Genomic DNA, 55,881 nt, shown 5'->3' with positions numbered 1-55,881 from the left:
AGCCGCCGCCAGCCGTCGATCCGGCCGAGCTCCCGCCGCCGCGCGTCAGGATCGTCGCCGTCCAGGATGTGGGCGATCCCGGTTCTCCAGCCGGTCCGAGACCCGGTGCGGACCCGGACCCGGGGATCACGTGCCAGATTGCGGACGTAGTCGCTCCGCCGCCCGTGCTGCGCGATCACCCAGACCGTCGTACCGACCAGTCCGTCGCAGATCGGCGTACGGTGCGGTCGTCCGGTGTGTCGGCCGATCGTCTCCAGCTGTGCGTCACCCGGCGGCGCGAGTCCCAGGGACCAGGCCAACCGCACCGGCGGATTGACGACGTACTGCTGCAGCAGCCGCACCGCGCGGTACTTCCGATCTGATCCGTTCATCTCCGACTCCCGACAGGTCCCGGGTCCACCCGCAGGTGTGACTTCGGGCTCCCGTGCTCGATCGCCATCGACCAGGGGCGCGATGCCGTTATGGGTCCGAGATCCGCGGTGGGTCACGCTGGAAGAACGTAAGGGAAGTTGCTGTCCCGCAGATGCTCGGATACGGACGGCTTCAGCCCTGACGGTACTGCGGTGTTGGTGACGAGGGACAGCATTGCCTCGGGTGCGTTGTCGGCCTGCGTCCTGCCGTTGAAGGCGGCGAATCCGTAGGTCGCGGGCGTGCCAACCACGTAGGGCATGACGTCGGGGAACAGCCGCCGGGCCACGGTCTGGCCGTAGCCCTGGGGGTCATCGGAGGTCCCGCTGGCCGCCACGACGGCGGAGATCTGCTCGCCGATGTACTGGCCCATGGCGTTGAAGTCTTCGGACGGGTGCAGGGTGTTGGCGGGGTCGGAGAAGTCGGTGTCGTTGGGCCAGAAGATCGGCCACATCATGGGATGCCCAAAGCGGTTGATCTGCCGCCAGCCGCCCGCGTCGGTGGCAAGTTTGGTGGCGCACCACACGCTGGTGCGGGCGCCGGGTCGCAGCTGCGGGTGCTGGTGGGAGACTTCGAGGACGATGGAGTCGACGTGGGTGTTGGCGAAGCTGTTCTTCGCGTTCTCCGGCCGCCATGCCGACAGGTCAGGGGCGGTCCCGTTTGCCACCGCCCCGTTGACAATGGTGAGCAGCGACAGGTCGATGTAGAACGCGTCGCCGATGCGTCCGGCCCAGATCCGGGTGCCGCCCCCGCTGGCCGCCTCGCCGGTCTGGCCCTCCAGCACGAGTTCGCCATCTGCGGAGTCCTCGCGCGCCTGGTCGCCGGTGAGCGCGTGCAGCTGCAGGGCCTGTCGCCCGTCCGAGTCGGCTTCACCGAACGAGACCCGGTAGGTGAGGGCTTCGAAGTCCGCTCCGTCGAAGTGCACCTTGAACTCATAGCGCGCCTCCGGATGGAACCCAGGCTCGGAGTGCAGGCCGTTGACGTTGGAGTTGACGTCCATGATGAACACCGTGTTGCCCTCGCTGTCGAAGACATACAGATCATCGATGTAGAGCTGGCCGGTCTGACTTGCGAGCGGGGTGTCGAGGTGATGGGACATGCCGAGTTCCTCCTAGTTTGGACCACAGGCGCGCCGCTGAGCGCCGGTAGCCCCACTCTGCTCCGTCCTTCTTGCAGCCGCCAGATCGGTGCGAGCGGGTGCCGGGTCTGGGGTCGGCGTAGCCGATCGCATGCGACGCGACCGCAGGGCCTAGACGTGGCGACCGAGAGCGGGACAATCGGCAGCCGAGGAGACGGCAGCGCGCCTTAGAGCGCTGGAACACAGTGGCAATCGGTGAGCGATTGTCTGGGTTCTGTCGGTGTGGTCCTGAGTTCGATCGCCGTACGTCGCAGGCACAGCTGATCATCGGGTCACTTGCATTAAGTGCAGGCGGGAGTGGTGCCGACGGGCGTGTCGCGCTGATCCCTGCGTGTGGCGGCGTGGTTCGCGACGACCGCGGTTGCGGTGCCGGTGGCCGCGAAGAGTGTGCCGAGCGCGATCCAACCTGGCGTGCCGTGGTCGATCGCGGTTGTGGTGACGACGGCGGGGCCGAGCATCAGGGCGAGTGCGTTGCCGGTTTGGCTGAGGCCTTGGTAGGCGCCGGCGCGAGTGGGGTCGGCGAGTTCGAAGGCCATGCCCCAGCCTCCTGCTTCGCCTTGCGTCTCGGCTGCGGAGGAGGCGAGGGCGGCGAGGAACAGGACGGCGATTGCTGCCGCGGCGCCGAGATGGCCTGCTAAGGCGAAGAGCAGGCAGGCGGTGAGCAGGAGCAGGCCCGCTCGGCGTACTGACCGCCCAGCGGTGCGCAAATTCTGTGTGCCGCGGGAGGCACGGACTTGGAAGAGCGCTACGTAGGCGGTGTTGACGAGCAGGAGCGCGGATACGGCGATGGTCGGGGCATCGGTGTGGTCTGCCACCCACAGCGGGATCCCGACCGTTGTCAGCCCGAAGTGGATCGCGAGTACGGCGTTGAGGACTGTCGAGGCGACGTACGTGCGATCCCGTAGGGGGGAGCGTCCGCGTGACGCCTCGGCGCTACCGGAGGCGTCCATCCGTGCAGCCAGCCCGGCGACCCTGCGGCGCAGGCCAATCAGTGGGACCGTGCCGAGGATCGTGAACGCGCCGACGAGTACCACCGTCAGGCGGTATGCCTTTGTGGTGTCGGCCATCAGAGCCAGTCCCGCGAGCAGGGTGCCGATGCCGATAAGGACGTTCATCACCACCCGCAGCCGGGCGCGGACAGCGACCCGCTCCGGGCCGACGTACCAACGGGCGAGCATCGTCATCTGGGCGGTGCTCTGCAGGCCGCGGGTGGCGGAGACGCAAGCCGCGACCAGGACGAAGCTGACGACGTTGCCGGCGAGGGCGTACGCCAGGAGCGAGGCTCCGTTCGCGGCCAGCGCCCACTGCTGGAGCCGATCGGCACCCCATCGGTCGCTCAGTCGCCCACCGGCGTACGACGCCAGGACGCCGACCCCTCCGGCGAGGGTAAGACCGATCCCGACGACGGCGGGAGACAGGCCGACTCCGCGGGTGAAGTACAGGGCGCTGACGGCGAAGAACATTCCACGGGACAGCGACATCGCGGCCACGGCGGAGGCGAGTGCGCGCTCGAGGGGATCGCGGAGGAGTTCAGGCACCTGACAGTTGTGGCATCCGGAGGTCTTCCGGTACCAGCGATGTAGCGTATTGCTTCATGATCGAGTACGAGCTCGCGGGCAACGACCTCGGCGAAGTGCGTTTCGCGATCTCGCCGCTGAACGAGTTGGTCCTCTCCCTGCGGACCCTGCGCGACCCCGGCCGATTCCCGCTTCAACTGCCCTGGCTGCGGGCCACCGGGCCGGCGCGTGCCGGGCTCGACCTGGAACTGCTCGGCGCGTTGACGAACGAGTCGCTGTGGACGCCGGACTTCCTCACTCCGCGGCCTTACACACCGCTTGGCAGGATCGACGACGAGTTGGCGGCGCTCACGGGCACACCGGCCGGCGTCGTACGCGCGGATCTGGCGGAGATCCATCCGGCCATGCTCCCGCCGGTACTTCGGGGTCGGCCGGACAAGGTGCTCGACCGTGTGCTGGCAGCGCTGCGGGACTACTGGGAGGCCTGTTTCGAGCCGTACTGGGCGCGTATGCGGACAGTGCTCGAGGCCGACGTCGTCTACCGCGGCCGGGTCATGGCGCAAGCCGGCCTCGCGGCGATGTTCGCAGGAATCGACCCACATGTACGCCTCGACGACACCGTCCTCCGGGTACGTCTGCGCAGCGACTACTCCTACCGCACCTCGACCGCCGGTCGCGGCCTGACGCTCACTCCCTCGCTCTTCAGCCGGCGCGGATCGGTGCCGATCTCTCCCGAGGAGCCGCCGCACATCTTGTACCCGGCACGCGGTCTCGGAACGCTGTGGGAGACCAAGACGACCACGCCGCCGACCGCCCTAGTGGGCCTCGTCGGCCGTGTCCGTGCCCAGCTGCTGAGGCTGCTCGAGACGCCGACGTCGTCGACCGAGCTCGCCGTGCGCCTCGACGTCACGCCGAGCGCGGTCAACCAGCACCTGCGCGCACTGCGCGCGGCCGGCCTGCTCATCTCGGCTCGGCACGGCCGCTCAATCCTCTACCGCCGCTCGGACCTCGGCGACCGGGTCCTCCGCGGGGCGTAGATCATGTTTCGGCACGCCTGGCCGGTCGCTGATGCAACCACGGCCGACACGGTGCGGCCCACCTGCCGCACTGGTCACGCTGGCGACGCCGCCACCAAGCCCGAGCACGCGACTGCCACCACCGCCGTCAAACAGCCCAACTCGCCTGATCACGAACTACGGCTGGAACTCTAGGAGATCACCTGCGGGCCGACCGTGCCCGTGATCTGCCAATCGGCGCCGGCGCGTTCGAGGCGGTAGGTGAGCCAGTGCGCGCCGGCGCATCCGATCCACTGGCTGACGCGGACATCCAGCCGGTTGCCTCCCGCTGGGTGGATCTCGCCGAGGGTGACGATCGCGCCGCCGTCCAGAACCTGACCACAGGCGGTACCGCCCTGCTTGGCCGCGTTCGGTTTGCTGACCCAGCGGACCGGCGCGACCTCGCGAATCTCCGCCGCGATCTGCTGCTGGATCGCGGGCGCGATCGGCGCCAGCGGCTCGTCGGTGAAGGTACCGTCGGCCGCGTTTGCCCGTGGGGCGTCCAGTACGAACAGCACCGGCCAACCCGCGCCCGGACGGTCCATGACGGTGATCGCCTTCATCACGGCGCCGTAGATCTTCGCGTCGGCGACGACGTGCCCGGACATCGTCCCGCCGGTCGGCCCAGTGCCCGGCCCACCGCCCGGCGCTGTGGCCGGTGTCTGGTTGGTCGTGGTGACAGTCGACCCGCCGATCGGCTCGTCCGGCCCCGGGCCACCGAGCAGGGTGGCCGAGATGGCGACCGCTGCGACCGAGGCAGCGGCCGCGATCGCGAGCCAGCGACCGCGGCGCGGCGTGCCGGGCATCGCCGGCAGCCGATGCTGGTCGGTCGCCTGGCGCTCGGCGTCGGCAAAGGTCTCCCGCAGCAGTTGCACCAGGTCGTCGTCGTCGGTCTTCGTCATGGCAATGCCTCCGTGTCAGTATCAAGGCCCGGTACGCCGCTGCGCAGGCTCGCCAGCGCCCGGGCGGCGTTCGAGCGGACCGTGCTCGGCGAGCAACCCAGCAGCGCGGCGATCTCGGCGTCCGGCAGATCTTCGTAGTAACGCAGCACCAAGACAGCCCGCTGCTGCCGCGGCAGCAGCGCCAGCAACCGCCACATCGCGTCACGCTGGGCCTGCCGAGTGCTGGCGTCCTCGACGCCAGGAACATCGCCCAACTCCGCGACCGGGACCTCCCGGCTGGTCATCCGCCGACGCCAGCTGAGGAACTCGTTGACGACCATCCGCCGCAGGTACGCCTCCGGCCGGTCGGCAGCCGCGACGCGGTCCCAGTGCCGATACGCCCGCACCAGCACGGTCTGGACCAGATCCTCGGCCGTGTGCAGGCTGCCCGACAGCATCAGCGCAAGCCGCAGCAACCTGCGCCCACTAGACGCCACCAGGTCATCGAACGAGACCGGCTCCACAGCCGCCTCCGGTACGAGGTTCATACCCTGACGACGCTCCAGCCTGCCCGATCTGCTGCATCACGCCGAGACAGCTACCGAAATACGGAGAGGTTAAGCGGTATCACAACGCGGCACTGGCGGCCGGATCACCCACCATCCCGCCAAGCTCAAGCCCTGGACGATGAACTGATCCTTCTCCAGCGTCGCCGCGCCATCGGGTCTGTGTCGCACCGTCGTCGCCCCCAACATCACGAAGTGCGGCTGCCGTACTAGGGACAACTGAGACGGAAACTGAGACGGAACGACTCCGGGGCGGCTCCCAGATGTGGGAGCCGCCCCGGCTTTGTCGTTCCTCTCAGAGAGTCAAACCGCGCTCTGACCTGCGGTCTCTGCCTCTCGGGGAGTGGCGGAGGATACGAGATTCGAACTCGTGAGGGGTGCCCCCAACACGCTTTCCGCAATTCGACGTTCGGGGAGGATCGAGCGCTAGTGCTGAGCCCTGACCGTGAGTGCACTGAACGCTCGCGAACGCTCCGGAACGCTGGCGGATGAGACCCACTTTGAGACCCGCCGGCCGCGGCTGGCGGCCATGCCCGTGTGTTCCAGCCGTCGCTAAGTGCGGGTGCTGGAACACAGGACAGGCGCTGGGCGGGCACCCGTCAGTCGGCTCACCATGACGGATCGCGCCCCGCCTGGCCGTCGCCACCCAGCTAGTCGGTATCGCTGTGAGCTAGCCCTCGGAGAGCGCTTCGATCACGTCCTTGGAATGGGTCAGTGGCACCCTGCTGCCCTCGAGCTCGATCCGCGAGTTGCTCTCGGGATGGATCAGCTCGAGCACCCTCACGTTCACTCGCTTGTGGACCTTCACCTCCAGCCCCGCCCTCGCGGCCTTGAAGACCATCGCGCCGGGTTCCTTGCTGCGCGACCGGCCCTCGAAGCCGTAAACCCCGTCGGCGGTCACTCCGACCAACATGAACTGGGGCATCCCGTGGGCGGCCGCGTTCGCGCGCATGCCTCCGATCACGCCCGCGAAGTCACCGACGGCCTCACCTACCGAGCCACCGACTTCGCCCAAGCTGCCGCCCACCAAACCGCCGGCGAAGAGCGAGCCGGTCTGGCCGCGGGGGTTGAACTGCCCTGCAGCGATCACCTCATCGGCGATCCCCTCGCGAGCCAGAGCCTGCTGAACCGCCCGCTCCATCTTTTCCTCGGACATCGCTCCTCCAGGCGCTCGAGGTTGATGAGCTGTAGCGGTCCCAGGCTTGCATGTATGGCTCCGGGTTGACAGGACGCCCGTTGACGTGAACCTCGAAGTGGAGGTGGCAACCCGCCGTCCGGGCATTCCCTGTCTTGCCGACGTACCCGACGATCTGACCGACGTGGACGAGGCTCTCCTTCTGAAAGGTCGAGGGATGGACCATGTGCGCATACCAGTACTTCCGCTTCTCCCCCAGCCCCCGGATGACGACGTAGTTGCCGTCGAGGCGGGAGTCGTGGGCGCGCTTGACGACGGTGCCGGTCACGGCGGCGGCAAGTAGAGTCCCGCAGCGGGCGAGGACGTCGAAGCCCTTGTGCACTCGGCCGTCGTTGCGCGGTGCGCCGAAATCGCCCACAGCGCCTCGTTGCGATGAGGAGCGCGGACCGGGAAGAAGTGGCGTTGGGGCTCGATGCTGCCCGCGTCCTTCTGGTTCCCGCCGGTTACTGCGACCACGACCCGATATGTACCGTCGCCCAGCGGCCGGCCGCTGTTGGTGAGCCCGTCCCAGCGCTCGACGCGGTCCTTGCCGGGCGGCGCCTGCGGCACGTCGATGGTCCGGACCTTCCCCCGCGAGCCCGAGATCCTGATCGCGACGTCAGCGGCGGAGCCGCTCAGCCGGTAGTCGATCCGAACGCCCCCGAGCGAGTCCGTGAACCCTCGCGCCGGGGATGCGCTGTTGAGACCCTGAACGAGAAGAAGGCCGATCGCGGATGCGACCGGCCTTCTTCCTCGCTCATCCCTGTAGAGCCCGAAACCATGCTCTGACCTGCGGTTTCTTGACTCCGGGGGAGTGGCGGAGGATACGAGATTCGAACTCGTGAGGGGTTGCCCCCAACACGCTTTCCAAGACCGCGACGCAACGTTCAGGGGATCGCGTGGCCAGTTCCGAGTCTGCGCCATGGTCCGTACGAACGATCCTGAACGCCCCCGAACCGTGGCGATTGAGACCCCTTCTGAGACCTTCGATGGCACGCCTAGGTCTCCTGGCCGTCACGCCCTGGGGCGGATCGGCGTCGGCTGCCCGACCAGGGACAGCGATGCGCTAACGCAGCCGGAGGCCCGATCTTGTGTCACCGTTCGCGGTGGACTTCTTCGCGTACCCGCTCAGATCGGTCAACGGCGCACCCGATAGCGCAGGTGAAGCACCCGGTTGCCCTGAATCACCACGTCAGGATCCTCCAACAGGTGCTGCGCGTGGACCGACCCGAAGTAGCGCTTGCCGGACCCGAACACGACGGGTACGACGTCCATGCGCACCTCGTCGACCAGACCTGCGGCAAGCGCCTGGCCACCGACGTCGCCGGCGGCGACCTCGACCAGGCGGTCACCGGCAAGCTCCTGCGCCTTGGCCACGGCTGCCTCGACGCCGTCGACGAAGTGAAACGGCGCCTCGGGGTCCCAGCCCTCGGGCTTCGGTCGGTGTGTCACGACGACCACGTGGTCGATCCCGCCCGGAGGCTTCCCGTCCCAGCCGTCGGTCATGTCGAAGACGTGGCGGCCGGCGATTGTCGCCCCGATCTGGTCCCAGTACGCCCGGGTGTAGTCGTAGGACACCTGTGACACCTTGAGCACGCCGCTGTCGTCCAACGGGACGTCACCGCTGGTCAACCAGTCGAACAGCGGTCCGGGCTGGTCGTTCTCGTCCGCGATGAAGCCGTTCACCGACACCGAGCTGTACATGACCACCTTGCCCACGGGGCTCTCCTCTGCTTTGGGGTGCCCCCAAATTAGCGTGTCGTGAGCTGTCGCTCTTGTAAGAAATCAATCAGCCGGCAGCGGCCAGCCGTCCAGCACGTGGCCGGGATGTTCGCGCAGGAACCGCCGCCGGACTTCGACGTACCGGGTCGGCGTGAGCCCGGTGAACGCACGGAACTCGTGGCCGAAGTGGGCCTGGTCGAAGTAGCCTGCGCCACCGGCGACGTCGCCCCAGTCGATCGGTCCGGCGGGGTTGATCGCTAACACGGTGGCGGCGAAGCGGTAGGTGCGGGCCAGCCGCTTCGGCGTGACTCCGATGAGCTCCTTGAACCGCTGTGCCAGATGAGTGCTGCTGACACCGGCTGCCACCCTCAGGTCGCCGATCGCCACCGCCCCGCTGGTCGCCGCGATGACACTGCTCGTATGGCGGACCAGCCCCAGGCCGGCGGTCTCGCACAGCCGTCGCATCAGCTCCTCCTCGAGCAGCGTCAGCATCTCGTGCGGTCCGTCGGCTGTGGCCAGCCGGTCTCGCAGCTCAGCAACGGCGGGCCGGCCCCAAACCTGCTCTACCGTCACCGGCCGGTCACACAGCTCGGCCGCGGGCATCGGCAGGAACGGCGCCGGCCCCCACGGCTTGAAGTGCACGCCGACGGACCGGGTCCGGGGTGGGTAGCCGAACTCCAACGCGCGGGTGGGCATGGTGACCACGCAGCCGTCGGCGTACTCGGCCGTCTCGATGTCGGTGCCGGCGCGGATGCGGAACGGCGCCCCGAGGTTGACGATGAGCAACGCCGCCGGACTTGCCGGCAGCGTCAGCCGGGCGTACGGCGGCGCACCCTCCAGGTAGTAGAGGTCGTCGATCAGCCCGTCCAGCGGCGGCCGCGGCACTCTGGACACGTACTCCATGCCCACAGCATCGCCGACGCCCCGCCGGCATCGCGCGCCGGGATGGTCCAGTCGCGCTGCCGCCGGCATCGAGCCGGCGCCGATCCCGGACGAGCGCCCGGCCGCGGACATTTGCGTGGGTTACGCGTGCTGCGTGAGCGATGGAGGATTCTCGGCCCTCCAGTGTCGCCCTGCATGGGGGAGGCGCTAGACCAACCCTCTGCTGCGTTACCGTGCCCTGCTACGCGGCCGCGGGCTGTTCGCCGCCAAAGTCGACCTCGTCCAGTGCGGGGTCGAACACGTCCGGCGGGATGTGGAGTTCGTCGGTTGCGTAGGCGCCGAACCGGAGGATGTGGGAGGTCAGGTAGGGCGAGAGCTGGGCCAGATCGTCAGCGGTCACCTGTCACCCCTCGGCAACCAGCTGCCGGATGACCTCCATCATGTCGATCGCGGTGTGGAACACGATCAGGTGGCACAGCAGCGAGTTCCATTTGACCCGACTTTTCCTGCTCGGCCGGGTCGTTCTCGGCGATCACGCCCTGGTTGCTGAACCGGGGTCCAAGCGGAGAACCCGTTGTAGGCCTCGGCCTTGTTGGTGGCCGCGGTCACCCGTGCCCGCAGCCCCGAGTCGGCGAGGAACCGCAGCAGCGCCACGGTCCGCATCACGCGTTCGACCTCCTGGAACGCCTTGTAGATCTGGTTTTTGCGCGAGTTCGACCACAATCGGCGCATCAGCGTCACCGAAGACACTTTGCATTGTGAAGAGCCGACAATGTCTGAAGCCACCCGGCGGGGTTCTGGGACAGTGAGACAGCCTGCAACGTGACGTCTGAGGGGTTAGCACGGCGTCAACCCCGTGGTTTCAGGCCAACTGGGCAACGCGCCAGAGGTGAGTGCATATCTGGACGGCTCCGGCTCAGGTACGGATGGTCTAGTCCGGCGTGTGCACATCTGTCAGGAGTCGCGCTCCGGAAGTCGACTTCCCCTGCGGTGTGGGGGACGATCGGATAGTGGCCAGTCGTGGTCGAGTACGTCACCTCGAGAGATGGCAAGCAGTTCTCGTGGCTTCAATTGGAGCAGCTGCGACGATTGCCGCTGCAATCATCGGTGTGGCTGCATCGCTTGGCGGAAACGATTCCCAGACGAATGAGGATTCAAGCCAACGCGTCACTGTAGATGGCAGCAGCGGCAATCCTCAGACAGAAAGGGAGGCGGAACTCCCTACGGTGACTTCAGTGTCGGTCTCTGTGCTGGAGACCGGTTGGCAGATTGAGGTCCGAGGGACTTATAGGCGCGCTTCCACCGACGCGCGCTTCCTTTTCGCCATCGCGAGACCGGCGCGCATCTCTGAGGGCACGGCTGAATGGTTCGTCTCGGAGCCAGTCGAGCCGGATGAAGGAGGGCGCTGGGTCGCACATATCCTCGTCGGTATACAGCGGCAGCCCATGACCGTGATGGCGATTCTCGCGGACGCATGCCCGCTCAACAGCGAGTGCCTGTTGGATTCTAATGCGGGTGAGGTAATCCGGCGGGAGCTGGGGGCGAGAGGGCCGGGAGTGGCAGATCCGCAGGGCAGGCCAGACCGTGGGACCTATATCGCACCACCCGTGGATGTGAGGCCACCGCCCTTCCGCTGAGTTGGGCCCGGCGCCGACCGATCAGAACCGGCCAGAGGTCGGCTCTGCCGGGTCTCTAGTGTCGGCTTGACAGGGTCGTTGAGACCCTGACTGAGAGGAAGGCCGGTCGCTGAGGCGACCGGCCTTCCTCTGTGTTCGTCCCTCCGGAGGCCGAAGCCACGCTCTGACCTGCCGAAACGTGGTTCTGTTTGCCTCTCGGAGAGTGGCGGAGGATACGAGATTCGAACTCGTGAGGGGTTGCCCCCAACACGCTTTCCAAGCGTGCGCCCTAGGCCTCTAGGCGAATCCTCCAAGGCGAGAGGATACGCGAGACCGGGGTAGGGGGTGAAATCGGGCCCCGGAGACCGGAGGCGTGAGGTAAATAGGGCGCAGGTGGGTGGGCGGGGGTTCTAGGGTCGGGGGATGGCGATGGGGCCTGATCCGAGGGTGTTGCGGCCGATGGCTGGGGTTGAGCGGGTGGTGTTGCTCAAGCCGCTGGTCCAGTCGGAGTTGGTTGAGGTGGGGGAGTTCACGTACTACGACGATCCCGTGGCGCCGGAGGCGTTCGGGGTGGAGAACGTGCTGTACCACTACGGGCCGGAGAAGCTGCGGATCGGGAAGTACTGCGCGCTGGGGACGGGGACGACGACCATCATGAACGGGGCCAACCACCGGATGGACGGGCCGTCGACGTTCCCCGTTCCCGATCATGGGTGGTGCGTGGGCGGAGCACTTCGACCCGATCACCGGATTGCCCGGGCGCGGGGACACCGTGGTGGGGAACGACGTCTGGTTCGGGTACCGCGCCATGGTGATGCCGGGCGTGCGGATCGGGCACGGCGCGATCGTGGCGTCGGGGGCTGTGGTGGTCGACGACGTACCGGACTACGCGATCGTCGGCGGCAACCCCGCCAAGGTGATCCGCAAACGCTTAAGCGACGAGGAGATCGCCCGCTTGCTCGCGGTCGCCTGGTGGGACTGGGCGCCGGAGAAGGTGACCAGGAACGTCCGCAAAATCATGGCCGGCAGTGTCACCGAACTGGAGGAGGCGGAGTGAGGCTGCGGGAGATCACGCCAGACGAGGTCGACGAACTCCAGGAATTGATCGAGTCCGACCCGGGCTACACCGAGCGGATCACGGGCTATCCGCCAGGCCCGGCGGATGCGCAGAGCCTTCTGATGATGCGACCCGAGGGACTGCCCGAGGAAGCGAAGGTAGTGCTCGGAGCCTGGGAAGGGGATCAACTCGTCGCGGTGATCGACCTGCTCAAGGGATACCCGGACGAGCGTACGGCGTTCATCGGGCTGCTGGAGGTCCACAAGAACTACCAGGGCCGCGGAGCGGGCGCGGCGGCGTACAGGCTGCTCGAGGAGTACCTCGGGAGCGAGTGGTGGAAGCTCAGGTTGGCGGTGGTGGATACCAATGCCGAACAGGCCGCGGGCTTCTGGAGCAGGCAGGGGTTCGAGCCGACCGGCGAGGTGACGCCGTACACGTACGACAAGCTCGAGAGCACGGTGCGGCTGTACGAGAAGCCGGTCACCTGGTCGCATCCGGGTCTCGAGGTACGCCGGTCCGGGATCGCCGGGCAGGGGTTGTTCGCCACCAAGGCGATCAGCAAGGGTGAGGTGGTCTCCCGGCTGGCTGGGCGGAAGGTGAGCACGGCCGAGCTTCGCGAACTGCTGAAGAGTCCGCCAGTGGACACGATCACCCTGGCCGACGACGAGCATCTGGTTCTTCCCAACGATCCGCGGCCAGTAATTGCCTATGGCAACCACAGCTGTGATCCGAACCTCTGGTGGATCGACGCCGTCACCCTCGAGGCCCGCTGGGACATTGCGCCGGGCGACGAGATCACCAGCGACTACGGCACGAGCACGGGGACCGACTTCGAGATGGTGTGCAACTGCGGGTCATCGCTCTGCCGGGGGAAGGTGACGGGCGAGGACTGGCAGCGCGACGAGCTGCGGGAACGGTACGGCGACCACTGGATCCCTGCGCTGCTCAACAGGATCAAAGGCTAGGAGAGTACGGCGTCCGCCAGAGCGCGCCACTGGTCGATCGGTTGGGGGCCGGTGACGCCGGTGATCACGTTGATGGCGACGTGGTCGGCGCCGGCGTCGAGGTGTTCGGTCAGCTTCGCGGCGATGTCGGCCGGGGTACCCCACGCGGCGAGCGAATCGACGACGTGATCGGGCAGTTCGGCGATCTCCTCGTCGCTGAATCCCTGCCGCTTCAGCGAGGCGAGGTAGCCAGGGATCCGCGGGAAGAAACTGATCGTTCCCCGTGCGATCGCCCGGGCGCGGTCGGGATCGGTCTCCACGACGGCGAGGTGGGATACCGCGAGCAGCTTGTCCGGGCCGAGCGTCTGGCGGGCCTCTGCCGTGTACTCGGAGCGGATGAGGAAGGGATAGGCGCCGGCCGTGCGATCGCGGGCCAGTTCGAGCATCCGCGGGCCGAGCGCAGCCAGTACGCGGTGGTCGGTCGGTACTGCGGTCAGCTGGTCGAGGTAGTTGTTCAGAGTGCCGAGTGGTCGTGGCCCGTGCGCTCCGCCGAGGCCGACGGTGAAACGTCCAGGCGCAGACGCCTCCAGCTGCTCGTACGTCGCGCTGACGTCGGCAGCGCTGAATCTGTCGACGGCGAGGATCCCGCTGACGAATCTGATCGTCTCGGTCGCCTGGATCAGGTCGACGATGGTCTGTAGCCCGGGCAACGGGCCGCCGGACAGCCAGATCGCTGGATAGCCGAGCTCCTCCGCGGCAGCCGCTGCCGCCAGTGACTCGGGGCTGCTGTCCAGCCCGGTGGTGATCCCGAAGCGGCCGAAGTCGAGGGTTCCCATACAACCGGCAACTCGCGGCGGAGCTGCTCTATTCCGGTACTGCGGGCTGCCTGGCGGGGGTTCGCTGTGGCCGGTTGACCCGGTTTGCTGGATGGGGCCCTCGATCCCGTACACTCTTCGATGGTTCCCCGCGTGGCGGTATCTCGCCCAACTCCCCCAGGGCCGGAAGGCAGCAAGGGTAAGTGAGCTCTTCCGGGTGCGCGGGGAATCCTTATGTCCGGCGACCCCCGGACGGCTCCCGGATCCGGAGAAATAGGCTGGTCTCGTCTGTCCGCACCGACGAGGGAGTCCGATGAGCGAGCTCGACCGCCAGTACCTGCAGGAGCTGATCGTCGCCGAGCTCGGCGTGACCCCGTCGTTCGACCCGGACCTCGAGATCGAGCGCCGCCTCAACTTCCTGACGGACCAGCTCCGCCTCAGCGGCGCCTCGACGTACGTGCTGGGCATCAGCGGCGGCGTCGACTCCAGTACTGCGGGGCGTCTCTGCCAGCTCGCGGTCGAGCGGGTCCGCGCGGGTGGCGGGAACGCCACCTTCGTCGCGATGCGCCTCCCGTACGGCGTACAGGCCGACGAGGTGGACGCCCAGCGGGCGCTCGAGTTCATCCGCCCGGACGAGACGCTCACGGTCGACGTGAAACCCGCCACGGACGCGATGGTGGAGTCGGTCAAGCACTCGGATCTCGGCGACCGGGCGGACTACCACACCGGCAACATCAAGGCGCGCCAGCGGATGATCGCGCAGTACGTCGTGGCCGGCGCGCGCGGCGGGCTGGTGGTCGGTACGGATCACGCGGCGGAGGCGGTGATGGGGTTCTTCACCAAGTACGGCGACGGCGCGTGCGACCTGACTCCGCTCGCCGGGCTGACCAAGCGGCGGGTGCGGGCGATCGGATCACGCCTGGGCGCGATCGACGAGATCACCGGCAAGATCCCGACGGCGGACCTGGAGACCAACAACCCGGGCCTGCCCGACGAGGTCGCGCTGGGTGTCACCTACGACCAGATCGACGACTTCCTCGAAGGCAAGCCGGTCGACGAGCAGGCCGCCGACACGATCATCGCGTTCCACCGCCGCACCATCCACAAGCGCTCCGTCCCCACCGCTCCCTGAGGCGCGGACGTCCACCACTCACCAAACCCTCGGTGCCCGCAGGCTGCAGGCTCAAGCCGAGCCGCAGCCTGAGATCCCGCGCCCTTGGTGAGTGGTGGCGGTCCGGTGAACGCGTACTGCGAATCTCCATCGACATGTGTTGCGGCGTAGATCGGCCTACGGTGGTTGAACACCGTGATCGATGGAGGGCTGATGGTCGACTTCTCGCTCAGTGAGGAACAGCGGGCGATTCGCGAGACGACGCGCGAGTTCGTGCGCAGGGAGCTGATGCCGCTGGAGAACGAGGTGCTCAAGCGGGAGCGGGAGGGGTTGCCCGGGCTGGAGCCGGACGTCGTGAACGAGCTCCGGCAGAAGGCGAAGTCGTTCGGCTTCTGGGGGCTGAGCACGCCCGAGGAGTACGGCGGGATGGACCTGTCGTCGGTCGACCAGGCGCTGATCACCAGCGAGCTGGCCCGGAGCTTCGTGCCGTTCTCGTTCGGCGGCGAGGCCGACAACATTCTCTTCGAGAGTAATGAGGAGCAGCGCAAGGAGTACCTGCTGCCGACCATCTCCGGCGAGCGGCGGTCCTGCTTCGCGATCACCGAGCCCGGCGCCGGCTCCGACACCCGCGCGATCCGCACCACCGCGCGCCGCGACGGTGACGACTGGGTGATCCGCGGCGAGAAGACCTTCATCACCGGAGGTAACGAAGCAGACTTCGCCATCGTGATCGCGGTGACGGATGCGGAGAAGGGCTCGAAGGGCGGCTTCACCGCGTTTCTGGTCGATCGGGACCGCGGTTGGACCTCCGACGAGATTGTCACGATGGGCCAGGCGGTCCCGGCGACGCTGAACTTCGACGACGTCCGGGTGCCCCAGGATCACGTGCTCGGCGAGATCGGCCAGGGCTACGAGCTGGCGATGCGCTGGATCATGAAGGGCCGGTTCATCATCCCGGCCCGCGGGATCGGCGTCTGCGAACGCCTTCTGCAGTTGGCGATCGAGCACGCCAACACCCGCCAGACCTTCGGCAGCCCGATCGCCGACAACCAGGCGATCCAGTGGATGATCGCCGACTCCGAGGTCGAGCTGGAGGCGGCCCGCTGGCTGGTCCTGTACGCCGCCTGGACCGTCGACCAGGGCCGGCATCCCCAGCACGACAGCGCGATCGCCAAGCTCTACGGCACGAACACGGTGAACCGCGTCGCCGATCGGGTGCTTCAGATCCACGGCGGCATGGGCTACACCAAGGAACTCCCGATCGAACGCTGGTTCCGCGAGGTCCGTCTCTGGCGCATCTTCGAGGGCACGGACGAGATGCAGCGCCTGATCATCTCCCGGGACCTCCTCCGCGGCTACCGCAAACCCGGCGCGCACTTCCAATGACTACAACGTGGAGAGGCTGAGCACCCGCTCGCGCAACCGCTCCAGCCGTACTGCGGCGATCCCGCGATAGGCAGAACGCAGTACTGCGGCCAGCGGGCCGGCGTGCTCAAACGAATGGGTGACTCGGCCGTCCTCGATCAACCAGACACCGTGCTCGTGGAAACCCGGGACCTGCCAGGTGAGCTCCACGCGGTCGCTGGTGATCGCCGTGTACTCGAGCCAGCCGCTGAGACCCGGGCGGACACGTAGCGTGTAGCGGGTGCCGACGGCAGGGACAGCCGGACCGTCGATGTGCAGGAAAGCCTCGTTCCACAAGGGAAGTGCGAGGGGATCGAGCAGAACGTCGACGGGTGATCCGGGGATGGTCAGAGTCGCTTGTTCCATGGGGGTTCAGTCCTCCTCGGCGGCGCGGCGGCGGGCCAGGGCTTCTCCGGCGGGAAAGGCCCCGGCCAGCGCGCGCAGCGTGGTGATGGTCTCGTCCACCGGTTGTCCGGCGACGAGTTGTTCGATGCCGTTGTGCAGCACTTCCTCGGCCGCGACGATCCGCTTGCTGAGGGCCTTCCCTTCAGCGGTCAGGCTCAGCGCGAGGTAGCGGCGGTCGTCCGGATCCGTGTCGCGCTGGACGAGTCCCTGCGTGACGAGCCGTTCGACCAGCCGGCTCGGGCTGTTCCCCGTCTCGCAGACAAGCAACCCGCCCAGGGCGTTCAACGTGAGCGGCCCGTGGTCGCGCAGTACGCGCAGCACCTCGGCCTGTGACGGCGTCACGCCCAACGGCCGGAGCTCCGCCGCCAGCAGCCGGTTCCCCTCGCGCTGGATCGCTAGGATCAGGTAGCGCAATTCCTCCGCGACCTTCACGAGCCCACTCCCTGCGCTGAACCATCAGCTGGTACGACGAGGCGCCCGGCCGCGGCGGGATCGTGGGCGGCCAGAACCACCAGGCCGGGGTACTGCCCGCGCAACTCGTTGACCTTGGCAACGGACTGCCGGAGTTCCGACTTCTTCCCGACTCCAGGGACCTCCCCGGCCGCGAGGAGCTCGGCGTCGTACGTGAGGTCGCCGACCATGAGCAGCGGCGGCCTGCCGGGGCGGCGTACGAGCATCGACAGCGAGCCCGGCGTGTGGCCGGGAGTCGGCAGGAGCACCAGGCTGCCGTCGCCGAAGAGGTCGTGGCCGGTGGTGAACGGACCGGTTTCCAGCGGCTCGAGGTGAATCCGCTCCCAGCGGAGATCGGGGCGGTCGATGTGCTGCCGCAGGTAGCCGCGCGCGGCCGCGAGCGGGCGGCGCATCGACTTCCACTCGTCGTCCGCGATCACGATGCGGGCGTGGCTGAGCTCGGGGAGGCCGCCGATGTGGTCCTGGTGCAGGTGCGAGAGGACGGCGGTGTGCACGTCGCGGATGTCGTACCCGTTGGCGGCGAGCAGGCGGGTCAACGTCTGCTCGGGACCGATGTCGAAGGTGGCGAGCCGGTCGTAGATCAGGCCGTTGAGCCCGCCCGGGAAGTAGTCGGGCTCGGTCACCGAGGCGCGGTCCTGGCCGGTGTCGAACAACACCAGACCCTCCCGGTGCTCGACGACGTAGACGTTGATCGGTCGCGGCGGGGTCCAACTGCGCGAGGTGGCGAGCCAGACGTACAGGTGCTTGTCCGTGGGGCCGACATGTTCGGGCCGGATCCGGACGGTGCCGGTGCTGAGCGCACTCACTCTGCTGATGTCCATGACCAATAGATTACACGACACGTATGTCGTGTCAACTAATCTTTGAGCGGAGGCGGCGGGGGGAGAATGCTCCGGCGGGGACGGAACGATGAAGGGGCGACATGGCGACACTTCCACAAGACAACGCCAGGCCGGGGCGGTACGGGATCGTCGGGAGCGGCTGGCGCACCGGCTTCTTCCACCGACTGGCGGAAGCGATGCCGGAAAGGTTCACAGTCAGCGGAGTCGTCACCCGTACCGCGGAACGCGGCCAGGAGGTGGAACGCGAGTGGCGCGTCCCCACCTACCGCTCGGTGGGCGAGTTGGCGGCGGACAAGCCGGACTTCGTGATCGTCTCCGTGCCGTGGGACGTCACTCCGCGCGTGACCAGGGAACTCGTTGCCCTCGGCATCCCGGTACTGAGCGAGACTCCGCCCGCGCCGGATCTCGACGGTTTGCACCGGCTCTGGTCGGACGTCGGCGCGACCGGGCTCGTCCAGGTGGCCGAGCAGAATCCGTTCCTGTCGTCACATGCTGCGCAGGCGGCGCTGATCGACTCGGGAGCGCTCGGCCAGGTCACGTCGGTCCAGTTGTCGTCCACGCACCTTTACCACGCGCTGGCAGTCGTCCGCCGACTGCTCGACGCGGGGCGCGGGCCGGCCACGGTCCACGCCAGCAAGTTCGTCGCGCCGCTGGCCGACCCGATGGTTCGTGACGGCTGGTCGGGCAACGACGAGCCGAAGGAGGCCACCACCACGCTGGCGACGATCGACTTCGGAGACGGCCGGACGGCGCTCTACGACTTCACCGACAACCAGTGGCACAACCCGCTCCGCCAGAACCGCATCGTGATCCGCGGCAGCCGGGGTGAACTGGTCGACGACCGCCTCATTCGCCTCGCCGACGCCACCACGGTTGTGGAGTCACGCCTGTTCCGCCGCCAGACCGGCATCGACCTCAACCTGGAAGGTTTCGCTCTGGACCACCTGTCGCTCGACGGGCAGGTGCTCTATCGCAACCCCTTCCCGGACGTGCGACTGGCCGACGAGGACATTTCGATCGCGACCCTGCTCGACCGGATGACGGCCTTCGCCCGCGGCGACGGACCGCCGCCGTACCCACTGGCCGAGGCCTCCCAGGACCACCTCCTCGCCCTGGCCATCGAGGAGTCCGCCCGCACTGGCCAACCGGTAGCAACAAAAGCCGAGCCGTGGTCGGGGTGATCTCAGGAACCGCGGCGGTCAGGAGTTGGGAATAGCGGCATCCACCAGAGCGGCGGCCACCGTGCGAGCGGTGTTGTCCGCTGTTCTGTCGTTGTCGAGCCAGGCGCTGATACCCGAACCGTCATAGAGCAGTACCAACTGCTGGGCGAGCAGTCTGGGGTCCTTGGCGCCGGCCTCGGTCGCGAGATCCAGGAACAGGCTGTGCACCCAGTCCCGGTAGTTGTGTGATGCCTCCTCGACCGCCGGGATGTTCGGCGCGTCCGCGTTGGCGCTGATGAACGCACACCCGCGGAACGCCGGATCGGCGAACGACAACCCCTGTACTTCGAAGACGCCGACGAGTCGCTCCTTGGCGGTCGCGTACCGCGCCTCGAGTTCCCGGCTCATCCCGTTGCTGGTCGCGTCGTGCCGCGCCTGCAGGTAGGCCCGGATCAGGCCCTCCTTGTTGCCGAATGCGCTGTAGAGCGTGGCCTTCGCCACCCCGGCGTGCTCGATCACCCGGTCGATGCCGACCGCCTGGATGCCCTCGGCGTAGAACAACTCGTTCGCCGCGGCCAGCAATCGCGCCTTGGCCGCCGCGCTCCGCTCCTTGGGAGACGGCGCCTTCGCAGCCGGGGATTGCGCCTTCGCGCCCGGCGCGGTCGCCTTCGCGCCCGGGCTCTTCGCGGCCCGGTCTTTCGTGGGCTGCGTCTCGGCGGCTGGTGACTTGGCAGACATGTCTTTGACTTTAGCAGACAGGTCTGTCTAGTATCCAAATCATACAGACAGACCTGTCTGCCTTACAAAGGAGAAGCTCATGGCAGAGACCGCACTCGTCACCGGTGCCACCTCCGGGATCGGCCGGGCGATCGCGCTCCGGCTGGGAGCCGCTGGGATGGAAGTGCTGGTCCACGGGCGGGATGCCGCCCGTGGCGCCGAGACCGTGAAGACGATCGCCGACGCCGGCGGCAAGGCGCGTTTCGTCGCCGCGGATCTCACCGACGCCGCCGCCGTCCAGCGGCTCGCGGAAGAGACCGGTGAGGTGGACGTGCTGGTCAACAACGGCGGGTTCTCCCTCTTCGGTCCGACGGCCGAGCTCACGGCCGATCGCGTCGACTCGCTGTTCGCCGCCAACGTGCGCGCGCCGTACCTGCTGGTCGGGGCGTTCGCGCCGGGCATGGCGGCTCGCGGTACCGGGAGCATCGTGAACATCGGCAGCATGGCCGGCCAGGTCGGGCTGCCGGGTGGTGCCGCGTACGGCGCGACCAAGGCGGCGCTGTCGTCGATGACGCGGGCCTGGGCGGCCGAGTTCAGCCCGCGCAACGTCCGGGTCAATCTCGTTGCCCCCGGCCCGGTTTACACCGACGGCGGGGACGCCGACTTCATCAAGTCCCTCGGCAGCACGACCGCGATGGACCGTGCCGCCGAGCCCCGGGAGATCGCCGAGGTCGTCGCCTTCCTCGCCTCGCCCGCCGCCAGTTACGTCACCGGAGCCACCGTCCCGGTCGACGGCGGCCGCACCGCTATCTGACCGCCTTTATCCCCTCAGGAAAGGGAAGTATCGCCATGAGTACGAGTTCCGTGATCGGGCTGAGCATCGACACTGCCGACGTCGGCAAGCTGGCGGCGTTCTGGGCTGAGACGCTCGGATCGAGCGTCAACCCCGGCGCGACGGCCGAGTTCGCCGCCGTCGACGGCTCACCCCGACTGACCTTCCATCAGGTGCCAGAAGGTAAGCAGGTGAAGAACCGGCTGCACCTGGACCTGCTGAGTAAGGAGTTCGACGCAGAGCTCGACCGGCTGCTCGGACTCGGCGCGGCCCAGGTCAACGAAGTACGGCAGGGCGGCGCGCACTGGATCACCCTCGCCGACCCCGAGGGCAACGAGTTCGACCTGATCGAAGGCTAGGCCGTCGGCCATGCTCTCGCGCCGCGCGGGAGCATGGCCAAGCCGACAGCGGGGCTGGCAGAGTGTGGTCATGAAAGGTCTGATGCAGGACTTCCCGTTGTCGCTGGACTCGATCTTCCGGCGGGCTGAGCAGCATTTCCCGGACAAGACCGTGCATACCGGCGGACCCGCGCCCACCACGACGACGTACGCCGAGTGGGCGGCGCGGACCAGGCGGCTGGGCGGGGTGCTCGACACACTCGGCATCAGTGCGGACGGGCGCGTCGGGACGTTCGCCTGGAACTCCGGACGCCACCTCGAGCTGTACTTCGCCGCGCCGTGCACCGGGCGGGTCCTGCACACCCTGAACATCAGGCTGTTCCCCGACCAGGTCGTCTACATCGCGAACCACGCCGAGGACGAGGTCGTCTTCGTCGACCGGTCGCTGCTCGGGCTGTTCCTCCCGCTGCTCGACCGGTTGCCGCTGGTCCGGCAGGTCGTGGTGATGGACGACCTGCCGGCCGGAGCCCCGGGAGTGGAGGTGCCGGACGACCAGCGGTTCCACGACTACGAGGAGCTCCTCGCGGCGGCCGAGCCGGTCGAGTTCCACGTCGAGGACGAGAACCAGGCCGCGGCGATGTGCTACACGAGCGGTACGACGGGCAACCCCAAGGGCGTCGTGTACTCGCACCGCTCGACCTGGCTGCACTCGATCGGCGTCCTCACCAACGCCGGGATCGGGCTGACCGAGACCGACACGGTGATGCCGGTGGTGCCGATGTTCCACGCGAACGCCTGGGGTCTCGCGCACGCGGCTCCGATGGCCGGCGCCAACCTCGTGTTCCCGGGGCCGGACATGACTCCACAGGGGATCCTCAAGCTGCTGCAGGAGCAGGAGGTGACCCTGGCCGCGGGCGTTCCGACCATCTGGCAGGGGTTGCTGCCGCTGCTCGACGGAGTGGAGCTGCCGAAGCTGCGGCGAGTCCCGTGCGGCGGTTCCGCAGTACCGCAGGCGCTGTCGGAGGCGTTTCGGGAGAAGCTCGGGAAGCCGATCCTGCAGGCGTGGGGGATGACCGAGACGAGCCCGGTCGCCACTGCGGCGCACGTTCCGGCTCGCTTCGACGACCTGCCAGAGGACAAGAAGGCCCGGCTCCGTGCCCGGCAAGGCCAGCCGCTACCGGGTGTCGAAGTACGGATCGTCGAGCCTGGGTCGATCACGCCGCTGCCGTGGAATGACGAGGCGACTGGTGAGCTGCAGGTGCGGGGTCCCTGGATCGCGGCCGAGTACTACCGGCCCGACGAAGGTGTCGAGCTGAACACCGAGGACGGCTGGATGAAGACGGGCGACGTCGCGGCGATCGACCAATTCGGCTCGGTGCGGCTGGTCGACCGGACGAAGGACCTGGTGAAGTCCGGTGGCGAGTGGATCAGCTCGGTGGAGCTGGAGAACCTGCTGATGGCGCACCCGGCGATCAAGGAGGCGGCCGTCATCGGCGTACGGCACCCGAAGTGGGACGAGCGGCCGTTGGCATGCGTGGTACTGCAGGAGGGCGAGACCGCGACGTCGGCGGAGATCCTGGCCTACCTCGAGCCGCTGGTGGCGAAGTGGTGGCTGCCGGACGCGGTCGAGTTCATCGACGAGGTCCCGAAGACAAGCGTCGGCAAGTTCTCCAAGAAGGACCTCCGCACCCGCTTCGCCGACTACCACCTGGAGAGCTAGAAGTACTCGGCCTGGACGTTGGCGACGTTCCGGCCGAGCGATCGCAGCGGTGGTGAGGGTTGAGACACCAAGACGGGACTTCGATCGGAGGAGCGCGGCGGTATTGTCGCCGGAATGCGAGGGATCATCCTGGCCGGCGGTGACGGGACGCGGCTGCACCCGTTGACGATGGGGCTCAGCAAGCAGTTGTTGCCGGTGTACGACAAGCCGATGATCTACTACCCGTTGTCGACGCTGATCCTGGCGAACATCCGCGAGGTGCTGGTGATCACCCGGCCCGAGGACACCGCGCAGTTCCAGCGGTTGCTCGGCGACGGTTCGCAGTTCGGGATGGAGCTCTCGTACGCCGAACAGCCGGCGCCCGAGGGGCTCGCCCAGGCGTTCCTGATCGGGGAGTCGTTCATCGGGTCCGAGTCGGTCGCGCTCGCGCTCGGCGACAACATCTTCTACGGACCCGGCCTCGGGTTGCACCTGCAGCGGTTCAACGAGGTGGACGGCGGGGTGATCTTCGCGTACCGGGTGGCGGACCCGTCGGCGTACGGCGTGGTCGAGTTCGACGACGACGGGCGGGCGCTGAGCCTCGAGGAGAAACCCGACCGACCGAAGAGCAAGTACGCCGTACCGGGGCTGTACTTCTACTCCAGCGATGTCGTCGAGATCGCCAAGGAGATCAAGCCGTCGGATCGTGGCGAGCTGGAGATCACGGCGATCAACGCGAGCTACCTGGAGCAGAAGAGGCTGCAGGTCGAAGTACTTCCGCGCGGTACTGCGTGGCTCGACACCGGGACGTTCGACGCGTTGATGGCGGCCGGCGAGTTCGTCCGCGCGGTGGAGACGCGGCAGGGCCAGAAGATCAGCTGCCCTGAGGAGATCGCCTGGCGCCGGGGCTTCATCGACGACGCCGGCCTGCAGCGCTGCGCCGACAACCACACCAAGTCCGGCTACGGCGACTACCTCCTCTCAGTCCTGGAGGAAGGCCGCCGCTCAGCCCCATGACGGACGAGGGCTGGAATGACGACCTGTTGCCGTGCTTGCCAGGAGCAGTACTGCTACCGCCTGAGCCACCTTGCGGCGCTTGGCTGCGGGTTCCGCTCGTACCGTCCGAATACCTGACCTTTCATGGTCCACCCCCGGTTGTCAGTCCCCAGCGCCCTTTCGATGTCCCGGATCGCGCAGAAGTTCAGGGCGCCGTACGGGGGGTGAGGGCGTGGGGAGGAAATGTCGGGGGTCGGCGCTAGGGTTGCCGTCGTGGAAGCACCCCTAGCGTTGTACCGCCGGTATCGCCCGGAGAACTTCTCCGAGGTGATCGGGCAGGACCATGTCACCGTTCCGCTGCGGAACGCGCTGAGCAACAACCGGGTGAACCACGCCTACCTGTTCTCCGGCCCACGCGGCTGCGGCAAGACCACCAGCGCCCGGATCCTGGCCCGCGCGATCAACTGCGAGAAGGGTCCGATCGCCGAGCCGTGCGGGGTCTGCAAGTCCTGTACCGACCTGGCCCGCGGCGGCCCCGGCTCCATCGACGTGATCGAGATCGACGCCGCCTCGCACGGCGGCGTCGACGACGCGCGCGACCTGCGCGAGCGGGCCTTCTTCTCGCCGGTCGAGAGCCGCTACAAGATCTACATCATCGACGAGGCCCACATGGTCTCCACGCAGGGCTTCAACGCCCTGCTGAAGCTGGTCGAGGAGCCCCCGCCGCACCTGAAGTTCATCTTCGCGACGACCGAGCCGGACAAGGTGATCGGGACGATCCGGTCCCGGACCCACCACTACCCGTTCCGCCTGTTGCCGCCGAAGCTGCTCGCCGACTACATGGCGACCCTGTGCGAGGCCGAGGGCGTCACGATCGCGCCGGCCGTGCTGCCGCTGGTGGTCCGGGCCGGTGCCGGCTCGGTGCGTGACTCGCTGAGCGTGCTGGACCAGTTGATCGGCGGTGCCGACTCGGACGGCGTCACGTATCAGCTGGCCGTGCAGTTGCTCGGGTTCACGCCGGACTCGCTGCTCGACGCCTGTGTCGACGGATTCGCCGCGCATGACAGCAAGGCCGTCTTCGAGACGATCGAGAAGGTCATCGAGACCGGGCAGGACCCGAAGCGTTTCGCCGAGGACCTGCTCCGCCGGCTGCGCGACCTGGTGATCCTGTCGGCTGTTCCGAACGCGGTCGCCTCCGGGCTGATCGAAGCCGCCGAGGACCAGGGCGAGCGCCTCCAGACCCAGGCAGCCGGAATTGGCCCCGCCGAACTGACTCGAGCCGCCGACATCGTCGCCGCCGGCCTCCTGGAGATGCGCGGAGCCACCGCCCCACGCCTCCAACTGGAACTGATCTGCGCCAAGGTCCTCCTCCCAGGCGCCGACGACTCCACCAACGGCATCCAGGCCCGCCTGGACCGGATGGAGCGCCGCCTGACCATCAGCGGTGCCCCAGCCGGTACTGCGCCGGCGGCTCCTTCGCCTCAGCCGCAGGCGACTCCGCAGGCGCAGACACCCCCGGCTTCTCAGCCATCGGCTCCGGCGCGGCCACAAACGCCGGACCTGTCACACGCGCCGGACCAGTCACAGGCACCGAGCCAGCCCCAGGCAGCGGGCCGGCAACAGGCACCGGCGGGTGGTCGGTCCCAGAGCGCCTCGCAATCCGCGCCCCCCGCTGCCCAGGCACCGGTCGACAACTCCGGATCGCGCTCCGGGGCGTGGGGAGACGAACCCGCGCCCAGCTCCGCACAGTCGTCCGGGCGGTCGACCGCTTCAGCTCCGAGCACTCCCGCCGCAAGCGCTCCCGCTCCGTCTGCTCCCAGTGCCCCTGCTCCCAGTGCCCCTGCTCCCAGTGCCGTGCCGGCATCATCGGGGTCGGTGGGGTTGGCTGACGTGCGGCGGCTCTGGCCGGAGATTCTCGAGGCGGTCAAGGCCAAGCGCCGGTTCGCCTGGATCATGCTGAGCCAGAACGCGCAGGTCATCGCGATCGACGAGCAGACCCTCACGCTGGGGCTGGTGAACGCCGGTGCTCGGGAGAGTTTCGCGCGGTCCGGCAGCGACGAGATCCTGCGGCAGGCGATGATCGACACCATCGGTCTGAATCGCCGGGTCGAGGCTGTCGTCGACCCGTCCAGTGATCCCGGTGCGGCCCCGCCCGCGGCGCCGCCACCGCCGAGTTCGCCACCCTCCTCCTGGGATGCGGCGCCTCCGGCCGGTCCGCCTGCCGGTGGATCCGGCAGCACTGCTCCCGTCGGCGGCTCGGATGCGCCCACGAACAACGGGTCAGGTGCAGGTCCCGCTGGCAACCACTCGCAAGCCGGTACTGCGGACGCTCCCGCCGCGGGTGCTGCTGTTGATGGCGCGGCTGCCACCGCGGTGCAGTCGCCGGTGGCGACAGGCGCGCAGGCGGCGGGCGCGGGCACGCAGGCGGTCGCCGTACAGGATGCTCCGGCGGTGAACGATGAGGCCGGGCTTCCGTCGGATCAGCAGGCTGGGGGACCGCCGGCACCGTCAGCCAATCCGGAACAGCTCACCGCAGACCGCCGGGAACAAGCCGCCAGCAAGCGTCGCGCAGCCGAGGCGGCCGTTGCGGCCGAGCAGAGTCGGCGCGCCGCTCAGGTCGAGGTCGAGGAAGCTCCCCTCACCCCCGAGGAAGAAGCCGAGGCGATCGGGGAGGACGACGTGGTCCTCGAAGAGGACTCCCGCAGCCACACCGACCTGCTCCGCGAGACCCTCGGCGCCCAGATCATCACCGAAGAACCCAACTGACCCTTCAGCCCACGACCGCGTCGCGCCCCGCGCCGGATGCCTGGAGAAGAGCTTCGGTGTGAACTTCTGCTGAATTCACAGGTTCTCGGTGTTCATCCACAGTATGAACGGAAGCCGGGGATCAAACGGCAGGCGGAAAGGGCGACGGCGCGCGACCAGTCATCCACAACCTGTGGATAAAGGTGTCCACAAGTTGTGGACAAGCCTTGGGAGACTTATCGGTTTCCGGGTCCGGGTGACCGGCGGGCGGGGTTGTCCGGGCGACCGGCTAGGCTCGGGGAGCAAGTGGAACTGGGAAGCAGTTCGGACGGGAGATCGCGGTGTTCGACGGTGGCGGTTCGCAGGGCGCTGGTGGCTTCGACATGTCCGACCTGCTGGCTCAGGCGCAGGCGATGCAGAACCAGTTGATGGAGGCCCAGGCCAACCTGGAGAGCCAGGAGATCGAGGGCTCCGCGGGTGGTGGGCTGGTGACCGCGTTGGTGTCCGGCACGGGCGAGCTGCTCAGCCTGACGATCCACCCCCAGGCGGTCGACCCCGACGATACCGAGACCCTGGCCGACCTGATCGTCGCCGCGGTCCGGGACGCCTCGGAGAACGCCAAGGAGGTCGCGGCCCGGGCGATGGGCCCGCTGGCCGGCGGTCTTGGTGGCGGTCTGCCCGGCCTCGGCGGCCCGGCGGATGACGACGCGGCCGAAGGTGGCCGTCCGGGGATCGGGTTCACGAACCCCGGTGGCACGACCGGTCTGCCCGGTCAGAACCCGGGCTGACGTGTACGAAGGGGCCGTCCAGGACCTCATCGACGAGCTCGGCCGGCTCCCCGGCGTCGGTCCGAAGTCCGCACAGCGCATCGCGTTCCACCTGCTCTCCGCCGACGAGACCGACGTACGGCGTCTCGCGCACGTGCTCGTGCAGGTGAAGGAGAGGGTCAAGTTCTGTGAGATCTGCGGCAACGTCTCGGAGGAGACGCTGTGCCGGATCTGCCGCGACCCGCGTCGCGACCTCGCGCTGATCTGCGTGGTCGAGGAGGCCAAGGACGTCGTGGCGATCGAGCGGACCCGCGAGTTCCGCGGCCGCTACCACGTCCTCGGCGGCGCGATCTCGCCGATCGAGGGGATCGGACCGGACGAGCTGCGGATCAGGGAATTGATGCAGCGGCTCGCCAGCGGAGAGGTGACCGAGATCATCCTGGCCACCGATCCGAACCTGGAGGGTGAGGCGACAGCCACCTACCTGAGCCGGTTGCTCCGGCCCATGGGGTTGCGCGTCACCCGTTTGGCTAGTGGACTTCCAGTAGGCGGTGATCTCGAGTACGCCGACGAGGTCACACTCGGACGGGCGTTTGAAGGGCGACGATCGATCGATGACTGAATCAACCGATAGTCCGGTGGACATCGCGGACCGGGCGCTCGCGACGGACAGCGAGGACCTGCTCGATTTCGCCGAGCAGATCGCTGACCAGGTCCAGAGCTTCCTGATCTCCGTGCGGGACATCGCCGCGCAGCCCGATGAGGACGGTATCGACGAGGGTCTCGCCTCGCTGCCGTACCTGCTGCTCGAGGTGAGCCAGTTGCTGCTCGCCGGCGGCCGGCTCGGCGCGTTCGAGGACTTCGTGCCGGAGGAGCGGTTCGAGAGCGACGCGGGCCCGGACCCGGACCTCGACGCGATGCGCGACCGCCTCGCGATCCTCTTCGAAGGCCTGGACGAGTACGCCGAGGTCTTCGACCCGTACGCCGCGCCGCCGGAGATCACCGTCAACCGGCTCTCCGACGATCTCACCGCGATCGCCACCGATCTGGTGCACGGCCTCGCCCACTACGAAGAGGGCCGGGTCGTCGAGGCGTTGTGGTGGTGGCAGTTCTCGTACGTCTCCACCTGGGGCGCGGCCGCGAGCGCAGTACTGCGGGCTATTCAGTCGCTGATCGCGCACGACCGGCTGGAGCCGGCCCACGACCCGGAGACCGAGGCGACCGACCGCGAGCTCGTCGAGGTCGCCGAAGAAGCCGTCCAGCGCCGCTGACCAGCGCGATCGAGCGAACCGCGGCCCACCCGATCACGAGGGTGGACCGCGGCGAGAGGCACGGTTATCCACAGCCGACTGCGCGGATAATCCCGGGAAGCGCTTGAATGTCCAGGTGTCCGTCTACGAAGTGATCAACCGGCTGCCGGAGATCGACAAGGTGCGCAGGCTGAGTCGTGCGCTGGCGATGCTCGACGCGGTGCTGAGTCCCGAACCCGAGTTCCGGTGCTACAGCTTCGACTCGCGCTGGTCACCCACCGAGGAGACGGCGTTGATGCGGAACGGATCGGGCGACGAGTACTCGATCGTGTTCTCACCCGAGGGTGCGATTGCGCAGGGCTTCGACCACGAGTCGCCGATGTCGCCCTGGCAGCACCCTTCGATGCAGTCGTGGCCCGGCTTGTTCATCGGTGTTCCGGACGAACTGGCGCCGGCCTTGGACGAGCCGGCCTTCCCGGACGAGCAGGGCAACCGCTCGGTGACCGTCTGCTTCTGGCGCACCCCCGTGGACGACCGGTGGCACTGCGGCCCGGTCGAGAACGCCGCCAAGGACGGCGCCGACTGGCTGTTCAACCTGCTGGCCGACGGCCGCCCCGAGGCCTATCTGTCGTTCGCCGAGGACTACTACGAGGTCCCGCTCGAGCTCGACGCCGTCCATCACGTCTACGCGCAGATGCCACTCACGGAAGAGATCGTCACCGCGCTGAACCCGGAGGTCCTGCTCAAGGACCTGAAGGACGATATCGCCGAGATCGGCTACCCGCGCCTCTGAATCCACTCGTCGACCCCGGCGAGGCCCGTCTCGATCAACGAAGCCGGCGCATCGCTGGTGGCGAGTGAGGTGCGGGCAATCTCGGCCAACTGTTCGTCTGACAGCCCGAGGGCGGATCGCGCGAGCTCGTACTCGTCGAACAGGCCGACGCTGAACATCAGCGGGTCATCAGCCCCGAGTGAGCACCGTACTCCGGCCGCGAGCAGCCGCGGCAACGGGTGCTCGGCGATCGAAGGCACCACCCCGAGCAGCAGGTTCGAGGTCAAACACACGTCGAGCGAGACTCCGCGCGAGGCCAAGAACTCCAGTACCAGGGGATCTTCGGCCGCGCGAACCCCGTGCGCGACGCGAGTGGCGCCAAGCTCCTCCACGGCAGCACGCACACTCTCCGGTCCGGCCAACTCGCCCGCGTGAGGTGCACAGGTCAACCCCGCATCCCGCGCGATCGCAAACGCCTTCGAGAACAACTCGGCCGGAGCGACCGTGTCATTGCCGGTCAACCCGAGCGCGTGAACACCACGACCGACATAGCGTGCCGCGTACCGGGCAAGATCCTCGGCGACCTCCGCGTCGGTGTGCCGCTGGGCCCCCATCGTCAACCCGAAGCCCACGCCGTATTCGAGGCCGGCGGCGAACCCCTCGTCCAGCACGAGCTCCATCACCTCATCAGGCGTTCCGAGCGGCGTGAAGACATGCGGATCGAAGTGCGGCTGCACCCAGACGACACCGTCGGCGGCCGCGTCCGCCACCACTTCACGAACCAACCGGCGCATGTTCTCCGGCCGCGCGGTGCACAACTGGAAGGATGCCAGGAAGCACTTCTGGAACCCGTCGAACCCCGTGAAGACGCGCGGATCCGGAACCGAAATCCCTTCCTGGGCTGAGAGTTCAGCCAACGTCGTCTGCCGCATCGCGCCCAGCAGATGGGTGTGCAATTCCGCCTTCGGCAACGCTCTCAGATCCCTCACCTCGGCACCCTATCCGGCGTCAGAGCCACCCTCAGTCCGGGAGCATCGGCATGGTCAGGCCCTGGTCCCGGCCAAGCAGGATCCCGCGGGTGACGGAGTTGACGCCGAACTTGTCCCGGACGTGATCGAGGGCGGAATCCAGTTCGTCGTTCGCGGCCTTGTCGAACGGCAGAGCCAGCTGAACGGTGCCCTCGTTCTCCAGGTTGGCGACCGAGATGCCGACCATCGTGATGCCCTGTTTCTCGATCAGGGGCCGCGCGGCCGCCAGCAGCGCGCGTGCGGTGATCAGGATGGCCCGGGTCTGACCAGTTGCCTGAGGCAACGTATGCGACCGGGTCGCCCGGCTGAAGTCGTCGAAGCGCAGCCGGAGCGTGACGGTTCGCCCGGCCCGCCCCGCCGACCGCATCCGTCGGGTCACCCGATCGACCAACCCGGCCAGTACTGCGTCCAGGGTCTCCGGTGACTTGGGGGATCGCCCGAGGGCGCGTTGCGAGCCGATCGAGCGCCGCCGCCGGCCGACCTCGATCGGCCGTGGGTCCCGGTTGTGCGCAAGCGCGTGCAGCTGCCGCCCCGAGGCCCGGCCGAGCATCGCGACCAGCGCCGCCTCCGGCAGGATCGCAACATCCCCGACCGTGGTCAGCCCCCGGTTGCGCAACTTCTCCGCGGTCACCTCGCCGACACCCCAGAGTCGCTCGACCGCCAACGGATGCAGGAATTCCAGCTCCTGGTCCGGCGGCACCACCAGTAGCCCGTCGGGCTTGGCGACTCCACTGGCCACCTTGGCGAGGAACTTCGTCCGGGCCACCCCAACCGTGATCGGCAGCCCCACCTGGGCCAGGACGTCGGAACGAAGGCGCCGGGCGATCTCGACCGGCGTACCGGCGATCTTGCGCAGGCCGCCGACGTCGAGGAAGGCCTCGTCGATCGACAACCCCTCCACCAGCGGGGTGGTGTTCTCGAAGACCTTGAAGACCGCCTTGCTCGCCTCGGAGTACGCCGACATACGGGGTTGCACGACGATCGCCTGCGGGCAGCGCCGGAACGCCTGGCCGCCGTTCATCGCGGTCCGCACGCCGTACGCCTTCGCCTCGTAACTGCAGGCCAGCACCACTCCGGCGCCGACGATCACCGGCCGGCCGCGCAGGCGTGGGTCGTCCCGCTGCTCGACCGACGCGTAGAACGCGTCCAGATCGGCATGCAGGATGTTCGCCTCGCCGCCCGACACGAACATATGTTCGCATACTCGTGGCCTGCAGAGATAGGGAGAAATCCCGAGGCGCCGAGTTGCACCGACAGGACAGAATGCGCGTTATGGACCTGTCGGCATACCGTGCGCTCTGGCAGACGCGAGGGGTCTTCGCCTTGCTGGCGTCGGCGCTGCTCGCCCGGCTCCCGGTGATGGCGGCCCTGGTGCCGGTCTCCTTCCTGGCGAAAGATGCGGCGGGCAACTTCGGCTGGGCCGGTGTGGTCGCGGGCGCCTACTCGGTCGGCATGGCCGTGGGCGGACCGATCTGGTCCCGGCTGGCCGACCGCCGCGGCGGCCGACGGGTGGTGATCGGCACGGGAATGGCGTGGGGCGTGGCAATTGCCGTGCTCGCCTTGCTGCCCGACGAGTGGTACCGCTTGATGCCGCTGGTGTCCGCGCTGGCGGGAGCGGTCGTCTCGCCCGTCACGTCGACACTGCGAGCCGCCTGGCCGCGACTGGTGCAGGGATCCCGGCTGCGCGCGGTGTACGCGCTGGATGCGACGGCGCAGGAAGTGCTGTTCTCGATCGGGCCGTTGCTCGGCGCGGTGATCGTCAGCTTCGCCAGCCCGCGGGCCGGCGTACTGGTAGCGGCGGCGTCCGCGGCGGTCTCGATCTGGTGGTTCGGACTCCGCCAACCCCCGGCGCTGAAGCACGACGAGTCGGCCGGCGCCCGGCTGACCGCGCCGCAGTTGCTCTGGCACCGGTACCGGCTGCCGCTGATAGTCGCGTTCGGCCTCTTCGTCACGGCCTTCGCATCCATCTCGCTCGGCATCGTCGCCTTCGCGGACGACCACGGCAACCGCCTGATCGCGGGAGTGCTCGAGACGGTCTGGGCCATCGGCAGCCTGATCGGTGGTGTGGTTGTCGGCGCACTCCCCGGGCGGCGCAAGTCGTACGTCTGGCGACGGGCCCTGCTGGTCTCGATCGGCATGCTGGTCTGCGTGTTCGCGACCTGGTCTCCCGTCTCGCTGGCGATCGCCCTGCTGCTGTCGGGCTGTGCGCTGGCGCCGACGGTCGGGGCGCTCTACGAGCGGCTGGGTGCGCTGACGCCTGACTCGGTGCGGACGGAGGTGTTCGGCTGGATGGGCAGTGGCGCGATGATCGGCGGCGCGGTCGGATCGAGCGTGGCCGGGCTCGTGGTCGAGACCTTCGGTGTCCGCTACGTCTGGCTGATGGCCTCGATCCTGGCCCTGCTCGCGACGCTCGCGGTCCTGCACGTGCCGCCGCACCGGCCGGAAGAGAACGAGGCCGAGGAGGAAGTCCCCAGCCTCGCTGTCACCACCTGATCAGTTCCTGGTCGCCGCATCCCGCGGTGGCGGATCGTTTCCGTCCTCCGCAGCCTGGTACGCGGCGATCTTCCAGTCGATCAGCTCGAGATCGGCCACGAGCTGGGCGAGGTCCATCGCCACGCGTTCACGGTGGGCCCGCAGCAGGGCGAGCCGGCCGGCGCGCTGCTTGTCCCCGGCTCGGATCTGCTCGGCGAACTCCTTCACCTGCTCGACGGGCATCCCGGTCCGGCGGAGCCGCAGCAGGACGTCGAGCAGGCCGAGCGAGTCCGCGGTGAACCGCCGCCGGCCCCCGGTGTCCCGGGGCAGGTCACCGAAGAACCCCTCGCGGTCGTAGTACCGCAGTGTCTCCACCGGCAGGCCCGACACCCGCGAGGCCTCGCCGATGGTGACACCTTGATCCTCAACACGCTCCTCAACAAGCCTCATCTCCGCAGCATGCAACCTGGAGTGGGCTCCAGGTCAAGCCGCGCGGTACACGGAGTGCAGTACGCCGGTGCTGAAGGCGGTGCTGGAGATCAGCCCGAGCGGCAGCGGCTCCTCGTCCTCGACGAACAGCTTGGCGCCGTGCCCGACCGCGATCGGGTGGACCAGCAGGTGCAGCTCGTCGAGCAGCTTCGACCGGAGCAGGGACCGGACCAGCGTCACGCTGCCGACCACGCTGAGGTCCTTGCCGTCCGTCTCCTTGATCGCGGCCAGCGTCTCGGCCGGGTCGCCCGCCAGGATCTCGGAGTTCTGCCACGCACTGACATCGGTCAGCGTGGTGGAGATGACCAGCTTGCGGGTGTCGTTCATGTGAGCCGCCAGCTCGACGTCGTCGGTCGCGTTCGGCCAGTAGCCGGAGAACATCTGCCACGTGTTCCGGCCCAGCAGCATGGTGTCCGCGGCGGCGGCCAGCGAGCCGACGACACCTCCCATCTCTTCGTTGAAGTACGGGAAGTGCCAGGTCTCCGGCGCCTCGATGACGCCGTCGAGCGAGATGAACAGGCCTGCGGTGATCTTCCTCATGGTGGTACTCCCATCGGTGTCAGCTGGTTGCTTTCACCGACGCGTCGACCGGTCCGCGGCCCGATCGACATTTCGGCTCAAGGATTTTTCGCGGCTGCTTCCCAGTGGGGTTTGAGCTGCTCCTCGGCGTCGGACCACGAGACGCCCGCCGGGTCGCGTCCCGCGAGGAACTCGTGCAGCCGGTTGAGGAAGTCCTCCCACCCGCACCCGTAGTCGACCGCCGTCTTCTCGGTCACCAGGGAGTGCCGCAGGGTGAGCGCGGTAGCGTCCCCCTCCGCGTCGAGCACTACCTCGACGCGCGACTCCTCCTCGCCCGGGAACGACCAGGTCACGGCCAGCCGGTGGGGTTCCTCGCACGTTTCGATCCGCAGTACCGCAGTGTCTTCAGGCCCCATCGTGAGCCGGACTTCCGCACCGATCACCCGGTCGCCGGCGAGCTCGCCGATCCAGCGAGCGAGCCGCTCGGGCTCTGTCCACGCGGACCACAGCTCCGCCGGCGTCGCGTCGTACGAGCGTCGCATCGTGACGGTACGTCGCTCGCCGGAGCGCATGATCGTCCGCTCGGTCGGTCCGAAGAAGGTAAGCAGGTCAGGCATCGGGGGTGTCCTTCCTCGCGGCGCGGCGGCCGCGGCGGAGCTCCGTGTCGAGGGCGTCGAGGCGGTTCGTCCAGAACTTGCGGTACTTGTCCAGCCAGGCGTCGATCTCCTGCAGCGGGCCGGTGTCGACCGCGTAGAGGCGGCGGGTGCCGTCGACGGTGACGGTGGCGAAGCCGTTGTCGCGGAGCACCCGCAGGTGCTGCGAGACGGCCGGCTGGCTGATGCCGAACTCCGCGCCGATGGTGGTGGCGATGCTGCCGGCCGGCAGTTCGCCGTCGGCCAGCAGTTCCAGGATCCGGCGCCGGACCGGGTCGCCGAGAATGTCGAAGGCGTGCATGGGTCCGAGTATTTCAGTGATGACTTATATAAGCAAGTGGTCTGTTCAACCGGAAGGTCTGCGGCCGGATCGGGGCCCGGCGAAGGAACCTGCAGGCGTCGCCGGTCGGCGCCGAACGGATCGACCAGGTGGTGGTCGGCCCGCAGACAAGCGGGCGTACACGGCTAGAATGAGCGCGAACAACACGCCTGGTGCAGCGCCGCACGGCGTACCGCAACCAGTGTTGCCGCTGGGGATTCAAGCTATGAGGAGACACAAGCTGTGGGACGCGTCGTGCACAAGTACGGCGGTTCTTCGGTCGCTGACGCCGAAAGCATCAAGCGTGTGGCCCAACGGATCGTCGCGACGAAGAAGGCCGGGAACGACGTGGTGGTGGTCATCTCCGCCATGGGGGACACCACCGACGAACTGATGGACCTGGCCCAGCAGGTCTCGCCGCTACCGCCCCCGCGTGAGCTGGACATGCTGCTCACCTCGGGTGAGCGGATCTCGGCCGCGCTGCTGGCGATGGCGATCGCGAACCTGGGCTACGAGGCCCGTTCCTTCACCGGCTCGCAGGCCGGGGTGATCACCACCTCCCGGCACGGGAACGCGCGCATCATCGACATCACGCCGGGCCGGATCGAGGAGGCGCTGGGCGAGGGGCACGTCGCAATCGTGGCCGGCTTCCAGGGCGTCGCGCAGGACACCAAGGACATCACCACGCTGGGCCGCGGCGCGTCCGACACCACGGCGGTCGCGCTGGCCGCCGCGCTGGAGGCGGACTACTGCGAGATCTACACCGACGTCGACGGCATCTTCACCGCGGACCCGCGGATCGTGCCGGCGGCGAAGCAGATCCCGATGATCTCCTACGAGGAGATGCTCGAGATGGCCGCCTGCGGCGCGAAGGTGCTGCACCTGCGTTGCGTCGAGTACGCGCGGCGCTACAACGTCCCCGTCCACGTGCGCTCCTCCTTCTCGCAGAAGGAAGGCACCTGGGTCGTCGATGCGAAGGAACTGAAGAACATGGAACAGGCGATCATCTCCGGCGTGGCCCACGACCGCAGCGAGGCCAAGATCACCGTGGTCGGCGTGCCCGACAAGCCGGGTGAGGCCGCGCGCATCTTCGAGACGGTCGCCGGCGCCGAGACGAACATCGACATGATCGTCCAGAACGTCTCCGCGGTCGCCACCAACCGGACCGACATCTCCTTCACGCTGCCGCGCTCCGACGGCTCCCGCGCGATGTCCGCGCTGGCGAGGATGAAGGACGAGGTCGGCTACGAGCAGTTGCTGTACGACGACCAGATCGGCAAGGTCTCGGTGATCGGCGTCGGCATGCGCTCGCACCCTGGCGTTTCGGCGAAGTTCTTCTCCGCGCTCGCCGATGCCGGCGTCAACATCGAGATGATCTCCACGTCCGAGATCCGGATCTCGGTGGTCGTCGACGAGAACCTGGTGGACGCGGCGGTCACCGCGGCGCACACTGCATTCGACCTGGACGACGAGCACACCCAAGCTGTCGTGTACGGAGGAACTGGACGGTGACACCTGTGAGCGCTTCGTTTGATCAGACCGAAGATCGGACTGGCCTTCCCTCTCTGGCGGTGGTCGGCGCGACGGGCGCCGTTGGCACGGTGATGCTCACCCTGCTGTCCACCCGGGAGAACGTCTGGGGCGAGATCCGGCTGATCGCGTCCGAGCGCTCCGCAGGCAAGCGGCTCAAGGTCCGCGGCGAGGAGGTCGAGGTGATCGCGCTCAGTGCGGACGCCTTCGACGGCATCGACGTGGCGATGTTCGACGTACCGGACGAGGTGTCCGCGCACTGGGCGCCGATCGCCGCCTCCAAGGGCGCCGTCGTGGTGGACAACTCCGGCGCCTTCCGGATGGACCCGGACGTGCCGCTGGTGGTGCCCGAGGTGAACGCCGAGGCTGCCCGCACCCGGCCCAAGGGGATCATCTCGAACCCCAACTGCACGACGCTGTCGATGATCGTCGCGTTGGGCGCGCTGCACCACCGGTACGAGCTCGAGCAGCTCGTCGTCGCGTCGTACCAGGCGGCCTCCGGGGCCGGGCAGGAAGGCATCGACGCGCTCTACGACCAGCTGATGAAGGTGGCCGGCAACCGCGAGCTGGGCACGACTCCGGGCGATGTCCGCCGGGTGATCGGCAACGCGCTCGGCCCGTTCCCGGCGCCGCTGGCGATGAACGTGGTGCCCTGGGCCGGTTCGCTCAAGGACGACGGCTGGTCGTCGGAGGAGCTGAAGGTCCGCAACGAGTCCCGCAAGATCCTGAACCTGCCCGACCTGAAGGTCTCCGCGACCTGTGTCCGCGTGCCGGTGATCACCACCCACTCGCTCTCGGTGCACGCCCGCTTCGGCCGCGAGGTCGACGTCGACGAGGCCCGCGAGGTACTGCGGGACGCGCCCGGCGTGCTCGTCTTCGACAACCCGGCCGAGGCGGAGTTCCCGACCCCGGCGGACGTCGTCGGCACCGACCCGACGTGGGTCGGCCGGATCCGCAAGTCGCTGGACGACCCGCAGGCGCTCGAGCTGTTCGTCTGCGGCGACAACCTGCGCAAGGGCGCGGCGCTGAACACCTCGCAGATCGCCGAGGTCGTCGCCAAGGAGTTCACCCCGGCCCAGTGATCGTCAACAAAACAAGGGCTCCGGGCGATTCGCCCGGAGCCCTTGTTGCTGTCTGCAACAGCTACAACCAGTTCTCCCGGGCGGCGTGCAGAGCCAGCTGGAACCGGGTGCTCGCGCCGGTCCGGTTCATCAGGCGCTCGAGGTAGCGGAAGAAGGTCCGGCGGCTGATGCCCAGCGTGCGGGCGATCGTGTCGTCGGCGGCACCGGTCGCCAGCAGCGCCAGCAGCCGCCGCTCGATCGGCTCCAGCCGGTCGTCCTCGGCGCCCACCGACGCGTGCAGCGGCAGGGCGTTGCGCCAGCAGAGCTCGAACATCCCGATCAGCGCGGTGAGCAGGCTGCTCGGCCGGATGATCAGCAGCGAGCGGTTCACGTCGGTGTCGCGCACCGACATCGAGACGAACGCGATCGAGGAGTCGATGATGGTCAGCTTCGCCGGTACGTCGGGCAGCACCCGCGCCTGCTCACCGGCCTCCACGCAGGGGAGGATGTTCTCGGTCAGGTAGCCCGGCACCTCGACGGACTCCGGCGAGTACACCACTCGGTAGGCGACCCCGCGCTTGAGCTGCTCGATCTCCTCCTGGTTCGGGCCGGCGCCGAGGTAGTACGGCGGGGAGTCGATGGCCAGGATCTCCCGCTGGGCGCTGCCCTTGATCTGGTGGATCCGCTCGACGATGGCGCTGCCGGTGACCACCTCGATCAGGTGCGTGGTCGACTCGTTGTGCACGGTCCGGCGGAACTCGTCGTACGCGTTCAGCACCTCGATCCGGGCCTGCTTCAGCTCGGACTCGCGGCGCAGCGTGAGCGCCTCCAGCCCCGCGTCGGGCGGCACCGGCAGGAACCTGGAGTGGTCGGAACCGGACCGGCGCGCCAGGCCCGCCTGGACCAGCCCGCCGAGCGTGTCGTCGATGCCGGCGTCCCGGTCGGGCACCGCCTCGTCCAGCTCGGTGACCGAGGACGGCCCGGTCCGGAGCAGGTGCTGGTACACCTTGATCTCGTCGTCGGTCAGGCCGAGCACCCGCAAATGGTCGGCACGCTCCGTGTCGGTCGAGCTCATGACTCTCCCCTCCTCCCGCGCGCGGTCACTGTGCGCTACCGCCACTCCAGCGTAGATCCATCAGCGAAACACCGGTGGCACTGTCCGTATCCCGGCGGCTGCGCCGAGCGATCTTTGTTGTTTCGTCAGCATTCTTGTGCCGTGTCACCATCTGGCCACCATTTCCGCGCAGTTGTGAGCGAGAATTGAGGTCCAGCAGCCCGGCGACGGACCACCTGAGCGCCGCCGGGCTGCTGTTCCAATTCTGGCCCCAGTTCGCTTTCCCGTCAGCGAACGCCGTTTCGGTTGGGTCTCGATCCCGGCGCATCGGTGCCCTCGCACTCCCGTGCCATCACCGGCTGTGCTGGAGGGTGTACAAACTGTGCATCTCCATCGTGAGGCCGATGAGGAGGGGACCCCCGTGCAGCAACCGGCGCGTCAGGTTCTGCCCAGACAGCACAGGGCCTTCGGCCTGGGTGCGATGACCGCCGCCCTGGTCATCGTGCCGTCCCACTCGGCGAGTGTCCGGACCACCTCCGCCCAAGGCGGGCCGGACCCCCGGGTCGCCGGTGGAACCCCTGCGGGAACATGCGAGATTCCGTGGATGGTGAGGCTGTCCACGGGAAGTGGTGCCACGACCGGCACCTCTCAGCGACCGCTGACCGCCCCGCCCCGCACGGGTTCCACCGGCCACGTAGCACCCGTTCCGACGTACCGGGTGACGCGGAACACCTTCTGATCAACGGCTCTCGTCGTCCCCCATCGCGACGCCAGTGAGGCCCCGGCCGACCCGCCGGGGCCTTACTGCATGGCGATTCGCTTCGCGAAGCTTGTCAAATGTATATTCGCGATAACGATCGGCAGGGGGGCGACTCTTTCGCTCGGGTCGCGACGTTTCGGTAGCCGTCTGTACGTCGCTGCTCACCCAGGAGGCACGCTGTGTCGTCGGCAACGACGCCAATCCGCTACTCTGCTTCCGGTTTGCGTGGCCCCGTCGTCGTAGACCGCGGCCGCCGCCGGACATCTTCGATCGAACGGTGGTCGACCGATTAGGCGAAGCGCGAATGACTACAGTTCGATCTTCGATGACTACGACCGTCCCCAGAGAGGCGTCGCCTGAATGAACGCGACTAGCGTCGACGAGGAGTTCAACCCGTCGGTGCATGTGTACGAGCCACACAAGGTGGGACTGCCGCCCCTGCGCCCCTACTTCAAGGCGCTGTGGGAGCGGCGGGAGTTCGCCGCCGAGATGTCCCGGACGGGGATCCGGGCGGCGAACACGAACACCTTCTTCGGCCAGGTCTGGCTGGTGCTGAACCCGCTGATGCTGGCCGGTGTCTACTACATCCTGGTGGAGATCATCTCCGGCGGCGGTAAGGGAGACGGGTCGGCCCGGTTCGCGCACATGTGTGGCGGCCTCTTCGCGTTCTACTACTTCTCCGGTGCGATGATGACGGCCGCCTCGAGCGTGGTCGGCGGCGGCAAGCTGCTGATGAACATGTCGTTCCCCCGGATGCTGCTCCCGCTGTCGGCACTGCGGACCGCGTTCTTCCGGTTCCTGCCGACCTTGATCGTGTATGGCGCCATCCACCTGCTGATGCGTCAGCCGCTGCACTGGGCGATGCTGCTGGCACCGGTCTTCCTGGTCCTGCTGACGATCTTCGCGGCCGGGATGGGGATGATCTTCGCCGCCCTCCAGGTCTACTTCCGCGACACCACCAGCTTCCTGCCGTACTTCGTCCGGATCTGGCTCTACCTGTCGCCGGTGCTGTGGTTCGCCGAGGACGCGCCGGAGCGTTTCCGCCGCTTCATCGTCTACAACCCGTTGTACTCGTTGATCGGGGGCTGGACCGACCTGCTGGTGCGGGGAAACATCCCGGAACCGAAGATGTGGGTCGGTGCGGCTCTGTGGGCGGTCGCCGCGGCTGTGGTCGGCGCGTTGTTCTTCATGTCGAGGGAGCGTGAGTTCGTTGTCCGTCTCTGAGGCCGAGAAGAAGGCGATGGAGAATAGCCAGCCGGTCCCGGCGGTCAAGGTCCAGGACGTGTCCATCACGTACCGGACCACGTTCGAGCGGGTCCCGACCTTCAAGAGCGCGCTGGTCCGGTTCGGCCGCGGTGAACGCGCCGTCCGCGAGGTCAAGGCGGTCCAGCACGTCTCGTTCGACGTGAACCACGGCACCACCATCGGCATCATCGGCGCCAACGGCGCCGGCAAGTCGACCCTGATGCGGGCGCTGGCCGGCATCCTGCCGCCGACCGAGGGCCGGATCGAGGTGCACGGCCGGGTCAGCACCCTGCTGTCGCTCGGCGTCGGCTTCAACGCGGCCCTGTCCGGTCGCGAGAACGTCGTGCTCGGTGGTCTGGCCGCGGGCCTGAGCCGCAAGGAGATCCAGGCCCGGTACGAGGAGATCGCCGCCTTCGCCGAGCTCGAGGAATTCATCGACATGCCGATGCGGACGTACTCGTCCGGCATGTTCAGCCGGCTGGCCTTCTCGGTCGCCGTGCACATGGATCCCGACATCCTGCTGATCGACGAGGCCCTGTCCGCCGGTGACGCGTCCTTCAAGCAGAAGGCCGCCGCGAAGATGAAGGAACTGGTCACCAACAGCCGGACCATGTTCCTGGTCAGCCACGCGATGAGCAGCGTCAAGGATCTGTGCAACGACTGCATCTGGCTGCACAAGGGCAAGGTGATGATGCGCGGCGAGCCGCACGAGGTGATCGCGGCATACACCAAGTTCCTCCAGGTCGGGGAACAGGACTCCGTCACTCTCGAGGACCTCTGACGATGCGATCCGCCCAGGCGCCGGACGTGGGCATCATCACGACCGGCCACGACGTCGCTGACGCACGGCTGCACAAGATCACCGCAGCCCTGCAGCAGCGGGGTCTGCACGTCGAGCTCTGGGGTCTGGGTGACCCGGCCGGCGGTCCCGCCGGGGCGGACGTGCACGCCCGGATCCGGGGCAGCCTGTGGCGGCGACTCGCCCAGACGGCGGTGTTGCCCTGGCGGACGAAGGCCAAGGTGGTGATGACCGTCGATCCGGACATGATCCCGATCACCCGGCTCGTCACCAGGCTGCGCGGCCGCAAGATGGTCGCGGACGTGCACGAGGACTACGGCCGGCTGCTGGCCGACCGTGCCTGGGCCAGAGGGCTGGTCGGCCTGCCGGCCCGCCTGATGGTGCTCGCGAGTTCCAAGCTGGCCGCGGGTGCCGACCTGACCGTGGTCGCGGACTCGTACCTGGCGCCACACCAGGCGAAGAAGCGCCTGGTGGTGACGAACCTGCCGGTCCCCGCCTTCCTGGCCCCCTCGTGCCCTTCCGGGGAGCCGAGGGCGGTCTACGTGGGCGACCTGCGGGAGAGCCGCGGGCTGTTCGACATGGTCGAGGCGATCGCGGCCGCCCCGGACTGGTCGCTGGACCTGGTGGGCCCGGTGGCCCCGGCCGACCGGGACCGGCTGGAGCACCGGATCGAGCGGACCGACCTGGCCGGCCGGGTGCGGCTGCACGGACGGCAGCCACCGGCCGCCGCCTGGAAGATCGCCGAGGGAGCCTGGGCCAGCATGGCGCTGTTGCAGGAGACCCCGGCGTTCGTCGAGGCGATGCCGTCCAAGATCTACGAGTACCTCGCCAGCGGGCTGCCGGTGATCTCCACCCGGCTGCCCCGCCAGACGAGGATCATCGAGGAGTCCGGCGGCGGTGTCCTGATCGACAACGTCGTCGAGGCGGCCGAGACGCTGCGCCGCTGGTCCGACGATCCCGGGGAGCTGGAGAAGCTGCGCCACTGCGCGCTCCAGTGGGCCACGGACCACCTGCCCAGCACCACGCCGTACGACGAACTGGCCGACGCAATTCAGGACCTGCTGCGAGGAAGTGCATGACCGACGCCCGCCCACACATGCTGTACGTCGCCTGGGGCTATCCGCCCTGCCGAGGCGGCGGTGTCTACCGCGCGCTGGCGACCGCGAACAGGTTCGCCGAGCAAGGCTGGCGCGTCACCGTGCTGACCGCGGACCGCGAGACGTTCCACCGGTTCACCGGCGCCGACCTGACGCTGGAGGAGCGGATCCACCCCGACGTCGAGGTCGTCCGGGTGCCGTTCGAGTGGCCGATCCTCGAAGCCGACCTGCGTCGCTGGTCCCGGTCCCGGGCCAAGAACCCCAAGCTGTGGGCGAAGATGCGGACCAGGCGCGACCAGATCCCCTTCCCGGAAACGGGATACGGGCCGTGGCGCAGCACGATCGAGAAGGCCGCCGAGCGGATCCACAAGGCGAACAAGGTGGACCTGACGGTCGCCACGGCCAACCCGCACGTCGCCTTCACCGCGGCGTACCACCTGCACCAGAAGTTCAAGGTGCAGTACGTGATGGACTACCGCGACGCCTGGCTGCTGGACGTCTTCAGCGGCGACCGGCTGCACGAGCCGAACAGCCGCGCGGCCCGCTGGGAGCGCAAGCTGGTGCAGTCCGCCCGGGAGGTCTGGTTCGTCAACGACCCGATCCTCGAGTGGCACCAGAAGCTCTACCCGGAGCACGCCGCCAAGATGCACACGGTTTCCAACGGGTTCGACCCCGACCTGGTGCCGGACACCGAGGACCGTGGCCCGGTCGCCGACAAGCCACTCGTCTTCGGGTACGTCGGTACCGTCTCGCCGAAGGTTCCGCTGGCGGACTTCGTCAAGGGCTGGCAGCTGGCCAAGGAGCAGTCCGAGGACCTGCGCGACGCCAAGGCGAAGATCCACGGCTACCTCGGGTACTACGCCCAGCCGCGCGCGGACATGCTCGCCACCATCGAGGCGGCCGCCGACGACGGGGTCAGCTACGAGGGCCCGGTGGGCAAAGCCGAGATCGCCCGTGCGTACGACGAGTTCGACGTCCAGCTGCTGATGCTGGGCAAGGGCCGCTACGTCACCAGCGGCAAGGTCTTCGAGTACCTGGCCACCGGGTTGCCGATCGTCTCGGCGCACGACCCGGTGAACGCGGCGTCCGACGTACTGCGCGGGCATCCGCTCTGGTTCCCGGTGAAGGATCTGGAACCCGAGTCGATCGCCGAGGCACTGGTGGAGGCGGCCCGCGCGGCGCGCACCGCCGACGAGGGCATCCGGGCGAAGGCCCGGGAGTTCGGCGCCGGCTACCGGCGCGACCTGCAGCTGGATCCGCGGATCAAGGCGCTCGGTGCGCTGGTAGGGGCGGTGGCCTGACATGAAGGTTGTCCTGCTCAGCACCCGCCGGCTCCCTCCGGCGTACTTCGACACCGTCCGCGCCGACCTGGGCGGTCGCCCGGACGTCGGCCTCGACGTGGTGGCGTGGGTTCCGCCGGCCGGGCCGGTCGACGGGCTGGTCGAGAGCTTCACGCTGATCGGCCCGGGCAAGATGCCGGTCGAGACCGTGCCGCCCGCCGTTCCGGCGGACAGCGTGTCCACGCCGGCCGCCGATGCCGAGGCCGTTCCCGCCGACGTCAGCGAGGCCGCCAAGGCTCCCGCCCCGGAGGCTGTCGCCGAGCCGAAGCCTGCGCCCGCGGCGGCGAAGCCGCGGCCGACCGGCGCCAAGCGGGTCGTCAAGGCTGTGCAGTGGCGGTACCGCCGCTTGCGCCGGGCCGGCGGCAAGGTGTTGCCCAAGGCCATCAAGAAGGCGGCACCGATCCGCAAGCTGAAGGCCAACCGGCGCGGCAACGACCTGTCCAAGAACTACTGGACCCGGGTGCAGAGCCGGCCGGACGTGATGAAGGTCGTCGACCAGGCCGACGTCGTGATCGCGCTGGACGCCGGCTCGATCTGGGCCGGCTGGCAGCTCGGCCAGCGCCAGACCGACACCCCGGTGGTGCTCGGGCTGCCCGCGGCTCGTCGTGAGCTGGACCGGCTCGTCGGGGCGGGGAATGGGTGAAGTCAGGTCAGCGCGGCGCGGTGCGGTGGCTGTGACCGCCACCCGCTCCCTTCGCGACCACCTGCCGGCCCCTGTCGCCCGGACCGCGGGTGCGGTCCGGCGACGGCTGGTGGGACTGCGCTACTCGTATGCGCAACTGCCTGCCTTCCCGCAGGTCTCGAACGACCCGGTCCGGCTGCTCGTCGGCCCGACCAACTCGGCCGGCCAGGGGTACGCCTGGGCCCGGTCGGCCCGCACCCTTCCCGAGGTGAACGCCGTGTCGTTCTCGGTACACCGCCGAGGGCAGTTCCAGTTCGCCGACGACTACGGCGTACCGCTGTCATGGTTCGGGCAGCCGCGGTGGCAGCGGGCCCAGGAGCAGCACGTCCTGGGCTCCTATACCCATGTCCTGATCGAGTCGCTGCGCCCGCTGTTCGGCGCGCGCGGCGTCCCGGACGCGTCCGGCGAGATCAACCGGCTGGTGGAGTCCGGGATCAACACCGGGCTTGTCTTCCACGGCTCCGACATCCGGCTGCCCAGCAGGCACGCGGAGCGCGAGCGCTGGTCGCCTTTCAAGCCGGGCGACGACCTGACCGACCGGCTGGAGGCGCAGGCCACCCGGTTCGCCGCGATTGTGGAGGACGCCGGGGTTCCGGTGTTCGTCTCCACGGTCGACCTGCTGGACGACGTACCGACCGCTCATTGGTTACCGGTGGCGATAGATCCGGAGCCATGGCAGCGGGCGGCTCGTCCTTTGTTCTCGGGCGACCGCCCGATCGTCGTTCACGTGCCGTCGAACCCGCAACTGAAGGGCACCGCGCGAATCGACGAGGTGCTGACCGGGCTTGCAGAGCAGGGCTTGGTCGACTACCGCCGGGTCAGCGGCGTCACTCACGAACAGATGCCGGCCGTGATCGGCGAGGCCGACATCGTGATCGACCAACTGCGGATGGGCCTGTACGGCGTGGCCGCCTGCGAGGCGCTGGCGGCGGGCCGGGTGGTGGTCTCGTACGTCGGTTCGGTGGTTCGCGACCGGGTGCGTAGTCTGACCGGGCGCGAGGTGCCGATCGTCGAGGCGGATCCCGATTCGCTCGGCGCGGTCCTCGCCGACCTGCTCTCCGACCGGGCCGCGGCCGCCGAGCGCGCCGCCGCGGGCCCCGGCTACGTGGCGGAACTGCACGACGGGCGGCGCTCCGCCCAGGCACTCACCGATTGGCTGACTTCGAAGGAGAACGTGTGACGTCCCGGATCGCAGCTTCGGCTGACGTCGACGAGACCGCCGTGATCGGCGACGGATCGTCTGTCTGGAACCTTTCCCAGATCCGCGAGAACGCGGTGCTCGGGACCAACTGCATCGTCGGCCGCGGCGCGTACGTCGGCACCGGGGTGCGGATCGGGAACAACTGCAAGATCCAGAACGACGCCCTGGTCTACGAGCCGGCCGTGCTCGAGGACGGCGTCTTCATCGGTCCGGCCGTGGTGCTGACCAACGACCAGTTCCCGCGCGCGATCAACCCGGACGGCAGTCTGAAGAGCGCTTCCGACTGGGAGGCCGTCGGCGTGACGCTGCGCCACGGCAGCGCGGTCGGCGCCCGCTCGGTCTGCGTGGCGCCGGTCACCATCGGCCGCTGGGCCACGGTCGCCGCGGGAGCGGTGGTCACCAAGGACGTGCCAGACTTCGCGCTGGTCGCCGGGGTCCCGGCCCGCCGGATCAAGTGGGTCGGCAAGGCAGGTGTCCCGTTGCTGGACGTGGGCGACGGCGAGTGGAAGTGCCCGAGCTCGGGCGAGATGTACATCGAAACCGATGGACGGCTGCGGCCGGCCGACGAAAACCTGGAGGAGAACTGATGGTGCAGCCGATTCCGGCCGCGAAGCCGATCATCGGGGAGGAGGAGCGGGAGGCAGTCGACCGTGTGATGCGCAGCGGAATGCTCGCCCAGGGTCCTGAGGTCGCTTCGTTCGAGCAGGAGTTCGGCGCAGCGCTGGCCGCCGGCCGGGCCTGCGTCGCGACCAACTCGGGCACCTCGGGTCTGCACCTCGGCCTGCTGGCCGCGGGCATCGGCCCCGGTGACGAGGTGATCGTCCCGTCCTTCACCTTCGCGGCGACCGCCAACAGCGTGGCCCTCACCGGCGCGACCCCGGTCTTCGCCGACATCGAGCCGACCCACTTCTGCCTCAGCCCGGCCGCCGTCGAGGCCGCCGTGACCGAGAAGACCAAGGCGATCATGCCGGTGCACCTGTTCGGCCACCCGGCGAACATGACCGAGCTGCAGGCCGTCGCGGACAAGCACGGCCTGATGATCTTCGAGGACGCCGCGCAGGCGCACGGCGCGACCTGGAACGGCGAGCAGGTCGGCACCTTCGGCGAGTTCGCCATGTTCAGCCTCTACCCGACCAAGAACATGACGTCCGGTGAGGGCGGCATGAACTCGGTCGCGAACGCCGACATCGAGCGCCGGATGCGCCTGCTGCGCAACCAGGGCATGCTCAAGCAGTACGAGAACGAACTGGTCGGCGTGAACAACCGGATGACGGACCTGCACGCCGCCATCGGCCGGGTGCAGCTCACCAAGGTGGTCGGCTGGACCAAGCAGCGGCAGGAGAATGCGACCTTCCTGGACGCGAACCTGCGCGGCGTGGCCGTGCCGACCGTGGCGCCCGAGGCGACGCACGTCTACCACCAGTACACGATCCGGGTGGCCGAGGACCGCGACGGCTTCGCCGACGCGCTCCGCAACGAGCACGGCGTCGGCTGCGGCGTCTACTACCCGATTCCGAACCACCGGCTGCCCTCGTTCAAGCGCGAGCTGGACCTGCCGGAGACCGAGAAGGCCGCGGCCGAGGTGCTCTCGCTGCCCGTCCACCCCTCGCTGTCCGAGGAAGACCTCGACCGCATCGTGACCGCGGTCGCGACTGTCGCGAAGGCTGGTGCCTGAGATGGCTAACCTGCGAGCCGGACTGATCGGTCTGGGCATGATGGGCCGGCACCACGCCCGCGTGCTCGGTTCCCTGGAAGGCGTCGACCTGGTCGCCGTCGCGGACCCGGGTGGCGACAAGCACGGCGTGGCCAACGGCCTGCCGGTGCACGAGAACGTCGAGCAGCTGATCGAGGCCGGCATCGACTACTGCATGGTCGCGGTGCCGACGCAGTACCACACCGAGATCGCCAAGACGCTCGCCGAGGCCGGCGTGCACGCGATGATCGAGAAGCCGCTGGCCGGCTCCTCGTCGGAGGCGGCGGAGATCGCCAAGGCCTTCGAGGCCGCCGGCGTGATCGGCGCGGTCGGCCACATCGAGCGGTACAACCCGGCGCTGCAGGCGCTGCGGGTGCGGCTGGAGGCCGGCGAGCTCGGGGAGATCTACCAGATCACCACCCGCCGCCAGGGCCCGTTCCCGGCCCGGATCGCCGACGTCGGCGTGGTGCTCGACCTGGCCACCCACGACATCGACCTGACCGCGTGGGTGACCCAGTCGCCGTTCGCCTCGGTGTCCGCGCAGAGCGCGCACAAGAGCGGCCGGCAGTACGAGGACCTGATCGCCGTCACCGGCATGCTGCAGGACGGCACCGTGTCCAGCCACCTGGTCAACTGGCTGTCCCCGATGAAGGAGCGCCTCACCGTCGTCACGGGTGAGCGCGGCGCCTTCATCGCCGACACCCTGCTCGCCGACCTGTCGTTCCACGCCAACGGCACCGTGCAGACCGCCTGGGACGACGTCGCGCACTTCCGCGGTGTCAGCGAGGGCGACATGATCCGCTACGCGATCGCCAAGCCCGAGCCGCTGAGGGCCGAGCACGAGGCGTTCCGCGACGCGATCCTGGGCAAGGAGACCGACATCGTCACCCTGCAGCAGGGTCTGGCCACGGTCGTCGTCGCCGAGGCCGTCATCCAGTCCGCGGCCGAGGACGGCAGGTCGATCCGGCTGAACGACGCACTGAACGGCGTGCTCGGCTCCGAGAGTGCTGGAGCCGCGCAGTCATGAAGGTCCTGAGCGTCGTCGGGGCGCGCCCGCAGTTCGTGAAGCTCGCCCCGGTCTCGGAGGCGTTCGCCGCCACCGAGCATCAGCACGTCATCGTGCACACAGGTCAGCACTACGACGCCAAGATGTCCGACGTCTTCTTCGCCGATCTGAAGATCCCCGCTCCCGACGTCCACCTGGGCGTCGGGTCGGGCAGTCACGGCGTCCAGACCGGCGCGATGCTGTCCGCGATGGACGCGGTGCTGGACGAGCACCGGCCGGACTGGGTGCTCGTCTACGGCGACACCAACTCCACCCTGGCCGGCACGCTGTCCGCGGTGAAGATGCACCTGCCGGTGGCTCACCTCGAGGCCGGCCTGCGCTCGTTCAACCGGTCGATGCCGGAGGAGCACAACCGGGTGCTCACCGACCACGCGGCGGACCTGCTGCTGGCACCGACCCAGGTCGCGATGGACCACCTGGCCAACGAGGGCCTGAAGGACCGCGCCCGGCTGGTCGGCGACGTCATGACCGATGTCTGCTTCCGGGTCCGCGACGCGGTCAAGGGCGAGCCGCTCGACCTGCCCGACGGGCTGAAGCGTGGCGAGTACCTGGTCTCCACCATCCACCGGGCCGACAACACCGACGACCCGGAGCAGCTGGCCGCGATCGTCGATGGGCTGGCCTCGCTCGACACCCCGGTGCTGCTGCTGGCCCACCCGCGGCTGGTCGCGCGCTGTGCCGAGTTCGGCATCAAGCTCGAGCGTCCGGGTGGTTCGCTGCACACCGCCGAGCCGCTGGCCTACCCGCAGATGGTCGCGGCGGTGCTCGGCTCGGTCGGCGTGGTGACGGACTCAGGCGGCCTGCAGAAGGAGGCCTTCCTGCTCGGCACCCCGTGTACGACGCTGCGCACGGAGACCGAGTGGACGGAGACGCTCGAGGACGGGTGGAACATCCTCACCACCGACCTGAGCAAGCTCCCCGAGGTGGCCGTCCGGCCGATGCCCACTGCCGAGCAGGCCGCGCCGTACGGCGACGGCCAGGCGGCGGGTCGCGTCGTCTCCGCCCTCGCGGGGTAGCGACATGACGAAGGCCGCTGAGGAGAAGGAAGCGGGACAGGTCCGGGCCGCACCCGCGCCGCTGGCTCATGACGAGCCGCCGGCGACGGTGCCGGCGGATCCTGCCGCCCCGCCGACCACCCGGAAGCGGTTGCCGAGGGTCGAGTCGCTCACCGGTCTGCGCTGGTGGGCGGCGTTCTTCGTGTTCACGCACCACATGACGAACCTGGCGCCGCTGCCGATCTACAAGTTCCTCAAGTTCGGCACCTCCGGCGTGACCTTCTTCTTCGTCCTCTCCGGCTTCGTGCTGACCTGGTCGGCGCAGCCCGGGACGAAGGTCCGGACCTTCTACCGGCGCCGGTTCGCCCGGATCTGGCCGGCGCATGCCGTCGCCCTGCTGGCGGCGGTGTTCGTCTTCTACCGGATCCACCCGGACCCGGCGATGAGCTGGATCAAGCCTTTCGACATCAGCATCCTGCTGCTCTCGGTGGTGCTGCTGCACGGCTGGTCGAACGACCCGACGATCCTGTACTCCGGCAACCCGGCGTCGTGGACGCTGTCGGTGGAGGCCTTCTTCTACGCCTTCTTCCCCTTCCTCCAGCGGGCCACGGTCCGGCTGAAGACGGCCGGCGGCCTGGTCATGTGCGTCGTGGTGGTGGCGCTCGGCGGCGCCTACCGGCTGGCGTTGTACAAGTGGCCGGACACCGTGCCGGTGCTGCCGCAGCCGGTGCTGCACTCGGTCGCGTTCATCTTCGGCATCGGCCTGGCCATCGCGCTGCGGTCGGGCTGGCGGCCGCGCTTCCCGTTCTGGCTGGCGTTCGCGATCTTTGCCGTCGGCATCTACACCCTGTACTACTCCGGCGAGCACCGGACGGTCCCGTTCGCCACCACCATGGCGCTGACCCAGAAGGAGATCCTGACCGTCCTGTACGGCCTGATGATCCTCGCGGTCGCGTCCCGGGACATGCGCGGCGGCAGGTCGTTGCTACGCAGCCGCCCGCTGGTCGCGCTCGGTCAGTGGTCCTACTCCTTCTACCTCGTGCACGCGACGATCCTCTACGCGATCCGTGAGTTCCACGGCCTCGCGGGTCCGGTCGGCTGGTCGAACCTGACCTGGTACGCCGGTGTTCTCGTGCTCTCGATATTCGCCTCCTGGCTGCTCTACAAGTTCGTCGAACACCCGCTGGAGCGGCGCCTCAGAGGTCCCCGATGATGACTGATCCATACCTAGTGGAGTTCCCGTGCGAGTAGCAGTAGTTGCCTTAGGCAAGATCGGACTGCCGTTGGCGGTCCAGTTCGCGGCCAAGGGCCACCAAGTGGTCGGCGTCGACATCAACCAGGCCACCGTCGACCAGGTCAACGCCGGACAGGAGCCGTTCCCGGGTGAGGCCCACCTGGCCGAGCTGCTGGCCGAGACGGTCGGCGACGGCCGGCTGCGGGCCACCACCGACTACGCGGACGCCATCCCCGGCAGCGACGCCGTCGTCATCGTCGTACCGCTGTTCGTGGACGAGCAGACCGGCGAGCCGGAGTTCGGCTGGATGGAGAGCGCCACCCGTTCGCTGGCCGAGAACCTGACCCCGGGCACCCTGGTCAGCTACGAGACCACGCTGCCGGTCGGCACCACCCGGAACCGCTGGAAGCCGCTGATCGAGGAGGTCTCCGGCCTGGTCGAGGGCCAGGACTTCCACCTGGTCTTCTCGCCGGAGCGCGTCCTGACCGGCCGCGTCTTCGCGGACCTGCGCAAGTACCCCAAGCTGGTCGGCGGTCTGTCCGAGGAAGGCGCCAAGCGGGCGATCTCCTTCTACGAGGCCGTGCTGGACTTCGACGAGCGGGCCGACCTCGAGCGCGGCAACGGCGTCTGGGACCTGGGTTCGGCCGAGGCGGCCGAGCTGGCCAAGCTGGCGGAGACCACCTACCGCGACGTCAACATCGGCCTGGCGAACCAGTTCGCCCGGTTCGCCGGCGCGAACGGCATCGACGTGCACCAGGTGATCGAGGCGTCGAACTCGCAGCCGTACAGCCACATCCACCGGCCCGGCATCGCCGTCGGCGGCCATTGCATCCCGGTCTACCCGCGGCTGTACCTGTGGACTGACCCGGAGGCGACCGTCGTCCGCGCCGCGCGTGAGGCGAACCTCGGCATGCCCGACTACACCATCGGTCTGCTCGAGGGCGCGTACGGCGACCTGGCCGGCGCCCGGGTGGTCGTACTCGGCGCGGCCTACCGTGGAGCTGTGAAGGAGACGGCTTTCTCAGGGGTCTTCCCGACCGTCGAGGCACTGCAGGCGCGCGGCGCCGAGGTGTTCGTGCACGACCCGATGTACACCGACGAGGAGTTGCAGCGCCTCGGCTTCGCCCCGTTCCACCTGGGTGAGGCGGTCGACGCCGCCGTGCTGCAGGCCGACCACCCGGAGTACAAGGAACTGACCCCGGCCGAGCTGACCGGTATCAAGGTCCTCGTCGACGGTCGCGACAGCACCGACCCAGCTCGCTGGGCGGGTGTCCGGCGGATCGTGATCGGAAGGTCGGTGCGTCTGTGACGAGGTCCCCGGGAGATCTGCGGGTGGTGATGCTCGTCGCGAACGAGGTCACCAACGACAGCCGGGTCCGTAAAGAGGCCGCAGCGCTGACCGAGGCCGGAGTACAGGTGACTGTGCTCGGGATCTCGACCGGTGAAGGGTCGCGGGAGATGCTCGACGGCGCGATGGTCGTCCGGGTGGCAGTCCCGTTCACCCTGCGCGAGGAAAGGATCTTCAAGCGCACCAGGCGGCGGAACTGGCGTCCGCCACTGGTCGGCTACCCGTCGCGCCGCGCCATGATGGCCCGGAGCCAGCGGGTGCAGGCCGGCCTGCGGGAGCTCAAGTCCGACTCCGGTCACGCGATGAAGGTCAAGCGGCCGGGTGCGGTCGGCGACCTTGCGTTCAAGGCCGGCGTTTTCGGTCGGTTGCTCCGCCGGGTCGGCTGGCAGACGGCACAGCAGGGCATCAAAGTCCGCAAGGGTGTCGGTCTGGGGCTGGACCGGCCGTTCCGGTTCGCCTGGCGGGCTTACGACGGTGTGAACCACCGGATCACCTGGCCGGCTCGCTGGCGCCGGGTACACCCGGAGGCGATCGACCTCGAGATCTCGTTCGGCGACCTGGTCGACCGGCTCGAGCCGGACGTGGTGCACGCGCACGACATGCACGTGATCGGGGTGGCCGCCCGCGCGGCCGGCCGCGCGAAGCTGCGTGGCAAGGACCTGAAGGTGATCTACGACGCGCACGAGTACGTGCCCGGCATCGCCCGGTACGGCGCTCGCACGCGCAAGTACATCGCTGCCTGGGCGAACCACGAGCGGGAGTACATCGGTGCCGCCGACCGGGTGATCACCGTCAGCTCGGCGATCGCGGACCGGCTGCAGAGCGAGCACAAGCTGCCGCGCAAGCCCGAGGTCATCCTCAATACGCCGGACCTCCCCGAGACGGTCGAGATCGAGCGGGACATCCGGGCCAAGGTCCGGCTGCCCGCCGACGTGCCGCTGCTGGTCTACAGCGGCGGGATCACTCCGGTCCGGGGGATCGAGACCGCGATCGGCGCGCTGCGGGACATGCCGGGGGTCCACCTGGCCGTGGTCTGCGTGCCGTCCACGATCCAGCCGGTCGTCGACACTCTGCGCGACCTCGCGGCCGAGCTCGAGGTCGAGGACCGGGTGCACTACCTCAACCCGGTCGCGCCGCAGAACGTGAGCGCGTTCCTGGCCACGGCGGACGCCGGCCTCATCCCGATGTTGCGCGCCCCCAACCACGAGATGGCGATGCCGAACAAGCTGTTCGAGTACAGCCTGGGCGGTCTGCCGGTGCTAGTCAGCGACATGGCCAGCATGAAGGAGTTCGTCACCCGGACCGGGATCGGCGAGGTCTTCCAGGCCGGGAACAGCGCGGATCTGGCCAAGCAGGCGAAGCTGCTGCTGAGCCGGCCCGACACGTACCGCGAACGGCTCGCCGACCCGGTGTTCCAGCGCGAGGCGGCGTGGAGTGGGCAGGCCGACAAGCTGCGCACGCTTTACACCGAGATGCTGGGCCGTGATCTCGAGCCGACTCCGGACACGACTCCGGACGCGGTCGGGCGGCGGCTGCTGATCGGGCCGGTCAACAGCGCCGGGCAGGCCTACCTGTGGACCACCGCGCTGACTCGCGAAGTGCCGGAGATCGCGGCCGAGTCGCTGACCACCGGTAGCGGCACGTACGACTTCAAGGTGCACCGCACCGGGACGTACGAGCAGTACCGCAGCGACCTGCGCTGGCAGCTCGAGACGACCTCCTGGGTCCTGCAGAACGTGACCCACGTGCTGTTCGAGGCAGGCCGGCCGATGTTCGGTCAGCTGCCCGGCCAGCTCTGGGCGCAGGACGTGGCGATGCTCGACGCGTCCAACATCAAGCACGGCCTGATCTTCCACGGCTCCGAGGTCCGCGACCCGGCCCGGCACCGCGCGAAGTACCAGTTCTCGCCGTTCGCGGATCGGACCGACGAGCTGACCATCAGGCTGCAGGCGGCCAACGACCTGCTCCGCCAGCATCTGGTCGGCTACGAGGGCAGCCGCTTCGTCACCACGCCGGACCTCCTCGAGTACGTCGAGGACAGCGTGTGGCTGCCGGTCGTGGTGGACCCGGACCAGCTGGCGTCGACGGCGCCGGTGCTGGATCGGGAGGTGCCGGTGGTGCTGCACGCGCCGTCGGCGAGCGCGCTGAAGGGTTCGGCGTTCGTCGACCCGGTGCTGACCGCGCTCGATGCCAAGGGCGTGATCAAGTACGAGCGGGTCCAGGGTGTTCCGCACACGGAGCTGGTCGAGTTGATCAAGAACGTCGACATCGTGGTCGACCAGCTGCTGCTCGGTTCGTACGGCGTCTTCGCGTGCGAGTCGATGGCGGCGGGCCGGGTCACGGTCGGGCACGTCGCGGACCACGTCCGGGACCTGCTGCCGACGGAGCTGCCGATCGTCGAGGCGAACCCGGACGACCTGGCTGAGGTGATCGAGCGGCTGATCGACGAGCGCGAGGAAGCCCGCAAGCTCGCCGACGCCGGACCGCGGTACATCCGGGAAGTGCACGACGGCGGCAAGTCGGTCGAGGCGCTTTTGCCCTTCCTCGGTGGCCGATGAAGCAGGCTGGGTGGCCGACGAGTCTCGGCGGATGGTGAGATGCGGATCCTGATGCTGGCGCAGTCCCCGATCGCCGGGGACTCGCGCATCCTGCGGGAGGCGGCGGCGCTGACCGCGGCCGGCCACACGGTGCACGTGGTCGGTCGCGATGTGCCGGACGCTTTCCTGGCCGATCACAGTGAGCTGGGAGCCGGCGCGAGCGTCGAGTCCGTTTCGCGTTCAGCCGGCCTCCGGGGCGGCGGGACCGGGCCGGCGGTCGGACACGGACGGCGGGGGATCAAGGTGCTCGGCCAGCGGATGGTCAGGTGGCTGCTGCTGCCCGAGCATCGGCTGCGCACCGAGAAGCAGTGGCGTACCGCGGCCGCGGCCAAGCTGGCCACGTTCGAGCCGTTCGAGGTCGTTCACGCGCACGACTTCAACACCCTCGAACTGGCCGCGGAGTACGCCGGGAAGTGGTCGGCGAAGCTCGTCTACGACAGCCACGAACTCTGGTTCGACCGGGCTCTTCCCGGCCGGCCGACTCCGCTCTGGCGGATCCGTGGTCGTCGCTTCGAGACCGCGCTCGCCCAGCAGGCCGTGGTCGTCTTCACCGTCAGCGACGGGATCGCGCAGCGGCTGCGGGAGCGAGGGCTGTCCGACGTCCGCGTCATCCGGAACACCTTCCCGCGGGCCGAGGCACCGGCCGAACTGCCTGACACACCGGCTGGTCTGCTCTACGCGGGACGGGTCGGGGCCGGGCGTGATCTGCCGACTGTCGTCGGAGCTGCTCGCCTGCTGGCGCCGTTCCGCACCCTGCTGATGGGATCTGTCGACCCGAACTACCGGCTCGACCTGGGTGGCGTCGAGAAGGTGCCGGAGACCTCGATCGACGAGGTGGACCGGGTCCTGCAGGAGTCCGGGATCTCGCTGGTCACCCTGACCAACACCTGCGAGAACCACCGGCTGGCCCTGCCGAACAAGCTCTTCCACGCGGTCCGGGCCGGTGTCCCCGTAGTCGCCGCCGATCTGCCCGAGCTGCGGGCCATGATCACGAAGTACCACCTCGGCACCTTGTACGAGCCGGGCAACGCGGAGTCCCTGGCGGCGGCGGTTCGTGCTGTCATCGCGGACTACCCGGGGTACGTGAGCGCAGTACGGGCGGCCGGTGACGAGCTGAACTGGGATCGCGACGCCGACCAGCTGGTCACCGCCTACGCGGCCCTGGCGAAGCCACCTGCGAACGCCTCCAACTGACCGTCCAGGGGAAAGGCCCCGGCTCTCCAGAACCCGCCGGGAGCCGGGGCCTCCGGCTGACCCAGCCGGGTCGCCGTACCGCTGTACCGAACGACAGGTAGATGTCGCTCGCCACGTCAACCTCCACACCTACCTAGACGCTAGAGCCGCACGGAGAACGCAGTACTACCTAATGGGTGTTATCGGGTCGGTCGCTGGCAGACTCGGTGCCTGTAGCCGCT

At 68.6% G+C, this 55,881-nt stretch carries 55 protein-coding genes, 1 tRNA gene, 1 other RNA gene and 1 pseudogene (1 of these 58 only partly in view); 33 read left to right on the top strand and 25 right to left on the bottom strand.

Annotated features, from left to right (window positions below; genetic code table 11):
* The 3 genes from ACFPJ1_RS35250 to ACFPJ1_RS35240 form a co-directional block, all read right to left on the bottom strand.
* Positions 1 to 371, bottom strand: the 5' portion of a protein-coding gene (locus ACFPJ1_RS35250) for a nitroreductase/quinone reductase family protein (protein ID WP_380110635.1). Its footprint begins 73 nt before the window's first position; only the first 371 of its 444 coding nucleotides appear in the window; its start codon is at positions 369 to 371; the stop codon falls past the left edge of the window.
* A 113-nt stretch (positions 372 to 484) separates the two neighbouring features.
* On the bottom strand, positions 485 to 1,507 hold the full coding sequence (locus ACFPJ1_RS35245) for a DUF4331 family protein (protein WP_380110634.1): 1,023 nt from the start codon (positions 1,505 to 1,507) through the stop codon (positions 485 to 487).
* Positions 1,508 to 1,827: 320 nt separating this feature from the next.
* Positions 1,828 to 3,084, bottom strand: coding sequence for an MFS transporter (locus ACFPJ1_RS35240; protein WP_380110633.1), 1,257 nt, complete (start codon positions 3,082 to 3,084; stop codon positions 1,828 to 1,830).
* Between the two features lie 56 nt (positions 3,085 to 3,140).
* Between ACFPJ1_RS35240 and ACFPJ1_RS35235 the strand changes: the two genes are divergently transcribed.
* Positions 3,141 to 4,100 carry an ArsR/SmtB family transcription factor gene (locus ACFPJ1_RS35235; RefSeq protein WP_380110632.1) on the top strand — a complete coding sequence of 320 codons (960 nt, stop codon included), beginning with the start codon at positions 3,141 to 3,143 and terminating at the stop codon, positions 4,098 to 4,100.
* Positions 4,101 to 4,270: 170 nt separating this feature from the next.
* Here the strand turns inward: ACFPJ1_RS35235 and ACFPJ1_RS35230 are convergent, their stop codons facing one another.
* The 10 genes from ACFPJ1_RS35230 to ACFPJ1_RS35185 all read right to left on the bottom strand — a co-directional run bounded on the left by ACFPJ1_RS35230 (position 4,271) and on the right by ACFPJ1_RS35185 (position 11,271).
* Positions 4,271 to 5,020, bottom strand: coding sequence for a hypothetical protein (locus ACFPJ1_RS35230; protein WP_380110631.1), 750 nt, complete (start codon positions 5,018 to 5,020; stop codon positions 4,271 to 4,273).
* On the bottom strand, positions 5,017 to 5,547 hold the full coding sequence (locus tag ACFPJ1_RS35225) for a SigE family RNA polymerase sigma factor (RefSeq protein WP_380110630.1): 531 nt from the start codon (positions 5,545 to 5,547) through the stop codon (positions 5,017 to 5,019). The genes ACFPJ1_RS35230 and ACFPJ1_RS35225 overlap by 4 nt, the downstream gene beginning before the upstream one ends.
* Positions 5,548 to 6,235: 688 nt before the next feature.
* Complete coding sequence (locus ACFPJ1_RS35220; RefSeq protein ID WP_380110629.1) at positions 6,236 to 6,721, bottom strand: hypothetical protein; 486 nt, start codon at positions 6,719 to 6,721, stop codon at positions 6,236 to 6,238.
* Entirely contained in the window at positions 6,657 to 7,118 is a 462-nt protein-coding gene (locus tag ACFPJ1_RS35215) for a M23 family metallopeptidase (RefSeq protein ID WP_380110628.1), read from the bottom strand. Before ACFPJ1_RS35215 ends, ACFPJ1_RS35220 begins: the two co-directional genes overlap by 65 nt.
* Positions 7,025 to 7,663 (bottom strand): FlgD immunoglobulin-like domain containing protein, encoded by a 639-nt coding sequence (locus tag ACFPJ1_RS35210; RefSeq protein ID WP_380110676.1) that lies wholly within the window; start codon positions 7,661 to 7,663, stop codon positions 7,025 to 7,027. The genes ACFPJ1_RS35215 and ACFPJ1_RS35210 overlap by 94 nt, the downstream gene beginning before the upstream one ends.
* Positions 7,664 to 7,876: 213 nt before the next feature.
* Entirely contained in the window at positions 7,877 to 8,458 is a 582-nt protein-coding gene (locus tag ACFPJ1_RS35205) for a dihydrofolate reductase family protein (RefSeq protein ID WP_380110627.1), read from the bottom strand.
* Between the two features lie 66 nt (positions 8,459 to 8,524).
* Entirely contained in the window at positions 8,525 to 9,475 is a 951-nt protein-coding gene (locus ACFPJ1_RS35200; RefSeq protein WP_380110626.1) for a helix-turn-helix domain-containing protein, read from the bottom strand.
* A gap of 109 nt (positions 9,476 to 9,584) precedes the next feature.
* Positions 9,585 to 9,743: a hypothetical protein gene (locus ACFPJ1_RS35195; protein WP_380110625.1), complete on the bottom strand. Its 159-nt coding sequence runs from the start codon at positions 9,741 to 9,743 to the stop codon at positions 9,585 to 9,587.
* Positions 9,744 to 9,808: 65 nt separating this feature from the next.
* Positions 9,809 to 10,084, bottom strand: coding sequence for a Tn3 family transposase (locus tag ACFPJ1_RS35190; RefSeq protein ID WP_380110624.1), 276 nt, complete (start codon positions 10,082 to 10,084; stop codon positions 9,809 to 9,811).
* A 1,099-nt stretch (positions 10,085 to 11,183) separates the two neighbouring features.
* A tRNA-Ser gene (locus ACFPJ1_RS35185) sits at positions 11,184 to 11,271 on the bottom strand.
* Between the two features lie 397 nt (positions 11,272 to 11,668).
* On the opposite strand from ACFPJ1_RS35185, the gene ACFPJ1_RS35180 reads away from it, so the two are divergent.
* Both ACFPJ1_RS35180 and ACFPJ1_RS35175 read left to right on the top strand, forming a co-directional pair.
* Positions 11,669 to 12,016, top strand: coding sequence for a CatB-related O-acetyltransferase (locus ACFPJ1_RS35180; RefSeq protein WP_380110623.1), 348 nt, complete (start codon positions 11,669 to 11,671; stop codon positions 12,014 to 12,016).
* Positions 12,013 to 12,981 (top strand): GNAT family N-acetyltransferase, encoded by a 969-nt coding sequence (locus ACFPJ1_RS35175; protein WP_380110622.1) that lies wholly within the window; start codon positions 12,013 to 12,015, stop codon positions 12,979 to 12,981. Before ACFPJ1_RS35180 ends, ACFPJ1_RS35175 begins: the two co-directional genes overlap by 4 nt.
* On the opposite strand, the gene ACFPJ1_RS35170 is transcribed toward ACFPJ1_RS35175, so the two are convergent.
* Positions 12,978 to 13,796 (bottom strand): TIGR03620 family F420-dependent LLM class oxidoreductase, encoded by an 819-nt coding sequence (locus tag ACFPJ1_RS35170; RefSeq protein WP_380110621.1) that lies wholly within the window; start codon positions 13,794 to 13,796, stop codon positions 12,978 to 12,980. The genes ACFPJ1_RS35175 and ACFPJ1_RS35170 overlap by 4 nt on opposite strands.
* Positions 13,797 to 13,915: 119 nt before the next feature.
* On the opposite strand from ACFPJ1_RS35170, the gene ffs reads away from it, so the two are divergent.
* The 3 genes from ffs (at position 13,916) to ACFPJ1_RS35155 (ending at position 16,272) form a co-directional block, all read left to right on the top strand.
* An RNA gene (gene ffs, locus ACFPJ1_RS35165) (signal recognition particle sRNA small type) lies at positions 13,916 to 14,012 on the top strand.
* A gap of 76 nt (positions 14,013 to 14,088) precedes the next feature.
* Positions 14,089 to 14,907, top strand: a complete 819-nt coding sequence (nadE, locus tag ACFPJ1_RS35160; protein WP_380110620.1) for an ammonia-dependent NAD(+) synthetase — start codon at positions 14,089 to 14,091, stop codon at positions 14,905 to 14,907.
* A gap of 192 nt (positions 14,908 to 15,099) precedes the next feature.
* Positions 15,100 to 16,272, top strand: a complete 1,173-nt coding sequence (locus tag ACFPJ1_RS35155; protein ID WP_380110619.1) for an acyl-CoA dehydrogenase family protein — start codon at positions 15,100 to 15,102, stop codon at positions 16,270 to 16,272.
* Here the strand turns inward: ACFPJ1_RS35155 and ACFPJ1_RS35150 are convergent, their stop codons facing one another.
* The 3 genes from ACFPJ1_RS35150 to ACFPJ1_RS35140 are packed head-to-tail and all read right to left on the bottom strand — an operon-like array spanning position 16,273 to position 17,987.
* Positions 16,273 to 16,656 (bottom strand): SRPBCC family protein, encoded by a 384-nt coding sequence (locus tag ACFPJ1_RS35150; protein ID WP_380110618.1) that lies wholly within the window; start codon positions 16,654 to 16,656, stop codon positions 16,273 to 16,275.
* A gap of 6 nt (positions 16,657 to 16,662) precedes the next feature.
* Entirely contained in the window at positions 16,663 to 17,127 is a 465-nt protein-coding gene (locus ACFPJ1_RS35145) for a MarR family winged helix-turn-helix transcriptional regulator (RefSeq protein ID WP_380110617.1), read from the bottom strand.
* The gene (locus tag ACFPJ1_RS35140; RefSeq protein ID WP_380110616.1) at positions 17,124 to 17,987 is read right to left on the bottom strand and encodes an N-acyl homoserine lactonase family protein; all 864 of its coding nucleotides are present in this window, start codon (positions 17,985 to 17,987) and stop codon (positions 17,124 to 17,126) included. The genes ACFPJ1_RS35145 and ACFPJ1_RS35140 overlap by 4 nt, the downstream gene beginning before the upstream one ends.
* Before the next feature lie 101 nt (positions 17,988 to 18,088).
* Between ACFPJ1_RS35140 and ACFPJ1_RS35135 the strand changes: the two genes are divergently transcribed.
* Entirely contained in the window at positions 18,089 to 19,189 is a 1,101-nt protein-coding gene (locus tag ACFPJ1_RS35135; protein ID WP_380110615.1) for a Gfo/Idh/MocA family protein, read from the top strand.
* Positions 19,190 to 19,207: 18 nt separating this feature from the next.
* On the opposite strand, the gene ACFPJ1_RS35130 is transcribed toward ACFPJ1_RS35135, so the two are convergent.
* A complete protein-coding gene (locus tag ACFPJ1_RS35130) occupies positions 19,208 to 19,906 on the bottom strand; it encodes a TetR/AcrR family transcriptional regulator (RefSeq protein ID WP_380110614.1) in 699 nt (232 codons plus the stop codon).
* A gap of 79 nt (positions 19,907 to 19,985) precedes the next feature.
* Here ACFPJ1_RS35130 and ACFPJ1_RS35125 point away from each other — a divergent pair, with 79 nt between their 5' ends.
* The 9 genes and pseudogenes from ACFPJ1_RS35125 to ACFPJ1_RS35085 all read left to right on the top strand — a co-directional run bounded on the left by ACFPJ1_RS35125 (position 19,986) and on the right by ACFPJ1_RS35085 (position 29,305).
* Entirely contained in the window at positions 19,986 to 20,699 is a 714-nt protein-coding gene (locus tag ACFPJ1_RS35125; RefSeq protein WP_380110613.1) for an SDR family NAD(P)-dependent oxidoreductase, read from the top strand.
* A gap of 35 nt (positions 20,700 to 20,734) precedes the next feature.
* The gene (locus ACFPJ1_RS35120; RefSeq protein ID WP_380110612.1) at positions 20,735 to 21,076 is read left to right on the top strand and encodes a VOC family protein; all 342 of its coding nucleotides are present in this window, start codon (positions 20,735 to 20,737) and stop codon (positions 21,074 to 21,076) included.
* 70 nt (positions 21,077 to 21,146) lie between these two features.
* The gene (locus ACFPJ1_RS35115; RefSeq protein WP_380110611.1) at positions 21,147 to 22,775 is read left to right on the top strand and encodes a long-chain fatty acid--CoA ligase; all 1,629 of its coding nucleotides are present in this window, start codon (positions 21,147 to 21,149) and stop codon (positions 22,773 to 22,775) included.
* 114 nt (positions 22,776 to 22,889) lie between these two features.
* Positions 22,890 to 23,771 (top strand): glucose-1-phosphate thymidylyltransferase RfbA, encoded by an 882-nt coding sequence (rfbA, locus tag ACFPJ1_RS35110; RefSeq protein ID WP_380110610.1) that lies wholly within the window; start codon positions 22,890 to 22,892, stop codon positions 23,769 to 23,771.
* 252 nt (positions 23,772 to 24,023) lie between these two features.
* Positions 24,024 to 26,516, top strand: a complete 2,493-nt coding sequence (locus tag ACFPJ1_RS35105) for a DNA polymerase III subunit gamma and tau (RefSeq protein ID WP_380110609.1) — start codon at positions 24,024 to 24,026, stop codon at positions 26,514 to 26,516.
* A gap of 362 nt (positions 26,517 to 26,878) precedes the next feature.
* Positions 26,879 to 27,148, top strand: a pseudogene (locus ACFPJ1_RS43385) (YbaB/EbfC family nucleoid-associated protein); the annotation flags it as partial.
* Positions 27,149 to 27,284: 136 nt separating this feature from the next.
* Entirely contained in the window at positions 27,285 to 27,884 is a 600-nt protein-coding gene (gene recR / locus ACFPJ1_RS35095; RefSeq protein WP_380110607.1) for a recombination mediator RecR, read from the top strand.
* The gene (locus tag ACFPJ1_RS35090; protein ID WP_380110606.1) at positions 27,877 to 28,533 is read left to right on the top strand and encodes a DUF5063 domain-containing protein; all 657 of its coding nucleotides are present in this window, start codon (positions 27,877 to 27,879) and stop codon (positions 28,531 to 28,533) included. Before recR ends, ACFPJ1_RS35090 begins: the two co-directional genes overlap by 8 nt.
* Before the next feature lie 115 nt (positions 28,534 to 28,648).
* Positions 28,649 to 29,305 carry a hypothetical protein gene (locus ACFPJ1_RS35085; protein WP_380110605.1) on the top strand — a complete coding sequence of 219 codons (657 nt, stop codon included), beginning with the start codon at positions 28,649 to 28,651 and terminating at the stop codon, positions 29,303 to 29,305.
* Here the strand turns inward: ACFPJ1_RS35085 and add are convergent.
* Together add and dinB are read right to left on the bottom strand one after the other, a co-directional pair.
* On the bottom strand, positions 29,290 to 30,273 hold the full coding sequence (gene add / locus ACFPJ1_RS35080) for an adenosine deaminase (RefSeq protein WP_380110604.1): 984 nt from the start codon (positions 30,271 to 30,273) through the stop codon (positions 29,290 to 29,292). The genes ACFPJ1_RS35085 and add overlap by 16 nt on opposite strands.
* 31 nt (positions 30,274 to 30,304) lie before the next feature.
* On the bottom strand, positions 30,305 to 31,504 hold the full coding sequence (gene dinB / locus ACFPJ1_RS35075; RefSeq protein WP_380110603.1) for a DNA polymerase IV: 1,200 nt from the start codon (positions 31,502 to 31,504) through the stop codon (positions 30,305 to 30,307).
* Positions 31,505 to 31,584: 80 nt separating this feature from the next.
* Here dinB and ACFPJ1_RS35070 point away from each other — a divergent pair, with 80 nt between their 5' ends.
* A complete protein-coding gene (locus tag ACFPJ1_RS35070; protein WP_380110602.1) occupies positions 31,585 to 32,805 on the top strand; it encodes an MFS transporter in 1,221 nt (406 codons plus the stop codon).
* Here ACFPJ1_RS35070 and ACFPJ1_RS35065 read toward each other — a convergent pair whose 3' ends face one another.
* The 4 genes from ACFPJ1_RS35065 to ACFPJ1_RS35050 form a co-directional block, all read right to left on the bottom strand.
* Entirely contained in the window at positions 32,806 to 33,234 is a 429-nt protein-coding gene (locus ACFPJ1_RS35065; protein ID WP_380110601.1) for a MerR family transcriptional regulator, read from the bottom strand.
* Between the two features lie 33 nt (positions 33,235 to 33,267).
* Entirely contained in the window at positions 33,268 to 33,813 is a 546-nt protein-coding gene (locus ACFPJ1_RS35060) for a dihydrofolate reductase family protein (RefSeq protein ID WP_380110600.1), read from the bottom strand.
* A gap of 77 nt (positions 33,814 to 33,890) precedes the next feature.
* Entirely contained in the window at positions 33,891 to 34,409 is a 519-nt protein-coding gene (locus ACFPJ1_RS35055; RefSeq protein ID WP_380110599.1) for an SRPBCC family protein, read from the bottom strand.
* Positions 34,402 to 34,746, bottom strand: coding sequence for an ArsR/SmtB family transcription factor (locus ACFPJ1_RS35050; RefSeq protein ID WP_380110598.1), 345 nt, complete (start codon positions 34,744 to 34,746; stop codon positions 34,402 to 34,404). Before ACFPJ1_RS35050 ends, ACFPJ1_RS35055 begins: the two co-directional genes overlap by 8 nt.
* A 261-nt stretch (positions 34,747 to 35,007) precedes the next feature.
* Here ACFPJ1_RS35050 and ACFPJ1_RS35045 point away from each other — a divergent pair, with 261 nt between their 5' ends.
* Both ACFPJ1_RS35045 and ACFPJ1_RS35040 read left to right on the top strand, forming a co-directional pair.
* Positions 35,008 to 36,276, top strand: a complete 1,269-nt coding sequence (locus ACFPJ1_RS35045) for an aspartate kinase (RefSeq protein ID WP_380110597.1) — start codon at positions 35,008 to 35,010, stop codon at positions 36,274 to 36,276.
* The gene (locus tag ACFPJ1_RS35040; RefSeq protein WP_380110596.1) at positions 36,273 to 37,376 is read left to right on the top strand and encodes an aspartate-semialdehyde dehydrogenase; all 1,104 of its coding nucleotides are present in this window, start codon (positions 36,273 to 36,275) and stop codon (positions 37,374 to 37,376) included. Before ACFPJ1_RS35045 ends, ACFPJ1_RS35040 begins: the two co-directional genes overlap by 4 nt.
* Positions 37,377 to 37,437: 61 nt before the next feature.
* Here ACFPJ1_RS35040 and ACFPJ1_RS35035 read toward each other — a convergent pair whose 3' ends face one another.
* On the bottom strand, positions 37,438 to 38,430 hold the full coding sequence (locus tag ACFPJ1_RS35035; RefSeq protein WP_380110595.1) for a helix-turn-helix domain-containing protein: 993 nt from the start codon (positions 38,428 to 38,430) through the stop codon (positions 37,438 to 37,440).
* A gap of 1,099 nt (positions 38,431 to 39,529) precedes the next feature.
* On the opposite strand from ACFPJ1_RS35035, the gene ACFPJ1_RS35030 reads away from it, so the two are divergent.
* The 14 genes from ACFPJ1_RS35030 to ACFPJ1_RS34965 are packed head-to-tail and all read left to right on the top strand — an operon-like array spanning position 39,530 to position 55,660.
* Positions 39,530 to 40,393, top strand: a complete 864-nt coding sequence (locus ACFPJ1_RS35030; RefSeq protein WP_380110594.1) for an ABC transporter permease — start codon at positions 39,530 to 39,532, stop codon at positions 40,391 to 40,393.
* Positions 40,380 to 41,195 carry an ABC transporter ATP-binding protein gene (locus tag ACFPJ1_RS35025; protein ID WP_380110593.1) on the top strand — a complete coding sequence of 272 codons (816 nt, stop codon included), beginning with the start codon at positions 40,380 to 40,382 and terminating at the stop codon, positions 41,193 to 41,195. The genes ACFPJ1_RS35030 and ACFPJ1_RS35025 overlap by 14 nt, the downstream gene beginning before the upstream one ends.
* 2 nt (positions 41,196 to 41,197) lie before the next feature.
* Positions 41,198 to 42,292, top strand: a complete 1,095-nt coding sequence (locus tag ACFPJ1_RS35020; RefSeq protein WP_380110592.1) for a glycosyltransferase — start codon at positions 41,198 to 41,200, stop codon at positions 42,290 to 42,292.
* Complete coding sequence (locus tag ACFPJ1_RS35015; RefSeq protein ID WP_380110590.1) at positions 42,289 to 43,611, top strand: glycosyltransferase; 1,323 nt, start codon at positions 42,289 to 42,291, stop codon at positions 43,609 to 43,611. Before ACFPJ1_RS35020 ends, ACFPJ1_RS35015 begins: the two co-directional genes overlap by 4 nt.
* A gap of 1 nt (position 43,612) precedes the next feature.
* Positions 43,613 to 44,293: a hypothetical protein gene (locus ACFPJ1_RS35010; protein WP_380110589.1), complete on the top strand. Its 681-nt coding sequence runs from the start codon at positions 43,613 to 43,615 to the stop codon at positions 44,291 to 44,293.
* Positions 44,294 to 44,324: 31 nt separating this feature from the next.
* Positions 44,325 to 45,512 (top strand): hypothetical protein, encoded by a 1,188-nt coding sequence (locus tag ACFPJ1_RS35005; RefSeq protein WP_380110588.1) that lies wholly within the window; start codon positions 44,325 to 44,327, stop codon positions 45,510 to 45,512.
* Complete coding sequence (locus tag ACFPJ1_RS35000; RefSeq protein WP_380110587.1) at positions 45,509 to 46,120, top strand: acyltransferase; 612 nt, start codon at positions 45,509 to 45,511, stop codon at positions 46,118 to 46,120. Before ACFPJ1_RS35005 ends, ACFPJ1_RS35000 begins: the two co-directional genes overlap by 4 nt.
* The gene (locus ACFPJ1_RS34995; RefSeq protein WP_380110675.1) at positions 46,117 to 47,208 is read left to right on the top strand and encodes a DegT/DnrJ/EryC1/StrS family aminotransferase; all 1,092 of its coding nucleotides are present in this window, start codon (positions 46,117 to 46,119) and stop codon (positions 47,206 to 47,208) included. The genes ACFPJ1_RS35000 and ACFPJ1_RS34995 overlap by 4 nt, the downstream gene beginning before the upstream one ends.
* A gap of 1 nt (position 47,209) precedes the next feature.
* Complete coding sequence (locus tag ACFPJ1_RS34990) at positions 47,210 to 48,253, top strand: Gfo/Idh/MocA family protein (protein ID WP_380110586.1); 1,044 nt, start codon at positions 47,210 to 47,212, stop codon at positions 48,251 to 48,253.
* Positions 48,250 to 49,308 (top strand): non-hydrolyzing UDP-N-acetylglucosamine 2-epimerase, encoded by a 1,059-nt coding sequence (gene wecB / locus ACFPJ1_RS34985; RefSeq protein ID WP_380110585.1) that lies wholly within the window; start codon positions 48,250 to 48,252, stop codon positions 49,306 to 49,308. The genes ACFPJ1_RS34990 and wecB overlap by 4 nt, the downstream gene beginning before the upstream one ends.
* A gap of 4 nt (positions 49,309 to 49,312) precedes the next feature.
* Positions 49,313 to 50,500, top strand: a complete 1,188-nt coding sequence (locus tag ACFPJ1_RS34980) for an acyltransferase family protein (protein ID WP_380110584.1) — start codon at positions 49,313 to 49,315, stop codon at positions 50,498 to 50,500.
* 28 nt (positions 50,501 to 50,528) lie between these two features.
* Positions 50,529 to 51,830, top strand: a complete 1,302-nt coding sequence (locus ACFPJ1_RS34975; protein ID WP_380110583.1) for a nucleotide sugar dehydrogenase — start codon at positions 50,529 to 50,531, stop codon at positions 51,828 to 51,830.
* Positions 51,827 to 54,427, top strand: coding sequence for a glycosyltransferase (locus ACFPJ1_RS34970; protein ID WP_380110582.1), 2,601 nt, complete (start codon positions 51,827 to 51,829; stop codon positions 54,425 to 54,427). Before ACFPJ1_RS34975 ends, ACFPJ1_RS34970 begins: the two co-directional genes overlap by 4 nt.
* Before the next feature lie 39 nt (positions 54,428 to 54,466).
* Positions 54,467 to 55,660 carry a glycosyltransferase gene (locus ACFPJ1_RS34965; protein WP_380110581.1) on the top strand — a complete coding sequence of 398 codons (1,194 nt, stop codon included), beginning with the start codon at positions 54,467 to 54,469 and terminating at the stop codon, positions 55,658 to 55,660.
* The last annotated feature ends 221 nt before the right edge of the window (positions 55,661 to 55,881 follow it).

It is taken from the genome of Kribbella qitaiheensis (assembly GCF_042657745.1).
Lineage (GTDB): Bacteria > Actinomycetota > Actinomycetes > Propionibacteriales > Kribbellaceae > Kribbella > Kribbella qitaiheensis.
This window is presented reverse-complemented; position numbering and strand designations above follow the sequence as displayed.

Coding starts and splice junctions, on each gene's coding strand:
- ACFPJ1_RS35225 (WP_380110630.1), bottom strand. CDS start 5,547: ATGAACCTCGTACCGGAGGCGGCTGTGGAGCCGGTCTCGTTCGATGAC.
- ACFPJ1_RS34965 (WP_380110581.1), top strand. CDS start 54,467: ATGCGGATCCTGATGCTGGCGCAGTCCCCGATCGCCGGGGACTCGCGC.
- ACFPJ1_RS35020 (WP_380110592.1), top strand. CDS start 41,198: ATGCGATCCGCCCAGGCGCCGGACGTGGGCATCATCACGACCGGCCAC.
- ACFPJ1_RS35235 (WP_380110632.1), top strand. CDS start 3,141: ATGATCGAGTACGAGCTCGCGGGCAACGACCTCGGCGAAGTGCGTTTC.
- ACFPJ1_RS35070 (WP_380110602.1), top strand. CDS start 31,585: ATGGACCTGTCGGCATACCGTGCGCTCTGGCAGACGCGAGGGGTCTTC.
- ACFPJ1_RS35065 (WP_380110601.1), bottom strand. CDS start 33,234: ATGAGGCTTGTTGAGGAGCGTGTTGAGGATCAAGGTGTCACCATCGGC.
- ACFPJ1_RS35200 (WP_380110626.1), bottom strand. CDS start 9,475: ATGTCCGCGGCCGGGCGCTCGTCCGGGATCGGCGCCGGCTCGATGCCG.
- ACFPJ1_RS35155 (WP_380110619.1), top strand. CDS start 15,100: ATGGTCGACTTCTCGCTCAGTGAGGAACAGCGGGCGATTCGCGAGACG.
- ACFPJ1_RS35035 (WP_380110595.1), bottom strand. CDS start 38,430: ATGAGCTCGACCGACACGGAGCGTGCCGACCATTTGCGGGTGCTCGGC.
- ACFPJ1_RS35125 (WP_380110613.1), top strand. CDS start 19,986: ATGGCAGAGACCGCACTCGTCACCGGTGCCACCTCCGGGATCGGCCGG.
- rfbA (WP_380110610.1), top strand. CDS start 22,890: ATGCGAGGGATCATCCTGGCCGGCGGTGACGGGACGCGGCTGCACCCG.
- ACFPJ1_RS35010 (WP_380110589.1), top strand. CDS start 43,613: ATGAAGGTTGTCCTGCTCAGCACCCGCCGGCTCCCTCCGGCGTACTTC.
- ACFPJ1_RS35050 (WP_380110598.1), bottom strand. CDS start 34,746: ATGCACGCCTTCGACATTCTCGGCGACCCGGTCCGGCGCCGGATCCTG.
- ACFPJ1_RS35210 (WP_380110676.1), bottom strand. CDS start 7,663: ATGGCGCAGACTCGGAACTGGCCACGCGATCCCCTGAACGTTGCGTCG.
- nadE (WP_380110620.1), top strand. CDS start 14,089: ATGAGCGAGCTCGACCGCCAGTACCTGCAGGAGCTGATCGTCGCCGAG.
- dinB (WP_380110603.1), bottom strand. CDS start 31,504: ATGTTCGTGTCGGGCGGCGAGGCGAACATCCTGCATGCCGATCTGGAC.
- ACFPJ1_RS35140 (WP_380110616.1), bottom strand. CDS start 17,987: ATGGACATCAGCAGAGTGAGTGCGCTCAGCACCGGCACCGTCCGGATC.
- ACFPJ1_RS35060 (WP_380110600.1), bottom strand. CDS start 33,813: ATGAGGAAGATCACCGCAGGCCTGTTCATCTCGCTCGACGGCGTCATC.
- ACFPJ1_RS35135 (WP_380110615.1), top strand. CDS start 18,089: ATGGCGACACTTCCACAAGACAACGCCAGGCCGGGGCGGTACGGGATC.
- ACFPJ1_RS34990 (WP_380110586.1), top strand. CDS start 47,210: ATGGCTAACCTGCGAGCCGGACTGATCGGTCTGGGCATGATGGGCCGG.
- ACFPJ1_RS35230 (WP_380110631.1), bottom strand. CDS start 5,020: ATGACGAAGACCGACGACGACGACCTGGTGCAACTGCTGCGGGAGACC.
- ACFPJ1_RS35130 (WP_380110614.1), bottom strand. CDS start 19,906: ATGTCTGCCAAGTCACCAGCCGCCGAGACGCAGCCCACGAAAGACCGG.
- ACFPJ1_RS35115 (WP_380110611.1), top strand. CDS start 21,147: ATGAAAGGTCTGATGCAGGACTTCCCGTTGTCGCTGGACTCGATCTTC.
- wecB (WP_380110585.1), top strand. CDS start 48,250: ATGAAGGTCCTGAGCGTCGTCGGGGCGCGCCCGCAGTTCGTGAAGCTC.
- ACFPJ1_RS35090 (WP_380110606.1), top strand. CDS start 27,877: ATGACTGAATCAACCGATAGTCCGGTGGACATCGCGGACCGGGCGCTC.
- ACFPJ1_RS35150 (WP_380110618.1), bottom strand. CDS start 16,656: ATGGAACAAGCGACTCTGACCATCCCCGGATCACCCGTCGACGTTCTG.
- ACFPJ1_RS35120 (WP_380110612.1), top strand. CDS start 20,735: ATGAGTACGAGTTCCGTGATCGGGCTGAGCATCGACACTGCCGACGTC.
- ACFPJ1_RS35055 (WP_380110599.1), bottom strand. CDS start 34,409: ATGCCTGACCTGCTTACCTTCTTCGGACCGACCGAGCGGACGATCATG.
- ACFPJ1_RS35245 (WP_380110634.1), bottom strand. CDS start 1,507: ATGTCCCATCACCTCGACACCCCGCTCGCAAGTCAGACCGGCCAGCTC.
- ACFPJ1_RS35170 (WP_380110621.1), bottom strand. CDS start 13,796: ATGGGAACCCTCGACTTCGGCCGCTTCGGGATCACCACCGGGCTGGAC.
- ACFPJ1_RS34980 (WP_380110584.1), top strand. CDS start 49,313: ATGACGAAGGCCGCTGAGGAGAAGGAAGCGGGACAGGTCCGGGCCGCA.
- ACFPJ1_RS35030 (WP_380110594.1), top strand. CDS start 39,530: ATGAACGCGACTAGCGTCGACGAGGAGTTCAACCCGTCGGTGCATGTG.
- ACFPJ1_RS35180 (WP_380110623.1), top strand. CDS start 11,669: ATGGGTGGTGCGTGGGCGGAGCACTTCGACCCGATCACCGGATTGCCC.
- ACFPJ1_RS35015 (WP_380110590.1), top strand. CDS start 42,289: ATGACCGACGCCCGCCCACACATGCTGTACGTCGCCTGGGGCTATCCG.
- ACFPJ1_RS35220 (WP_380110629.1), bottom strand. CDS start 6,721: ATGTCCGAGGAAAAGATGGAGCGGGCGGTTCAGCAGGCTCTGGCTCGC.